This window comes from Tsukamurella hominis, assembly GCF_965137015.1.
GTDB classification, from domain to species: Bacteria; Actinomycetota; Actinomycetes; order Mycobacteriales; family Mycobacteriaceae; genus Tsukamurella; species Tsukamurella hominis.
Window position 1 is genome coordinate 112,738 of sequence record NZ_CBCRZG010000002.1, and the last position, 54,782, is coordinate 167,519.

At 69.9% G+C, this 54,782-nt stretch carries 61 protein-coding genes, 2 tRNA genes and 1 pseudogene (2 of these 64 only partly in view); 38 read left to right on the forward strand and 26 right to left on the reverse strand.

All coding sequences use genetic code 11. The features are described from left to right. Positions 1-15, reverse strand: the start of a protein-coding gene (locus ACM9LD_RS03060) for a phosphoadenylyl-sulfate reductase (protein ID WP_415675320.1). 732 nt of this gene lie to the left of the window's left edge; only the first 15 of its 747 coding nucleotides appear in the window; its start codon is at positions 13-15; its stop codon lies beyond the left edge, outside the window. Next, positions 12-1,736, reverse strand: coding sequence for a nitrite/sulfite reductase (locus ACM9LD_RS03065; RefSeq protein WP_415675321.1), 1,725 nt, complete (start codon positions 1,734-1,736; stop codon positions 12-14). Before ACM9LD_RS03065 ends, ACM9LD_RS03060 begins: the two co-directional genes overlap by 4 nt. 259 nt (positions 1,737-1,995) lie before the next feature. Between ACM9LD_RS03065 and hemW the strand changes: the two genes are divergently transcribed. Beyond that, positions 1,996-3,168: a radical SAM family heme chaperone HemW gene (gene hemW, locus ACM9LD_RS03070; RefSeq protein ID WP_415675322.1), complete on the forward strand. Its 1,173-nt coding sequence runs from the start codon at positions 1,996-1,998 to the stop codon at positions 3,166-3,168. A gap of 15 nt (positions 3,169-3,183) precedes the next feature. Here hemW and ACM9LD_RS03075 read toward each other — a convergent pair whose 3' ends face one another. The 3 genes from ACM9LD_RS03075 to ACM9LD_RS03085 form a co-directional block, all read right to left on the reverse strand. Continuing rightward, on the reverse strand, positions 3,184-3,930 hold the full coding sequence (locus tag ACM9LD_RS03075) for an SIMPL domain-containing protein (protein ID WP_415675323.1): 747 nt from the start codon (positions 3,928-3,930) through the stop codon (positions 3,184-3,186). Between the two features lie 66 nt (positions 3,931-3,996). Next, positions 3,997-4,629: an SIMPL domain-containing protein gene (locus tag ACM9LD_RS03080; protein WP_415675324.1), complete on the reverse strand. Its 633-nt coding sequence runs from the start codon at positions 4,627-4,629 to the stop codon at positions 3,997-3,999. Between the two features lie 12 nt (positions 4,630-4,641). Continuing rightward, the gene (locus ACM9LD_RS03085; protein ID WP_224646486.1) at positions 4,642-4,995 is read right to left on the reverse strand and encodes a type II toxin-antitoxin system VapB family antitoxin; all 354 of its coding nucleotides are present in this window, start codon (positions 4,993-4,995) and stop codon (positions 4,642-4,644) included. Positions 4,996-5,055: 60 nt separating this feature from the next. Here ACM9LD_RS03085 and hrcA point away from each other — a divergent pair, with 60 nt between their 5' ends. The 9 genes from hrcA (at position 5,056) to era (ending at position 13,245) form a co-directional block, all read left to right on the forward strand. Further along, entirely contained in the window at positions 5,056-6,090 is a 1,035-nt protein-coding gene (gene hrcA / locus ACM9LD_RS03090; protein ID WP_415675325.1) for a heat-inducible transcriptional repressor HrcA, read from the forward strand. Between the two features lie 135 nt (positions 6,091-6,225). Beyond that, complete coding sequence (dnaJ, locus tag ACM9LD_RS03095) at positions 6,226-7,392, forward strand: molecular chaperone DnaJ (protein WP_415675326.1); 1,167 nt, start codon at positions 6,226-6,228, stop codon at positions 7,390-7,392. Positions 7,393-7,398: 6 nt separating this feature from the next. Continuing rightward, positions 7,399-8,175 carry a 16S rRNA (uracil(1498)-N(3))-methyltransferase gene (locus ACM9LD_RS03100; protein WP_415675327.1) on the forward strand — a complete coding sequence of 259 codons (777 nt, stop codon included), beginning with the start codon at positions 7,399-7,401 and terminating at the stop codon, positions 8,173-8,175. 57 nt (positions 8,176-8,232) lie between these two features. After that, a complete protein-coding gene (locus tag ACM9LD_RS03105; RefSeq protein WP_415675328.1) occupies positions 8,233-8,952 on the forward strand; it encodes an alpha/beta hydrolase family protein in 720 nt (239 codons plus the stop codon). A gap of 112 nt (positions 8,953-9,064) precedes the next feature. Continuing rightward, the gene (locus ACM9LD_RS03110) at positions 9,065-10,123 is read left to right on the forward strand and encodes a PhoH family protein (RefSeq protein WP_415675329.1); all 1,059 of its coding nucleotides are present in this window, start codon (positions 9,065-9,067) and stop codon (positions 10,121-10,123) included. Next, complete coding sequence (gene ybeY / locus ACM9LD_RS03115) at positions 10,120-10,659, forward strand: rRNA maturation RNase YbeY (protein ID WP_224646494.1); 540 nt, start codon at positions 10,120-10,122, stop codon at positions 10,657-10,659. Before ACM9LD_RS03110 ends, ybeY begins: the two co-directional genes overlap by 4 nt. 2 nt (positions 10,660-10,661) lie before the next feature. Then, entirely contained in the window at positions 10,662-11,984 is a 1,323-nt protein-coding gene (locus ACM9LD_RS03120; protein WP_415675330.1) for a hemolysin family protein, read from the forward strand. Further along, positions 11,981-12,304 carry a cytidine deaminase gene (locus tag ACM9LD_RS03125; RefSeq protein ID WP_415675331.1) on the forward strand — a complete coding sequence of 108 codons (324 nt, stop codon included), beginning with the start codon at positions 11,981-11,983 and terminating at the stop codon, positions 12,302-12,304. Before ACM9LD_RS03120 ends, ACM9LD_RS03125 begins: the two co-directional genes overlap by 4 nt. Beyond that, complete coding sequence (gene era, locus ACM9LD_RS03130) at positions 12,301-13,245, forward strand: GTPase Era (RefSeq protein ID WP_415675332.1); 945 nt, start codon at positions 12,301-12,303, stop codon at positions 13,243-13,245. The genes ACM9LD_RS03125 and era overlap by 4 nt, the downstream gene beginning before the upstream one ends. Positions 13,246-13,256: 11 nt before the next feature. On the opposite strand, the gene ACM9LD_RS03135 is transcribed toward era, so the two are convergent. The 3 genes from ACM9LD_RS03135 to ACM9LD_RS03145 form a co-directional block, all read right to left on the reverse strand. Next, complete coding sequence (locus ACM9LD_RS03135; protein WP_415675333.1) at positions 13,257-13,469, reverse strand: hypothetical protein; 213 nt, start codon at positions 13,467-13,469, stop codon at positions 13,257-13,259. A 363-nt stretch (positions 13,470-13,832) separates the two neighbouring features. Further along, on the reverse strand, positions 13,833-15,389 hold the full coding sequence (locus ACM9LD_RS03140; protein WP_415675334.1) for a hypothetical protein: 1,557 nt from the start codon (positions 15,387-15,389) through the stop codon (positions 13,833-13,835). Then, a complete protein-coding gene (locus ACM9LD_RS03145; RefSeq protein ID WP_415675335.1) occupies positions 15,386-15,928 on the reverse strand; it encodes a hypothetical protein in 543 nt (180 codons plus the stop codon). Before ACM9LD_RS03145 ends, ACM9LD_RS03140 begins: the two co-directional genes overlap by 4 nt. A gap of 116 nt (positions 15,929-16,044) precedes the next feature. Between ACM9LD_RS03145 and recO the strand changes: the two genes are divergently transcribed. Genes recO through ACM9LD_RS03160 form a run of 3 tightly spaced genes read left to right on the forward strand, consistent with a single transcriptional unit; the run spans position 16,045 to position 18,036 of the window. Next, entirely contained in the window at positions 16,045-16,842 is a 798-nt protein-coding gene (recO, locus tag ACM9LD_RS03150) for a DNA repair protein RecO (protein ID WP_415675336.1), read from the forward strand. After that, positions 16,820-17,632: an isoprenyl transferase gene (locus ACM9LD_RS03155; RefSeq protein ID WP_415675337.1), complete on the forward strand. Its 813-nt coding sequence runs from the start codon at positions 16,820-16,822 to the stop codon at positions 17,630-17,632. Before recO ends, ACM9LD_RS03155 begins: the two co-directional genes overlap by 23 nt. Beyond that, entirely contained in the window at positions 17,629-18,036 is a 408-nt protein-coding gene (locus tag ACM9LD_RS03160) for a hypothetical protein (protein WP_415675338.1), read from the forward strand. The genes ACM9LD_RS03155 and ACM9LD_RS03160 overlap by 4 nt, the downstream gene beginning before the upstream one ends. A gap of 34 nt (positions 18,037-18,070) precedes the next feature. On the opposite strand, the gene ACM9LD_RS03165 is transcribed toward ACM9LD_RS03160, so the two are convergent. Genes ACM9LD_RS03165 through ACM9LD_RS03175 form a run of 3 tightly spaced genes read right to left on the reverse strand, consistent with a single transcriptional unit; the run spans position 18,071 to position 19,980 of the window. Then, entirely contained in the window at positions 18,071-19,066 is a 996-nt protein-coding gene (locus ACM9LD_RS03165; protein ID WP_415675339.1) for a zinc-binding dehydrogenase, read from the reverse strand. A 32-nt stretch (positions 19,067-19,098) separates the two neighbouring features. Then, on the reverse strand, positions 19,099-19,521 hold the full coding sequence (locus ACM9LD_RS03170; protein WP_415675340.1) for an organic hydroperoxide resistance protein: 423 nt from the start codon (positions 19,519-19,521) through the stop codon (positions 19,099-19,101). A gap of 33 nt (positions 19,522-19,554) precedes the next feature. Next, a complete protein-coding gene (locus tag ACM9LD_RS03175; protein ID WP_224646511.1) occupies positions 19,555-19,980 on the reverse strand; it encodes a MarR family winged helix-turn-helix transcriptional regulator in 426 nt (141 codons plus the stop codon). Between the two features lie 211 nt (positions 19,981-20,191). Between ACM9LD_RS03175 and ACM9LD_RS03180 the strand changes: the two genes are divergently transcribed. The 5 genes from ACM9LD_RS03180 to ACM9LD_RS03200 are packed head-to-tail and all read left to right on the forward strand — an operon-like array spanning position 20,192 to position 23,623. Next, complete coding sequence (locus ACM9LD_RS03180) at positions 20,192-21,454, forward strand: alkane 1-monooxygenase (RefSeq protein WP_415675341.1); 1,263 nt, start codon at positions 20,192-20,194, stop codon at positions 21,452-21,454. Then, complete coding sequence (locus ACM9LD_RS03185) at positions 21,451-21,612, forward strand: rubredoxin (protein WP_415675342.1); 162 nt, start codon at positions 21,451-21,453, stop codon at positions 21,610-21,612. The genes ACM9LD_RS03180 and ACM9LD_RS03185 overlap by 4 nt, the downstream gene beginning before the upstream one ends. Before the next feature lie 36 nt (positions 21,613-21,648). Further along, positions 21,649-21,837 (forward strand): rubredoxin, encoded by a 189-nt coding sequence (locus ACM9LD_RS03190; protein ID WP_068521261.1) that lies wholly within the window; start codon positions 21,649-21,651, stop codon positions 21,835-21,837. Next, positions 21,834-23,018: an NAD(P)/FAD-dependent oxidoreductase gene (locus ACM9LD_RS03195; RefSeq protein WP_415675343.1), complete on the forward strand. Its 1,185-nt coding sequence runs from the start codon at positions 21,834-21,836 to the stop codon at positions 23,016-23,018. The genes ACM9LD_RS03190 and ACM9LD_RS03195 overlap by 4 nt, the downstream gene beginning before the upstream one ends. Further along, positions 23,015-23,623, forward strand: coding sequence for a TetR/AcrR family transcriptional regulator (locus ACM9LD_RS03200; protein ID WP_415675344.1), 609 nt, complete (start codon positions 23,015-23,017; stop codon positions 23,621-23,623). Before ACM9LD_RS03195 ends, ACM9LD_RS03200 begins: the two co-directional genes overlap by 4 nt. Positions 23,624-23,645: 22 nt before the next feature. Here ACM9LD_RS03200 and ACM9LD_RS03205 read toward each other — a convergent pair whose 3' ends face one another. Beyond that, positions 23,646-24,062 carry a Fur family transcriptional regulator gene (locus tag ACM9LD_RS03205; RefSeq protein ID WP_415675345.1) on the reverse strand — a complete coding sequence of 139 codons (417 nt, stop codon included), beginning with the start codon at positions 24,060-24,062 and terminating at the stop codon, positions 23,646-23,648. Continuing rightward, positions 24,059-24,427, reverse strand: a complete 369-nt coding sequence (locus ACM9LD_RS03210) for an ArsR/SmtB family transcription factor (RefSeq protein WP_415675593.1) — start codon at positions 24,425-24,427, stop codon at positions 24,059-24,061. The genes ACM9LD_RS03205 and ACM9LD_RS03210 overlap by 4 nt, the downstream gene beginning before the upstream one ends. Before the next feature lie 158 nt (positions 24,428-24,585). Here ACM9LD_RS03210 and ACM9LD_RS03215 point away from each other — a divergent pair, with 158 nt between their 5' ends. Then, on the forward strand, positions 24,586-25,989 hold the full coding sequence (locus ACM9LD_RS03215; RefSeq protein WP_415675346.1) for a glycine--tRNA ligase: 1,404 nt from the start codon (positions 24,586-24,588) through the stop codon (positions 25,987-25,989). A 57-nt stretch (positions 25,990-26,046) separates the two neighbouring features. Here the strand turns inward: ACM9LD_RS03215 and ACM9LD_RS03220 are convergent, their stop codons facing one another. After that, positions 26,047-26,457 (reverse strand): lipoprotein LpqH, encoded by a 411-nt coding sequence (locus tag ACM9LD_RS03220; protein WP_068521256.1) that lies wholly within the window; start codon positions 26,455-26,457, stop codon positions 26,047-26,049. 84 nt (positions 26,458-26,541) lie between these two features. On the opposite strand from ACM9LD_RS03220, the gene ACM9LD_RS03225 reads away from it, so the two are divergent. The 4 genes and pseudogenes from ACM9LD_RS03225 to ACM9LD_RS03240 form a co-directional block, all read left to right on the forward strand. Beyond that, on the forward strand, positions 26,542-27,003 hold the full coding sequence (locus ACM9LD_RS03225; protein ID WP_415675347.1) for a cold-shock protein: 462 nt from the start codon (positions 26,542-26,544) through the stop codon (positions 27,001-27,003). Continuing rightward, positions 27,004-28,326 (forward strand): deoxyguanosinetriphosphate triphosphohydrolase, encoded by a 1,323-nt coding sequence (locus ACM9LD_RS03230; RefSeq protein WP_415675348.1) that lies wholly within the window; start codon positions 27,004-27,006, stop codon positions 28,324-28,326. A 20-nt stretch (positions 28,327-28,346) separates the two neighbouring features. Further along, the coding region (gene dnaG / locus ACM9LD_RS03235; protein ID WP_415675349.1) for a DNA primase at positions 28,347-29,749 on the forward strand (1,403 nt) is incomplete at its 3' end. Between the two features lie 28 nt (positions 29,750-29,777). After that, positions 29,778-30,272: pseudogene (locus tag ACM9LD_RS03240) on the forward strand (DNA primase); the annotation flags it as partial. Positions 30,273-30,286: 14 nt separating this feature from the next. On the opposite strand, the gene ACM9LD_RS03245 reads toward ACM9LD_RS03240, so the two are convergent. Then, complete coding sequence (locus tag ACM9LD_RS03245; protein WP_068521248.1) at positions 30,287-30,529, reverse strand: hypothetical protein; 243 nt, start codon at positions 30,527-30,529, stop codon at positions 30,287-30,289. Between the two features lie 63 nt (positions 30,530-30,592). Between ACM9LD_RS03245 and ACM9LD_RS03250 the strand changes: the two genes are divergently transcribed. Genes ACM9LD_RS03250 through ACM9LD_RS03260 form a run of 3 tightly spaced genes read left to right on the forward strand, consistent with a single transcriptional unit; the run spans position 30,593 to position 32,890 of the window. Beyond that, entirely contained in the window at positions 30,593-31,336 is a 744-nt protein-coding gene (locus ACM9LD_RS03250) for a YggS family pyridoxal phosphate-dependent enzyme (protein WP_415675350.1), read from the forward strand. Between the two features lie 10 nt (positions 31,337-31,346). Continuing rightward, complete coding sequence (locus ACM9LD_RS03255; RefSeq protein WP_415675351.1) at positions 31,347-31,889, forward strand: Imm51 family immunity protein; 543 nt, start codon at positions 31,347-31,349, stop codon at positions 31,887-31,889. A gap of 26 nt (positions 31,890-31,915) precedes the next feature. After that, positions 31,916-32,890 carry a DUF5685 family protein gene (locus ACM9LD_RS03260; RefSeq protein WP_415675352.1) on the forward strand — a complete coding sequence of 325 codons (975 nt, stop codon included), beginning with the start codon at positions 31,916-31,918 and terminating at the stop codon, positions 32,888-32,890. Between the two features lie 58 nt (positions 32,891-32,948). Here the strand turns inward: ACM9LD_RS03260 and ACM9LD_RS03265 are convergent, their stop codons facing one another. Both ACM9LD_RS03265 and ACM9LD_RS03270 read right to left on the reverse strand, forming a co-directional pair. Then, the gene (locus ACM9LD_RS03265) at positions 32,949-34,463 is read right to left on the reverse strand and encodes a glyceraldehyde-3-phosphate dehydrogenase (RefSeq protein ID WP_415675353.1); all 1,515 of its coding nucleotides are present in this window, start codon (positions 34,461-34,463) and stop codon (positions 32,949-32,951) included. A 94-nt stretch (positions 34,464-34,557) separates the two neighbouring features. Continuing rightward, positions 34,558-34,634: transfer RNA gene (locus ACM9LD_RS03270), tRNA-Ile, on the reverse strand. A gap of 258 nt (positions 34,635-34,892) precedes the next feature. Between ACM9LD_RS03270 and ACM9LD_RS03275 the strand changes: the two genes are divergently transcribed. The 6 genes from ACM9LD_RS03275 (at position 34,893) to ACM9LD_RS03300 (ending at position 40,692) form a co-directional block, all read left to right on the forward strand. Beyond that, positions 34,893-36,677, forward strand: a complete 1,785-nt coding sequence (locus ACM9LD_RS03275; protein ID WP_415675354.1) for a carbohydrate-binding domain-containing protein — start codon at positions 34,893-34,895, stop codon at positions 36,675-36,677. 101 nt (positions 36,678-36,778) lie between these two features. Beyond that, the gene (locus ACM9LD_RS03280; RefSeq protein ID WP_415675355.1) at positions 36,779-36,964 is read left to right on the forward strand and encodes a hypothetical protein; all 186 of its coding nucleotides are present in this window, start codon (positions 36,779-36,781) and stop codon (positions 36,962-36,964) included. Positions 36,965-36,994: 30 nt separating this feature from the next. After that, on the forward strand, positions 36,995-37,822 hold the full coding sequence (locus ACM9LD_RS03285; protein ID WP_415675356.1) for an adenylate/guanylate cyclase domain-containing protein: 828 nt from the start codon (positions 36,995-36,997) through the stop codon (positions 37,820-37,822). A 146-nt stretch (positions 37,823-37,968) separates the two neighbouring features. Next, a complete protein-coding gene (locus ACM9LD_RS03290; protein ID WP_415675357.1) occupies positions 37,969-39,522 on the forward strand; it encodes a hypothetical protein in 1,554 nt (517 codons plus the stop codon). A 100-nt stretch (positions 39,523-39,622) separates the two neighbouring features. Then, a tRNA-Asn gene (locus tag ACM9LD_RS03295) sits at positions 39,623-39,695 on the forward strand. A gap of 124 nt (positions 39,696-39,819) precedes the next feature. Beyond that, positions 39,820-40,692: a hypothetical protein gene (locus ACM9LD_RS03300; RefSeq protein WP_415675358.1), complete on the forward strand. Its 873-nt coding sequence runs from the start codon at positions 39,820-39,822 to the stop codon at positions 40,690-40,692. A 113-nt stretch (positions 40,693-40,805) separates the two neighbouring features. On the opposite strand, the gene ACM9LD_RS03305 is transcribed toward ACM9LD_RS03300, so the two are convergent. Together ACM9LD_RS03305 and ACM9LD_RS03310 are read right to left on the reverse strand one after the other, a co-directional pair. Beyond that, a complete protein-coding gene (locus tag ACM9LD_RS03305) occupies positions 40,806-41,021 on the reverse strand; it encodes a class I SAM-dependent methyltransferase (RefSeq protein WP_415675359.1) in 216 nt (71 codons plus the stop codon). Positions 41,022-41,046: 25 nt separating this feature from the next. Further along, on the reverse strand, positions 41,047-41,436 hold the full coding sequence (locus tag ACM9LD_RS03310) for a hypothetical protein (protein ID WP_415675360.1): 390 nt from the start codon (positions 41,434-41,436) through the stop codon (positions 41,047-41,049). Positions 41,437-41,484: 48 nt separating this feature from the next. On the opposite strand from ACM9LD_RS03310, the gene ACM9LD_RS03315 reads away from it, so the two are divergent. The 3 genes from ACM9LD_RS03315 (at position 41,485) to ACM9LD_RS03325 (ending at position 43,818) form a co-directional block, all read left to right on the forward strand. Continuing rightward, positions 41,485-42,258 (forward strand): AraC family transcriptional regulator, encoded by a 774-nt coding sequence (locus tag ACM9LD_RS03315; protein ID WP_415675361.1) that lies wholly within the window; start codon positions 41,485-41,487, stop codon positions 42,256-42,258. A gap of 97 nt (positions 42,259-42,355) precedes the next feature. Continuing rightward, complete coding sequence (locus ACM9LD_RS03320; protein ID WP_415675362.1) at positions 42,356-43,174, forward strand: transglutaminase-like domain-containing protein; 819 nt, start codon at positions 42,356-42,358, stop codon at positions 43,172-43,174. A 98-nt stretch (positions 43,175-43,272) separates the two neighbouring features. Then, positions 43,273-43,818, forward strand: a complete 546-nt coding sequence (locus tag ACM9LD_RS03325) for a pyridoxamine 5'-phosphate oxidase family protein (RefSeq protein ID WP_415675363.1) — start codon at positions 43,273-43,275, stop codon at positions 43,816-43,818. Between the two features lie 49 nt (positions 43,819-43,867). Here the strand turns inward: ACM9LD_RS03325 and ACM9LD_RS03330 are convergent, their stop codons facing one another. Next, on the reverse strand, positions 43,868-45,868 hold the full coding sequence (locus ACM9LD_RS03330) for a hypothetical protein (RefSeq protein ID WP_415675364.1): 2,001 nt from the start codon (positions 45,866-45,868) through the stop codon (positions 43,868-43,870). Positions 45,869-46,075: 207 nt separating this feature from the next. Between ACM9LD_RS03330 and ACM9LD_RS03335 the strand changes: the two genes are divergently transcribed. The 3 genes from ACM9LD_RS03335 (at position 46,076) to ACM9LD_RS03345 (ending at position 48,108) form a co-directional block, all read left to right on the forward strand. Continuing rightward, on the forward strand, positions 46,076-46,897 hold the full coding sequence (locus ACM9LD_RS03335) for a serine hydrolase domain-containing protein (protein WP_415675365.1): 822 nt from the start codon (positions 46,076-46,078) through the stop codon (positions 46,895-46,897). A gap of 135 nt (positions 46,898-47,032) precedes the next feature. Continuing rightward, positions 47,033-47,548: a DUF3145 domain-containing protein gene (locus ACM9LD_RS03340; protein ID WP_068521214.1), complete on the forward strand. Its 516-nt coding sequence runs from the start codon at positions 47,033-47,035 to the stop codon at positions 47,546-47,548. Positions 47,549-47,688: 140 nt separating this feature from the next. After that, a complete protein-coding gene (locus tag ACM9LD_RS03345; RefSeq protein ID WP_415675366.1) occupies positions 47,689-48,108 on the forward strand; it encodes a pyridoxamine 5'-phosphate oxidase family protein in 420 nt (139 codons plus the stop codon). A gap of 43 nt (positions 48,109-48,151) precedes the next feature. Here the strand turns inward: ACM9LD_RS03345 and ACM9LD_RS03350 are convergent, their stop codons facing one another. From ACM9LD_RS03350 to aceE, 6 genes are all read right to left on the reverse strand, one after another. Beyond that, entirely contained in the window at positions 48,152-48,514 is a 363-nt protein-coding gene (locus ACM9LD_RS03350) for a hypothetical protein (protein ID WP_415675367.1), read from the reverse strand. 188 nt (positions 48,515-48,702) lie between these two features. After that, complete coding sequence (locus ACM9LD_RS03355) at positions 48,703-50,010, reverse strand: KasA/KasB family beta-ketoacyl-ACP synthase (protein ID WP_415675368.1); 1,308 nt, start codon at positions 50,008-50,010, stop codon at positions 48,703-48,705. Positions 50,011-50,014: 4 nt separating this feature from the next. Further along, positions 50,015-50,320, reverse strand: a complete 306-nt coding sequence (gene acpM / locus ACM9LD_RS03360) for a meromycolate extension acyl carrier protein AcpM (protein ID WP_068521207.1) — start codon at positions 50,318-50,320, stop codon at positions 50,015-50,017. A 121-nt stretch (positions 50,321-50,441) separates the two neighbouring features. After that, the gene (locus ACM9LD_RS03365) at positions 50,442-51,344 is read right to left on the reverse strand and encodes an ACP S-malonyltransferase (protein ID WP_415675369.1); all 903 of its coding nucleotides are present in this window, start codon (positions 51,342-51,344) and stop codon (positions 50,442-50,444) included. A 137-nt stretch (positions 51,345-51,481) separates the two neighbouring features. Then, a complete protein-coding gene (locus ACM9LD_RS03370; protein ID WP_415675370.1) occupies positions 51,482-52,771 on the reverse strand; it encodes a PucR family transcriptional regulator in 1,290 nt (429 codons plus the stop codon). A 6-nt stretch (positions 52,772-52,777) separates the two neighbouring features. Continuing rightward, positions 52,778-54,782, reverse strand: the 3' portion of a protein-coding gene (gene aceE / locus ACM9LD_RS03375) for a pyruvate dehydrogenase (acetyl-transferring), homodimeric type (protein ID WP_415675371.1). Its footprint extends 806 nt past the window's final position; only the last 2,005 of its 2,811 coding nucleotides appear in the window; its start codon lies beyond the right edge, outside the window; the stop codon is at positions 52,778-52,780.

Sequence of the window (54,782 nt, forward strand, 5' to 3'; positions counted from 1 at the left end):
CGCTCGTGCGGTCATCGCAGGTCCTCCTCCGCGGCCCGGAGCGTCCACTGCGCGAAGCGCTCGTCGGCCTCGCGCTGCGACACGAAGTTCCGCACCACTCGCTCGATGTAGTCCCCGAGGTCCGTCGACAGCACCTTGTGCTGGCGCAGCTTGCGGCCGAACCCGCTGTCGAGCCCGAGGCTTCCACCAAGGTGAACCTGGAAGCCCTCGACTTGATTCCCCTCGTGGTCGTCCACGAGCTGGCCCTTGAAGCCGATGTCGGCGATCTGGGAGCGGCCGCACGAGTTGGGACACCCGTTGATGTTCACCGTGATCGGCACGTCCAGCTGCGCGTTGATGTCGGCCAGCCGCTGCTCCAGCTCGGGCACCAGCACCTGTGAGCGCTTGCGGGTCTCCACGAAGGAGAGCTTGCAGAACTCGATGCCGCTGCAGGCGATGAGGTTGCGGCGCCAGATCGACGGCCGGCCCTGCAGGCCCAGCGGCGCCAGCTCGTCGATCAGGGAGTCGACCTGATCGTCGGGCACGTCGAGGACGATGAGCTTCTGGTACGGCGTGAACGAGGCGCGGTCGGAGCCGACCCGCTCCATCGCGTCGGCCACCTTCGTCAGGACGGTGCCCGAGACGCGGCCGGCGATGGGCGAGAAGCCGACCGCGTTGAGGCCGTTGCGCAGCTTCTGCACACCGATGTGGTCGATGGGGCGCTCCGGCTGCTCCGGCGCGGGGCCGTCGATCAGCTTGCGGCCGAGGTACTCGTCCTCGAGGACCTGGCGGAACTTCTCGATGCCCCAGTCCTTGACCAAGAACTTCAGCCGGGCCTTGCTGCGGAGGCGGCGGTAGCCGTAGTCGCGGAAGATCGAGACCACGCCCTCCCAGACGTCGGGCACCTCGTCGAGCGGGATCCACGCGCCCACGCGCTGCGCGAGCATCGGGTTCGTCGAGAGGCCGCCGCCGACCCAGAGGTCGAGGCCGGGGCCGTGCTCGGGGTGCTCGACCCCGATGAAGGCCACGTCGTTGATCTCGTGGACCACGTCCTGCTGGCCCGAGATGGCGGTCTTGAACTTGCGCGGCAGGTTCGAGTACTTCGGGTCGCCGATGTAGCGGCGCACGATCTCGTCGATCGCGGGCGACGGGTCGAGCACTTCGCCGAAGGACTCGCCGGCCAACGGGGAGCCGAGCACCACGCGCGGGCAGTCGCCGCAGGCCTCGGTGGTCTTGAGGCCGACGGCCTCGATGCGCTTCCAGATCTCCGGGACGTTCTCGATCTCGATCCAGTGGAACTGGACGTTCTCGCGGTCCGAGATGTCGGCGGTGTTCCGTCCGAACTCCTCGGAGATCCCGCCGAGGGCGCGCAACTGCGCCGCGTCGAGCTTCCCGCCGTCGCAGCGCACCCGCATCATGAAGTACGGGGCCTCGAGCAGGTCGACGTTCTCGTCGCCGGTGAACGTGCCGTCGTAGCCCTGCTCGCGCTGCGTGTACAGGCCCCACCAGCGCATCCGGCCCCGCAGATCGGCCTTGTCGATGGAATCGAAGCCCTGCTTCGAGTAGATGTTCTCGATCCGGGCGCGCACGTTGAGCGGGTTGTCGTCGCGCTTGGTCTGCTCGTTGGCGTTGAGCGGCGTGCGGTAGCCCAGCTTCCACTGGCCCTCCGACTTGCGCTTGACCGGGCGCGTTCGCGCCGGCCGCGTCGGGGCGGCGTCAGCGGAGGAGGGGACAGGGGCGTCGGCGATCGACGTCATGGAGACTCCTGGGATTCATGGGATGGCGCGCCGGGCTGGTGGCGCTTCCGGGGCTCGACGCGGAGAGAAGGCGTCGGGAATCAGGCCCGACAGCCGCTGCTGCAGACCCGCAGGTAATCGATGTGCCGGCGCGACGCCAGCAGCTCACCCTGTCCATCCATCGAGATCATTGTGCCACCGGCTGGGCGGAAACGAGGAATCGGGTTCGGCTCACCGGTGCACGAAATTCCGTGGTCGGCGGACCTGCCAGACTGGACGTGTGCCCGCGCCCTCGACCCCTGAGCTCAGCCGGCTCGACGGTGCCGCGACGCCGTTCGGGCTGTACCTGCACGTTCCGTTCTGCGCGACGCGCTGCGGCTACTGCGACTTCAACACCTACACCGCCGGCGAGCTCGGCGCCTCGACGTCCCCGCAGGCGTGGGCCGAGGCGATCGACGGGGAGCTGGCGCTGGCCCGCCGCGCGCTCGGCGACGCCGAAGTGTCGACGGTCTTCGTCGGCGGCGGCACCCCGTCGCTCCTGGGCGGCGACGGCCTGGCCGCCCTGCTCGACACCGCACGCCGGCACTTCACCTTCGCGGACGACGCGGAGGTGACCACGGAGTCGAACCCCGAGTCCACCTCGCCGGAGTTCTTCGCGCGGCTGCGGGAGGCGGGCTTCACCCGGGTTTCGCTCGGCATGCAGTCGGCGGCCGCCCACGTGCTGCGCGTGCTGGACCGATCGCACACGCCCGGGCGGGCCGTGGCCGCAGCGAAGGAGGCCCGCGCCGCGGGCTTCGACCACGTGAACCTCGACCTCATCTACGGCACGCCGGGGGAGTCCGACGACGACCTGCGGGCCTCGCTCGACGCGGTGCTCGACGCGGGCGTCGACCACGTCTCCGCGTACGCGCTCATCGTCGAGGACGGCACGGCGCTGGCCCGCCGGATCCGGCGCGGGGAACTGCCCGACACCGACGGCGACGTGCTCGCCCACCGCTACGAGATGCTCGACGGTGCCCTGCGGGACGCGGGTTTCGACTGGTACGAGGTGTCGAACTGGGCGCGCTCGGACACGGGGCGGTGCCGGCACAACGAGCTGTACTGGGAGGGCGCGAACTGGTGGGGCGCCGGGCCCGGCGCGCACGGTCACGTGGCCGGGACGCGGGTCTGGAACGTCAAGCACCCCGCCCGGTACGCCGAGGCCGTCGCCGGCGGGGCACTGCCGATCGCGGGGTACGAGGTGCTCACCGACGAGGACCGGCACATCGAGGACGTGATGCTGCGCGTGCGCATGCGGTCCGGCATCCCGCTGTCGGTGCTGCGGCCCGACGAGGCCGCCCGCGCCGACGCGGAGGTCGTCGTCGGGAACCTGCGCCGGGGCGCTGGCGCGTACGTGCTGACCGACGCCGGGCGGCTGCTCGCCGACGGGGTCGTGCGCCGCATCCTCGACTGAGCGGCGCGGGCCCGATCAGGACAGCGCGAAGACCACCGTCACCGTCACGGTGAGCGACTGCTCGCCGGACTCGATCGGCACGGGCGCGGCGGCGACACCCGGAGCGGAGTCGGGGGCCGAGAACTGCCGGGTCGTCGTGGGCCGGGCGGCCGCGCCCTCGGTGACCGTGCGGACCTCGCCGAGCTTGCCGCCGGAGAGCTTGGCGTACTGCTCCGCGCGGCTCTTGGCCTCGGCGAAGGCCTTGTCGCGGGCCGTCGCCTTGAGGGCGGAGTCGTTCTCGATGTCGAAGCCCACCGAGCTGATCCGGGTCGCGTCGCCGCCGGCGGTCGCGAGGTCGCCGAGCAGCTTCGACGCGGACTCCAGCTTGCGAACCTTCACCGTGAGCGACTGCGTCGCCTCGTACGAGGTGATCTGCCGGTCGGTGCCGTAGCGGGGATTGACCCGCACGTTCGCGGTGGCGACGTCCTTCTTGTCGACGCCGTTGGCGCCGGCCGCGTCGATCACCTTCTGCGCGCTCGCCGAGGCGTCGTTGAGCGCGGTCGTCACGTCGCCCGCCTGGTGCTGGACCGCCAGCTCCACGGTGAGGACGTCCGGCTTGCCCGAGGCGTCGCCCGTGCCGACGGCTGTGATCTCGCGCGGGGAGTCGTTGGAGGTGCTCGACGAGCCGCAGGCCGTCACCGTCCCGCCCAGTGCGACCGTCGCGAGGAGCGCGACGCCGGTGACTCGCAATTTCCGTGCTGTGCTGGATGTCGGGTTCGCCATGGTCCCAGCGTGGCAGCGGGGGCGCGCCGCCGCAGCGGATCGCCCGTTACGACAACGAACGGACGGTTAGACCAACTCCCATTCGACGGTGACCCGCGCGGTGACGTGGCGCTCGCCGGCCTCCATCGCCGGACCCGCCGGCGCCGCGGCGACGGACTTGGCCGCGAAGTGCACCTCCGCCCGCGGGCCCGCCGGCGACGGATCGTCAGCGATCGAGAGCACAGCGCCGAGGGCGTCGCCCGACAGTGCGGCGTACTGCTCGGCCTGCGCCTTCGCGTCGGCGAACGCCGCCTCGCGCGCCGCAGCGGCGGGGGCGGCACCGTCGGACAGGGCGAAGGTGACGGACTGGATCCGGGCCGCGTCACCCGCGGCGGTCGCGGCGGCCTGCAGCACCGCGGCGGCGCCGCCGACGGTGCGGATGGTGACGGTGAGCGACTCGCTGGCGGCGTAGCCCTCCAGCCGGCGGTCCTCCCACGGTCCCGTCTCGACGGCCTGCAGGCCCACGTTCGACGTGGCGACGTCGCCCTCGGCCACCCCGGCCGCGCGGACCGCGGCGACCACGGCGCGCGCCGCCTCGCCCGCCCCGGAGAAGGCGCTCGCGACGTCGGCCGCGCGGAACTCCACGCCGATGTGGGCGACGACGACGTCGGGCGTGGCGGTGGCGATACCGGACCCGGTCAGGCGGATGGTGCGCGACATGGGGGAGTCCTCTCAGTCCTGGCGGGCGTGCTTTCCGTGCCTCCCCGAGGATGCCGGACGCGGCGGAGTGCCGGGCGGGAGCGCGTGCACGCGGCAGTGCAGGACCTCGCGGCCGCGCAGCGCGGACCGCACGGCGCGGTGCAGCCCGTCCTCGAGGTAGAGGTCGCCGTTCCACTCGACCGCGTGCGGGAACAGGTCGCCGTAGAACGTGGAGTCCTCGGAGAGCAGGCGGTCCAGCGCCAGCACCGTCGTGGTGGTGACGATCGCGCTCAGCCGCACCTGCTGCGGCGGGATCTGCGACCAGTCGCGGGCGGTGAGGCCGTGATCGGGGTACGGCTTCCCGTCGAGTACGCCCTTGAAGATCACGGCTCGACTCTAGCCCGCGTAAGCTGGACATTCGAAGTCCACAGGAGAAAGGACGGCGCGATGTCGACGACGGAGGACCGGCGCTTCGAGGTGCTCCGGGCGATCGTGGCCGACTACGTCGAGACGCACGAGCCCGTCGGCTCGAAGGCCCTGGTCGACCGCCACCAGCTGGGTGTCTCCAGCGCGACGGTCCGCAACGACATGGCGGTCCTCGAGGCCGAGGGCTACATCACGCAGCAGCACACCAGCTCGGGGCGCATCCCCACCGAGAAGGGCTACCGGCAGTTCGTCGACCGGATCGCGCAGATCAAGCCGCTGTCCTCGGCCGAGCGGCGCGCCATTCTGCAGTTCTTGGAGACCGGCGTCGACCTCGACGACGTGCTGCAGCGGTCCGTGCGCCTGCTCGCCCAGCTCACCCGGCAGGTCGCGGTGATCCAGTACCCGGTGATCAGCTCCGCGCGGGTGCGTCACCTCGAGGTGGTGGCGCTGGCGCCGACGCGCCTGCTGCTCGTGGTGATCCTGGACTCGGGCCGCGTCGAGCAGCGCCTGGTGGAGCTGGGTGGCCCCGCCTCCGACGAGGACCTGTCCCGGCTGCGCGAGCTTTTCGGCGCGGCGGTGCACGGCAAGCTGATCCCGGACGCTTCGATGGGCGTCGCCGACCTGGCGCCGCTCGCGCCGCGGGACCTGCGCGACGCGGTGATCCGGGTGTCGACGGTGCTGGTCGAGACGCTCGTCGAGCGGGCCGACGACCGGCTGGTGCTGGGCGGCACGGCGAACCTCACCCGCAACGCCGCCGACTTCGACGCCGTCTCCGGCTCGCTGCGCAGCGTGCTCGAGACGCTGGAGGAGCAGGTGGTGGTCCTCAAGCTGCTCACCGCCCGGCAGCAGCCCGGCACGGTGTCGGTCGCGATCGGCTCGGAGACCCAGGACGAGAATCTGCGCGGCGCGTCGGTGATCTCCACCGGCTACGGCGCGCCCGGCGCGGTCTTCGGCGGGCTCGGCGTGCTGGGGCCCACCCGCATGGACTACCCGGGCACGATCGCCTCCGTCGCCGCGGTCGCGCGCTACGTCGGCGAGGTGCTCGGGGAGCGCTGATGCCGGTCCGCGCATGATTCGCGGCGGGGTGACCTGCGCGAATGGTCCGATCGGGCGGTGTGGTGGAATCATGGGTTGAGCGCGGTCCGAGCAGGTCCGCTGATTGTCGTCCATACGTTAGAGGGATTCGCCGCAGTGGCACGTGATTACTACCGCATCCTCGGGGTCGATTCGAAGGCCTCCGACCAGGAGATCAAGCGCGCGTACCGCAAGCTCGCCCGCGAGCTGCACCCCGACGTGAACCCCGACGACGCGGCGCAGGAGAAGTTCCGCGACGTCTCGGACGCCTACGAGGTGCTCAGCGACCCCGAGAAGCGGCGCGTCGTGGACATGGGCGGTGACCCGCTCGACAGCTCGCCCGGTGGCGGCGGCTTCGGCGGCGGCGGCTTCAGCGGCTTCGGCGGGGGCGGCCTCGGCGACGTCTTCGAGGCCTTCTTCGGCGGCGGCATGGGCGGCGGCGGACGCGGCCCTCGCGGCCGGGTCCGCGAGGGCAACGACGCGCTGATCCGCATGGAGCTGGACCTCGACGAGTGCGCGAACGGCGTGAGCCGCGAGCTGACCGTCGACACCGCGATCCTCTGCGACAAGTGCCAGGGCGCCGGCACCGAGGGCGACAGCAAGCCGTCGACGTGCCCCACCTGCCACGGCGCGGGCGAGGTCCAGTCCGTGCAGCGGTCCTTCCTCGGCCAGGTCATGACCTCGCGGCCGTGCCCCACCTGCTCGGGTGCCGGCGAGGTCATCGAGAACCCCTGCAGCAAGTGCAGCGGCGACGGCCGCGTGCGCACCCGCCGCAACCTGACCGTGAAGATCCCCGCCGGCGTCGGCGACGGCATGCGCGTGCGCCTCGCGGGGCAGGGCGAGGTGGGCCCCGGCGGCGGCCCCGCCGGCGACCTCTACGTCGAGGTCACCGAGACCGAGCACGAGTACCTCACCCGCGACGGCAGCACGCTGCACGTCACCGCGCGGGTGCCGATGTTCGACGCGGCGCTGGGCGCCGAGGTCACCGTGCCCACCGTCATCGACGGCGAGCTCACCGTGGACGTGCCCGCGGGCACCCAGACGGGTGACACCACGGTGCTGCGCGGCCACGGCATGCCCCAGGTCAACTCGCAGGTGCGCGGCAACCTCGTCGTCCACTTCGACGTGGCGATCCCGGCGCGGCTGGACAAGAAGCAGACCGAGAAGCTGCGCGAGCTCAAGGCGCTCTTCCCGGGCGAGGGCCCGCACGCCGCCCGTCGCGGCGGCCAGGACCAGGGCGGCGGCATCTTCTCGCGCCTGCGCGACACCTTCGCCGGGCGGTAGCCGCAGGTGGCGGCCACCGTCTTCCTCGCGGAGTCGCTGCCCGGGCCGGGCGAGGAGTACCTCCTCTCCGGCGACGAGGGCCGGCACGCCGCGGCCGTGCGGCGCGTCCGCACGGGCGAGGAGCTCGTCCTCTCCGACGGTGCCGGCGGCTTCGCCCGATGCACCGCGATCGCGGTCGGCAAGGCCGATGTGACGGTGCGCTGCGTCGAGACCTGGACGGTGCCCCCGGCCTCGCCGCGCGTGGTGCTGGTGCAGGCGCTGCCGAAGTCGGACCGCTCCGAGCTGGCGGTCGAGCTCGCCACCGAGGCGGGGATCGACGCGATCATCCCGTGGCAGGCGTCCCGTTGCGTCTCCCGGTGGGACGGTGGAGGGTCCGGCGGCAAGGGTTCCGGCAAGGCCGAGAAGGGCGTCGCCCGCTGGCGCGCCGTGGCCCGCTCGGCCGCGAAACAGGCACGGCGAGCGTATGTTCCGGAGGTCCACGGCCTGGTGACCACGCGGGAACTCGTTCCGTTACTCACCAGTATGGATGCGAATGTAGTTGTCTTGCACGAGGGTTCGGCGGTCCCTTTCGGCGAGGTTGACTTCTCAGTAACCGGAACCATCGTTATCGTGGTGGGGCCGGAGGGCGGAATCAGCCCCGAGGAACTGGATGCCCTGGTCGGGATGGGTGCGCAGCCCGCGCTCCTCGGCCCGACGGTGCTGCGGACCTCCACCGCCGCCGCCGTCGCCCTGGGTGCTCTGGGAGTGATGACCGACAGATGGTCCGGCACGCCGCCGGACTGATCGACCGGACCGGCGGGGTGCCGGCCGGCGGCTGGGACGAAGGAGTGCTCGGACACGATGGCGCGTCGCATCTTCTACGGCAGCGAGGAATCGCAGCACGGGCACTTCTACCCGGGCGACGCCGACAAGCCCCTGATCACCCTGGTGCACGGCGGCTACTGGCGGAACCTGTATTCGATGACGATGGAGTCGAAGGTCGCCAAGGACCTCAACGACCGCGGCTACCCGGTGTGGAACGTCGAGTACCGCCGCGTCGGCGAGCCGGGCGTCGTCTGGCCGATCCTCGGCGACGACGTGCTCGCGGCGATCGACTACGGCACCGACAAGCTGGCCAAGGGCGCCGGGCACATCGTGGCCGCCCACAGCGCCGGCGCCACCCTGGCCGTGTGGGCCGCCGCGCAGCGCCCCGACCTGCTGGGCGTGATCTCCCGCGGCGGCGTCCTCGACCTCATCGAGCGCGGCGACGGCGACCAGTCGATGCGCCTGCTGTTCGACCTCGCCCCGAACGCCAACCAGCGCCTGATCAAGCGGACCTTCGCGCAGGCCAGCCCCGTCGCGGCGATGCCCTTCACCACTCGCGTGCGCGCCCTGCACGGCCGGCTCGACGAGCAGGTGCCCTACCAGCTGTCCGAGTGGTTCCTCTCGCAGGCGCAGGAGAACGGCATGGACGCGACGCTCACGATGATCGAGGGCGAGGGCCACGACGACTTCCTCGAGCCCGGCTCGAAGGGCCACAAGGCGACGCTCGCGGCGATCGAGGAGCTCTCCGCGCGGTGACGCCGTGCCGGGGCGGATCCGCCCCGGGCGAAACCCACGGGCCTTCCGGGGGTGAGCGGTACTAAACTGGGCGTATCCGCACCGTCAGGCGCGGTGACCGCCGAGACAAGGATTGACGCACCGCGTGCCAGACCCCACCAGTTCCGACAGCCCCGCCCAGGCAGTGACGCCGGCGCGGTCCACCGTCGAGATCCCCATCGAGCTGACGTTCGGACTGCTCGGCCCCGCGGACGCGAACCTCCGGGCGCTCGAGAGCGCGCTCGACGCGGACGTCCACGCCCGCGGCAACGTGATCACCCTGTCCGGCCGTCCCGCCGACGTGGCGCTGGCCGAACGTGTCCTCGCCGAGCTGCTCGCCGCCGTGCGCAGCGGCGTCGCCGTCAGTCCCGAGGAGGTGCGCCGCTCCGTCGGGATGATGACCGACGGTTCCGGCGAGTCACCGGCCGAGGTGCTCACCCTCGACATCATCTCCCGGCGCGGGAAGACGGTGCGCCCCAAGACCGTCAACCAGAAGAAGTACGTCGACGCGATCGACGAGCACACCATCGTCTTCGGCGTGGGCCCCGCGGGCACCGGCAAGACCTATCTCGCGATGGCCAAGGCCGTGCAGGCGCTGCAGTCCAAGCAGGTCAGCCGCATCATCCTCACCCGCCCCGCGGTCGAGGCGGGCGAGCGGCTCGGCTTCCTGCCGGGCACCCTGAACGAGAAGATCGACCCGTACCTGCGCCCGCTCTACGACGCGCTGCACGACATGATGGATCCCGAGGCGATCCCGAAGCTCATGGCCGCCGGCGTGATCGAGGTCGCGCCGCTGGCGTACATGCGCGGCCGGACGTTGAACGACGCGTTCATCATCCTCGACGAGGCGCAGAACACCACCGCCGAGCAGATGAAGATGTTCCTCACCCGCCTCGGCTTCGGCTCGAAGATCGTGGTCACCGGCGACGCGACGCAGGTCGACCTGCCGGGCGGCGCCACCAGCGGCCTCCGCGCCGCGGTGGGCATCCTGCGCGGCATCGACGACATCCACATCGCCGAGCTGTCCAGCGCCGACGTGGTGCGCCACCGCCTGGTCGCCGAGATCGTGGACGCCTACGCCCAGTTCGAGGAGCAGCTCGAAGCCACCAAGCGCCCGCAGTTGGGCGCGCGACGCATCCCGGGACGCCGATGAGCATCGAATTCGCCAACGAGTCGGGCTTCGACGTCGACGAGGCGGAGGTCGTGGCGGTGGCGGCGTTCGCCATCGCCGCGATGGACGTGCACCCGGGCGCCGAGCTGAACATGCTCGCCGTCGACCTCGACACCATGGCCGATCTCCACGTGAAGTGGATGGACCTGCCCGGCCCCACCGACGTCATGAGCTTCCCGATGGACGAGCTGACCCCGGGCGGCCGCCCGGACATGGTCGAGGCCGGCCCCGCGACGCTCGGCGACATCGTGCTGTGCCCGCAGTTCGCGGCGGAGCAGGCGACCGCCGCCGGGCACTCCACGGGCCACGAGCTGAACGTGCTCACGGTGCACGGCGTGCTCCACCTGCTGGGCTTCGACCACGCCGAGCCCGACGAGGAGCGTGAGATGTTCGCGCTCCAGGACAGCATCCTCGCCGAGTACTACGCGCAGCAGCGCGACCAGGAGCGTCGCGCCCGCCAATCCGCGCGCGACGAGAAGCTGCTCGGCCGCACCGGCTTCCTGGGGCGGCGGGACTGAGCGTGTCCTCGTCGATCCTGCTGATCGTCGGCGTCGTGGCCCTGGTCTTCCTGGGCGGTCTGTTCGCGGCGATCGATTCCGCCTTGATCACGGTGTCCCCGGCGCGCGTCGAGGACCTGGTGGAGGAGGGCCGTCCGGGTGCGAAGCGCCTCCAGCGCGTCCTCGTCAACCGGCCCCTCTACGTCAACCTCGTGGTGCTCCTGCGCACCGCGTGCGAGGTCCTGGCCACCGTCCTCGTCTTCCTCGTGCTCGACCGCTACCTGTCCACGGTGTCGACGGCGGTCGTCACCGCGGCCGTGATGACGGTGGTCAGCTACGTCCTGATCGGCGTCGGGCCGCGCACCCTCGGCCGGCAGCACGCGTACACGCTGGGCTGCTCGGCCGCGGTGGTGCTGCAGGCGATCGCGATCCTCATGGGCCCGATCACCCGCCTGCTGATCCTGCTCGGTAACGCCATCACGCCCGGCCGCGGCTACCGCAACGGCCCGTTCGCCACGGAGGTCGAGCTCCGCGAGCTCGTCGATCTCGCGCAGCAGCGCGGCGTGGTGGACGAGGACGAGGGCAAGATGATCCAGTCCGTCTTCGAGCTCGGCGACACCGCCGCGCGCGAGGTCATGGTGCCGCGCCCCGAGATGGTGTGGATCGAGGCCGACAAGTCCGTCTCGCAGGCCACCCGGCTCGCGGTCCGCTCCGGGCACTCCCGCATCCCCGTCATCGGGGAGAACGTCGACGACGTGCGGGGCGTCGTCTACCTCAAGGATCTCGTCGCCCTGCCCGACGGTGCCGACCGCCACGCCATCGCGGTGGGCCGCATGGCCCGACCGGCGGTCTTCGTGCCCGACTCGAAGCCCGTCGACGCGCTGCTGCGCGAGATGCAGCACACCAACAACCACATGGCCGTCCTGGTCAACGAGTACGGCTCCATCGCCGGCCTGGTGACCATCGAGGACGTGCTGGAGGAGATCGTCGGCGAGATCACCGACGAGTACGACTCCGGCGAGGTCGCGCCGGTGGAGGAGCTCGGCGACGGGGTGTTCCGGGTGTCCGCCCGGCTCGACCTGGAGACGCTCGGCGAGCTCTTCGACAAGGAGATCGAGGAGGACGAGGTCGACACCGTCGGCGGCCTCCTCGGCCTGGCGCTGGGCCGCGTGCCCCTGCCGGGCTCGGAGGTCGAGGCGCACGGCCTGCTGCTGGAGGCCGAGGGCGCCACCGACCGGCGCGGCCGCGTGCGGATCTCCACGGTCCTGGTGCGCAGCGCCGACGGCGAGGAGGCGGCACCGTCGGACGACGACGCGACCGCGAACGACGAGAAGGAGCCGGCGTGACCGAGACATCCGACGAGGACCGCAAGCTGGTGACCCTCGCGCGCGGCGCGATGGCCCGGGCGGGCGCCGCGCACGGCGCCGCGGTCCGGGACCTCGACGGGCGCACCTACGCCGGTGCCCCCGTCGCCCTGACCTCCCTGACGCTGACGGGGCTGCAGGTGGCCGTCGCGACGGCGCTGAGCTCCGGGGCCGAGGGCTTCGAGGCCGCCGTCCTGGTGGGCTCCGCCGACGGTGCCGACGCCGGCGTGGCCGCCCTGCACGAGGTGTCCACCGCGGCACCGGTCCTGTTGTTCGACGCACGGGGAGAGGCCCTGACGTGACCGAAGAGATCCAGACCCCCGAGGACTTCCGGTCCGGCTTCGTGTGTTTCGTGGGGCGGCCCAACACGGGCAAGTCCACGCTGACCAATGCGCTGGTCGGGACGAAGGTGGCGATCACCAGCTCGCGCCCGCAGACCACCCGCTCGACGATCCGCGGCATCGTCAACCGGCCGGACTGTCAGCTGGTGCTGGTGGACACTCCGGGCCTGCACCGCCCGCGCACCCTTCTCGGGCAGCGCCTCAACGACCTCGTGCGGGACACCTACTCCGAGGTCGACATGATCTGCCTGACGATCCCGGCGGACGAGAAGATCGGCCCCGGAGACAAGTACATCCTCGAACAGATGCGGCACATGGCGCCCCGCACGCCCCTGATGGGCGTGGTCACCAAGATCGACAAGGTGGGCCGCGACAAGGTCGCCGAGCAGCTCCTGGCCGTGTCGAAGTTCCTCGGCGAGAACAGCGACGTGATCCCGGTGTCGGCGACGTCGGGGGAGCAGGTCGAGGACCTGGTGCAGCTGCTGGCGTCGAAGATGAAGCCCGGCCCCGCGTTCTACCCGGACGACGAGATCACCGACACCGACGACGACACGATGATGGCCGAGCTCATCCGCGAGGCCGCGCTCGAGGGCGTCCGCGACGAGCTGCCGCACTCGCTGGCCGTGGTGATCGAGGAGGTCGTGGAGCGGGAGAAGACGCCCGCGCAGGAGAAGACCGGCAAGCCCGGCCTGCTCGAGGTGCATGCCCTGCTCTACGTCGAGCGGAGCTCGCAGAAGGCGATCATCATCGGCAAGGGCGGCGCCCGGCTCAAGTCCGTGGGCACCGCCGCGCGCGGCGAGATCGAGAAGCTGCTCGGGCGGAAGGTCTTCCTGTCCCTGCACGTGAAGATCGCCAAGGACTGGCAGCGCGACCCGAAGCAACTGGGCCGCCTGGGCTTCTAGAGCCCGGGCGGTCAGCGACCGAGCATCCGCTGCCACCAGGTGGGGCGCGCGTTCCGATACTTCTCGGTGTCCGGGAGCGGCCCGGGGTCGTCCGTTCTGCCTTCGACGAAGTCGATCATCTGCTGGGGCACCGGATCCTTGAACGCGCGAAGTCCACTCACGACCACGCGGATCATGTCCCGGCGTTCGTCGATGGACACCGGATCCCTCGTCGCGTCACTCATGTCGGCCTCCCGTACTCCGCCTACGGTCCTCAGTATCCTCGCGATACCTGATCGTCGCCATGTGCATCGAGATTCCTCGCTCAGTTCTGGTGCCGAGCGACGACCTCAACAGATCATCGATGATCGCCCATCCGTCCCTCCGGCTCGGCTCGTCGGTGGAGTAGGTGGCGTCCAGCGCCCATTGGCACCGCGTCCACCACTCCTTGCGGTTGTCCGCGAGCCGTTTCTGACCGATCGTCACGATCGCGATGACCGCGGCGGCCGTGCCCACGATGATCGTGGCCCATCCCGGTGTCATGACCTCTCCCCCCCGCCGAAGAAATCCGATGCTGCTGACATCGTGCACCGGACCGCCGACAGGTTTCAGGAATGTTCATCGAGGAGTGCGGCGAGCGGGATCTCCTCGAGCTCCGAGTAGCCCGTGTCGCGCCACCAGTACAGGCCGGACCCGGTTGCGATAAGGAGCTCGTCGCCGTGGCGCGCGACCGACACCTGCGTGGTGTGGATCGGCGCGACGGCGACCGGTTCGAGGGTGTCTCCGTCGACGCGGACGAGCAGCCAGAACTGCTCCTCGCTCCGGTACTCGCAGGGTCCGTCGAGCGGCCACCGGCCGGCGGCGCCGGTGCCGTCGGGCCGATGACAGACGACGAACAGGTCGTTTCCGACGGTCCGCACGCTTCCGAAGCGTGGGGCGGTACGGGCGCTGCGGGTGATGGTGAGGTCTGGGCGCACGTCGAGGGCGATCGGGTCGCCGATCATGCCCCCGGTGAAGACCCGCGGCGGCGCACCGCCGAAGCCGTCGGGGTTGGGGCCGACGTCGTCGAGCACGGGCCCGACGGTGACCTCGCCCGCCTCGCCCACGCGCACCAGACGGTGGGTCCGGTCCTCGGGAGCCATCTCGCCGTTGCAGGTCAGCAGGAGGAACCCGGGGTCGGTCGCGATACCCCAGCGCGGCGCATCGCCGGTGTGCACGGGCTCGCGGAGCGTGACGTCCCCGGGCTCGATCAGATGCAACCGCACGGTGTTTCCCTCCTCGCGGAGGGCGACCAGTGCAGTCCCGTCGCCGGGCACGACCGAGTCCACCGGCGAGGTCGTCACCAGTGTGACCGCCCCATCGGCGATGCGGAAGACGCCATCCGAGCGGAACGCCCAACACGCGCCAGCGGCGGCCCACACGGTGGGGATCTCGTAGTCCTGCTTCGGCGTCACCGCGCCGGGCAGCAGATGCTCCTGCGGTGTCCGGTCGCCGGAGAGGTCGAGTTCCGCGACGATCGGCAGCGTGCTGTCGACGACCCAGGCCCGATCACCGTCGACGGCTACGGAATCCGGGCGGATGCGCGGCTGTGGTGCCGTGAGCGGCGCGTCCGCGAGGTCCAGGTCGACGACGGCCGCGAACTCGTACCGATGCTCGTGGTCGTCACCTGCGGATGAATCGAGCCATTGCGGGCAGGCGGTGACATCGCGGTATTCGTACGTGCCGGGGACATGGACGAAGGGCTCGGAGTCGGTGGTCCGTCGAGCCAGCACGGATGCGACCCGAACGCGGAGGATCCGGCCCCGCACTCGGATCGGATTCGGGTGGTAGACGTAGTCGGCGTAGACGGTGCCCCGCACGCGGACTGGCCCGATCATCGGGCGAGGAGCGCCCCATGACACCTCCCACCCCATGCCCCGCAGCGTGGTCGGCCACCGCATGCGCCGGTCATCGTCACGGCCGGTGACAGACGGTGCACCGCGGGGAATCGCCTCGGCGGAGAGCTCTGTGACCCCCGCGTCGCTAGGGTCCGGAACGACCTCCTCGCGGAAGCCGATCACGTACTCGCCGATCTCGCCGACCACCGGAGGTGGCGGTGATCCGTCGCCCAGCATCCAGCTCGCAATGCTGACGCGTAGCGGCACAGAGGCAGCGGGCTCCGTCACGACGCCGATCCGGATTCGCCGGGGTCGGTGAGATCGAGGTCGACGATGACCGCCCAATCGGAGCGTCGGCCACGAGGAGTGGGTGTTACGTCGTCGTACCTCCGCGGCGCCGTGGCGACATCGCGGTGGAGGATCGTCCCCGGAATCGGGCACCAGACCTGTCTACCGTCGGGTTGATCCGGCCAGCGGATGAGGCGCATCTCGACCGATTCGATGCGCACCGCTATGACCCTGCCCCGCACGCCGGGGGCACCGATGTGGTCAGCATGGAACGTTCCGTGCAATCGAACTGTGCCGTTCTGTGGAGCGGTCTCGTGCATCTCGTACTTCCATCCGGCACCGGAATAGACCGTAGGCCAGCGGCGCAATCCGTCGTCGGCGACGTAGGAGCTGCCGGTGACGGCCACTTTCGCGACGATGTCGACGACCGCGGTGTCGTCCGGGGATCTCGTCGCTTCGAAGGTGAGTGGGTACTCGCCGATGTCGCCGACGGCGGGAGGGACGATCGCGCCGACTTCGATGTCCCACGTGTCGATCACTACCGGCAGGGCGCGCTCCGGAATTCGATTTACCACATGGCAAGTACATCATGGTGGCGAAGGGTGAGGTGCGTCGATGGCGCTGGTTGTCGGCGCGGGGTGGGATGATGGAGGGTATGAGGTCGTACCGGGACAGCGCTGTGGTGCTGCGGCAGCACAAGCTGGGGGAGGCCGACTACATCCTCACGCTGCTGACTCGGGACAACGGCCTGGTCCGCGCGGTCGCGAAGGGGGTGCGCCGGCCGCGCTCGCGGTTCGGCGCCCGGCTGGAGCTGTTCGCGCACGTCGACCTGCAGCTGCACCCCGGCCGCAACCTGGACATGGTGACGCAGGTGCACTCGATCGCCGCCTACTCGGGCGACCTCGCCGGCGACTACGGCCGCTACACCACGGCCTGCGCGGTGATCGAGACGGCGGAGCGGCTCGCGGGCGAGGAGCGGGCCCCGGCGCTGGAACTGCACCGGCTCACCGTCGGCGCGTTGCGGGCGATCGCGGCCGGCGTGCGCGACCGTGACCTCGTGCTGATCTCGTTCCTGCTGCGCGCGATGGAGTCGGCGGGCTGGGCGCCCGCGCTCACGATCTGCGCCCGCTGCGGCGACGAGGGGCCGCACCGCGCCTTCCACGTGGCCGCGGGCGGCGCCGTCTGCGTGCACTGCCGGCCGTCGGGCTCCGCGGTGCCGGGGCAGGGCGTGCTGGATCTGATGGCCGCGCTCGCCCGCGCCGATTTCGACTTCGCCGAGACCACGGGCGAGCGGCTGCGCAGGCAGGCCAACGGGCTCGCCGCCGCGCACCTACAGTGGCACGTGGGGCGGCAGTTGCGGTCGCTGCCCATGATCGAGCGGCACGCGCCGCACAGCCCGGCCCTCGCGGCCGGTGAGAGGGAGGTCGACGGTGCCGGGACTGCGGCGGGGTAGGTCCAAGACGACGGTGCCGACGGCGCCGGTCACCGTCCGGCCCCCGGACCCGCACCCCTCCGGGGCGACGCCGCCGGAGATCCCCGCGGAGCTGGTGCCGAACCACGTGGCCCTCGTCATGGACGGCAACGGCCGCTGGGCCAAGGAGCGCGGCATGGCGCGCACCGAGGGGCACAAGCGCGGTGAGGCCGTGCTCATGGACACGGTCTGCGGGTGCATCGAGATCGGCGTGAAGCAGCTCTCGGCGTACGCCTTCTCGACGGAGAACTGGTCGCGCAGCCCGGAGGAGGTGCGCTTCCTCATGGGCTTCAACCGCGACGTCATCCGGCGCCGGCGCGACGAGATGCACGAGATGGGCGTCCGGGTGAAGTGGGCCGGGCGACGGCCGCGCCTGTGGGCCAGCGTGATCAAGGAGCTCGAGGTCGCGGAGGAGCTCACCAAGGACAACGCCGTCATGACGCTCACGATGTGCGTCAACTACGGCGGCCGGGCGGAGATCGTCGACGCCGCACGGGAACTCGCGCGCCGTGCGGCGGCGGGAGAGATCAATCCGGACCGCATCACCGAGCAGTCCTTCCAGCAGTACCTGTACCAGCCGGACATGCCCGACGTTGACCTGTTCCTCCGGCCGTCGGGCGAGAAGCGCAGCTCGAACTTCCTGCTGTGGGAGAGCGCCTACGCCGAATACGTCTACCAGGACACGCTGTTCCCGGACTTCGACCGCCGGAACCTCTGGGACGCCTGCCTGGAGTACGCCAAGCGCGACCGCCGGTTCGGCGGCGCCCAGTGACGGCGCAGGACCCCCGGCTCGACGCCCTGCGCTCCCGGCTCGAGTCCGCGCTGGCCGATGGGGTGGTGCTGCGCCGCGACGAGAATCAGGCCGTGCTGGTCGATTTCGGTGAGACCCCGGCATCGGTGCAGGTCTTCGAGCTCGCGCGCGACGTGGACGTCTACTCGCTGACCCAGGTGGTGGCGTGGGACCTGGCTCTGACCGACGAGCTCCGCGACGACGTACGGGCGGTGGCGGAGGGTGTGCAGTTCGGATCGCTGCGGCTCATGGAGCGGGAGGTCTCGGCGGATCTGGTGCTGCACTACAGTTTCCCGGCGGGCACTCTCGCGGGCGACGCGCTGCGGGAGTTCGTGCTGTTCGTGCTGGCCCAGGGCGTCGACGCGCGCCGCCGCCTCGTCGGCTGACGGCGCGCGCCACAGACGCGGCGCAGCGGATCGCTCAGGGGCGCAGCAGCACCTTGCCGACGCGGCCGGGCCGGCCGCTCGCCGCCGCGGCGGAGGAGATCTCGTCGAGCGGGTACACCCCGTCGACGGGCAGTGCGAGGGTGCCGGAGGCGACGCCGCGGACGACCTCGCCCATGAGCTCGGCTCGCTTGGCGGGCGCCATCTCCTGGCTCACGGTGCGTCCCCAGAAGCCCTTGACCACGATCTCCTTGAAGATCGCGACGTTGACGGGGATCTCCAGCATCGCGCCCTCGCCCGGGTTGGTGGCGCTCATCGCGCCGAACGAGACGAGCGTGCCGCGCTGGCCGAGCAGAAGGGCGAGCTGGGTGCTCGCCGCGCCACCGATCGAGTCGACGGCGGCCGCGTAGCCGGCGTCGCCGGCGAGTTCCTTGGCGCGGTCGCGCCAGCCCTCGCTGTCGGTGGCGATCACGTTGGTCACGCCGAAGGTCGCGAGCTCGTCGACGGCGGCGGACCGTCGGACCAGGCCCGTGACGTTGATGCCCCGGGCGGTGGCGAGCTGCGCCAGCAGGCGCCCGACCATGCCGTTGGCGGTGTTCTGGACGATCCACTGCCCGGGCTGGACGTTCAGGTAGTCGAGGAGGCTGATCGCGCTGAAGGGCATCGAGAAGAGCTGTGCGGCGGCCTCATCGGAGATCTCCCCGGGGACCGGAAGCAGACCGGCGGCGCCGGCGACGAAGTACTCCGCCCAGGTGCCGAAGGCCGAGCCGGTGGCGACGCGCTGGCCGACGGTGAAGCCCTCGACGCCCTCGCCGAGAGCGTCGATCACGCCGACGGCCTCGGAGCCGGAAGCGGCGGGGAGGGCGGGCTTGTAGCCGTAGTCGCCCTTCACGGTCCACAGGTCGTGGTTGTGGATCGGGGCGAGCAGAGTGCGGATCCGCACCTGGCCCGGCCGGGGCTCGGGCAGCGGGACCTCGCGGACCGACAGGACGCTCGCGGGGTCGCCGAACTCGTCCTGGATGAGTGCACGCATGGATGTCTCCTTGTGAGAAGTGGTGGGGGAGTTCAGTCGTTCGCGACGGTCACGGTGACGTCGACGTTGCCGCGCACGGCGTTCGAGTACGGGCACACCTGGTGCGCCGCGTCGGCGAGGGCCTGGGCGGCGTCCTGCTCGACGTCGGGGATGACGACCTCGAGCGCGACGGTGAGGCCGAAGCCGCCGGATCCGTTGGGGCCGATACCCACGCGGGCGCCGACGCTGGAGTCGCCGAGCGCGACCTTCTGCGTGCGGGCGACCATCTGGAGCGCGGAGTGGAAGCAGGCGGCGTAGCCGGCGGCGAAGAGTTGCTCGGGGTTGGCGCCGTCGCCGGATCCGCCCATCTCCTTCGGGATGGCCAGCTGCAGGTCGACGCGGCCGTCGTCGGTGCGGGTGCGGCCGTCGCGGCCGGCGCCGGTGGCGATGGCCTCGGCGGTGTACACGGTGCTCATGTCGGGGGTTCCTCCTGGAACGTCGGGGAATGGTCAGGTGTGCGCGGCGCAGAAGCGGTTCGCCAGGTCGCGGAGCGCGACCGCGTCCTCGACGGGCAGGTTGAAGCCCTCGTAGACCCGGCTGCGGGCGGCGTCGACCCGGGGGCGCAGCGCGTGCCCCGCGTCGGTGACGTGGACCGTGACCAGTCGTTCGTCGGCCTGGTCGCGGCGGCGCTCGACGAGGCCGGCGCCCTCGAGCCGCCGGATCAGCGGCGACAGGGTGCCGCTGTCGAGGCGCAGGCGTTCGCCCAGCGCCGAGACGGTGACGCCGTCGCGCTCCCACAGGGCGAGGAGCGTGACGTACTGGGTGTAGGTGAGGCCCAGCGTCGACAGCTCCTCGCGGTAGGCGTTCGACGCCACCCGCGCGGCGGAGTACAGCGCGAAGCACAGCTGCTCGTCCAGGGTCCGGTTCGCTTCCACCCCATGATGATGGCACACAATTCAATTGCGCACAACTGAAAATCTCGCGACTGGACGAACTGGGCCGACCTGTCTACCTGCAGGTTTACAGAACGTGTTGATCTGTCCACGAATTACTTGACAAATATGCGGAAGCTGTCAAATACTGAGTCTAGAGCGTATGACCTCAGTCACAGCCCCCGTCGGGGGCGAACAGATTTAGGAGGGCACCGTGAAGGGCCTGGCTTACATCGACGCGGACGGCAAGGAAGCCGTCTGGACCGACCACAAGAAGCGACTCTGGCTGTGGGGCCTGTTCGTCCCCACCGCCCTGTTCTTCGCCATGGGACTCATCGCGCTGCTCGGCATCGGCAGCACGCCCCTGATGTACCTCGCCCCGGTGCTGTGGTGGATCGGCCCGATCCTGCTGTACGTGATCCTCCCGATCGTCGACATCAAGGCCGGCGACGACGGCGAGAACCCGCCGGAGGAGGTGATGGAGGCGCTGGAGAACTCCACGTACTACAAGTGGCTCACGTTCATCTTCCTGCCGTTCCAGCTCGCCTCCCTCGTGATGATGTGCTACCTGCTCACCGCGGACAACCTGACCTGGTTGGGCGGCGTGTACGCCAATGGCGGCGGGCTCGGCCTGATCAGCCAGATCGGCCTCACCCTCAGCCTGGGCGTCGTCGCCGGCATCGCCATCAACACCGGTCACGAGCTGGGCCACAAGAAGCCCGAGAACGAGCGTTGGATCGCCAAGCTCACCCTGGCGCCCGCCATGTACGGCCACTTCTTCATCGAGCACAACCGCGGCCACCACGTGCGCGTCGCGACCCCGGAGGATCCCGCGTCCGGCCGCTTCGGCGAGACCTTCTGGGAGTTCCTGCCGCGCAGCGTGTGGGGCAGCCTGAAGTCCTCGTGGGAGCTGGAGAAGACCCGCCTGCAGCGTCTCGGCAAGAGCCCCTGGACCCTGAAGAACGACGTGCTCAACGCCTGGCTCATGACGGTCGTGCTGTTCGGTGGTCTGACCGCGGTCTTCGGCTGGTACGTCCTGCCCTTCCTGATCATCCAGGGCGTGTACGGGTTCAGCCTGCTGGAGTCCGTGAACTACCTCGAGCACTACGGCCTGCTGCGCCAGAAGCTGGCCTCCGGCCGCTACGAGCGGTGCGCCCCGAAGCACTCCTGGAACTCGGATCGCATCATCACCAACGTCTTCCTGTACCACCTGCAGCGCCACAGCGATCACCACGCGAACCCCACGCGCCGCTACCAGACGCTGCGGTCCTTCGAGGAGGCGCCGTCGCTGCCCCAGGGCTACGCCACGCTGATCGGCCTGACCTACTTCCCGCCGCTGTGGCGCCGCCTGATGGACCACCGCGTCCTCGACCACTACGACGGCGACATCACCAAGGTCAACATCCACCCCCGCGTCCGCGACAAGGTTCTGGCCAAGTACGGCGCCACGACGACCGGAGAGCAGGCCGCCGCATGAGCTCCTTCCAGTGCCCCGTCTGCGACTACGTGTACGACGAAGCGGCAGGCGCGCCCCGCGAGGGCTGGCCGGCCGGCACCCTCTGGGACTCCATCCCCGACGACTGGAACTGCCCCGACTGCGGGGTCCGCGACAAGATCGACTTCGAGCCGGTCTGACCTACCGAATCCCCCCTGACGAGAAAGGAACCGACCATGAGCGACGCACCCTTCAAGCTGTTCCGCTGCCTCCAGTGCGGCTTCGAGTACGACGAGGCCGAGGGCTGGCCCGAGGACGGCATCGAGCCCGGCACCCGCTGGGACGACATCCCCGACGACTGGTCCTGCCCCGATTGCGGCGCCGCCAAGGCCGACTTCGAGATGGTCGAGGTGTCCCGGGCATGAGCACGGACAGTGTGGTGATCGTCGGCACGGGCGTCGCGGGCGCCACCGCGGCCCTGGCACTGCGGACCGGCGGATACGACGGGGCCGTGACGCTCCTCGGGCGCGACCCGCACCTTCCGTACCGGCGGCCCACGCTGTCGAAGGACGTGCTGCTGGCGGGGATGCCCGTCGAGAAGGCGCTCCTCAAGCCGGCCGCGCACTGGGAGGGCATCGGCGTCGCGGTCCGCACCGGGGTCACCGCGACGGGCGGCGACACCGCCGCCCGCACCCTGGAGCTGTCCGACGGTGCCGAGCTCGCCTACGGCTCGCTGGTCCTCGCGACCGGCGGTGCGGCCCGGGAGCTGCCGGGCCTGCCGCCCGCGCCCCGGGTGAAGTACCTGCGGGACTTCGCCGACGCGACCGCGCTGCGCGACGAGCTGGGCCGCGCGGGCAGCGTCATCGTGCTCGGCGCCGGACTCATCGGCTCCGAGGTCGCCTCCGCCGCCGCGAAGCTGGGCGCCGCCGTCACCGTCGTCGAACCGGCCGCCCTGCCGCTCGCCCGCGTCGTGCCCCCGTCGATCGGGGAGCGCCTCGCCGGCCTGCAGCGCGACGCCGGCGTCGACCTGCTGCTCGGCGTCCGGCCCGGGGAGATCACCGTCGACCCCGACCAGGTCTCCGTCGCGCTGCCCGGCGGCGGCGCCCTCGTCGCCGACCTGCTGGTGGTGGCCGTGGGCTCGAGCCCCGACACCGGCCTCGCCGAGCGTCTGGCCCTGCGCGTGGACGACGGTATCCTGGTGAACGAGCAGTACCGCACGTCCGCCGAGGGCGTCTACGCCATCGGCGACTGCGCGCGGGTGCCCCATCCGCTGGAAGACGGCAGCTACCGGGCCGAGAACTGGTCGGCGGCGCAGGACCAGGGCACCGCGGTCGCGCAGGTGCTCCTCGGCGGCGCGCCCGCCCCCACGGTCCCGTGGGGCTGGTCGAACCAGTTCGGGGCGGTACTGCAGTTCGCGGGATGGCCCGCGGCGGACGACGAGCTGGAGGTGGACGGTCCCATGGACACGGCGAGCGGTGATCCCTTCTTCGCGCGGTGCCACCGCGGCGGCAGCCTCGCAGGCGCAGTGGCGATGGGCCGGCCGAAGGAGCTGCGGGCCGTCCGCGGCGAGCTGTCCGAGCAGATCGCGGCGGCGGTCGCACGATGACCGTCCTCGTCGGGCGCGATGCCGCTGATGCCGCGCCGAAGCAAACGGTGCGGGATCAGGCGCTCGACGCGGTCAGCGGCGTCCTGAGCGGGCGGGAGTGGTCGGCGGTCACCATGGCCGCCGTCGCCCGCCAGGCGGGCGTCAGCCGGCAGACCCTGTACAACGAGTTCGGCTCCCGCAAGGGCATGGCCGTCGCCTACGTCACCCGGTTCGTCGACGGCCTCCTCGCCTATGTGCAGGAGCGGATCGATGCGCACCCGGGCGAGATCGACGCCGCCGTCGACGACGCCATGCGCGGCGTCTTCGAGATCGGGATGGGCGACCCCGTCGTCATCAACATCGTGGGACCGAACCCCCACCGCGACCTCATGGGGATCGTCACCATCGACGGCACGCCGATCATGCAGCGCGCTGCCGAGGGCCTCGCGGAGATCCTGGCCATGAGCTGGGCACAGGTCCGCCGGGCCGACGCGCAGATCGCGGCCGGCGTGCTCGTGCGGCTCGCGTTCAGCCACCTCACCATGCCGATCGAGGGCCCCGAGGAGGCGGCGCGCGAGGTCGCCGCCGTGCTCTCGCCGTTCCTGGCCCAGGCCGTTCGCAGCTGACCCGCGCGCGGGCTCGATCGGGTCAGGGGCGCGAGCAGTCGGCGCAGCGGCCGAAGATCTCGAGTGTGTGGGTCGCGTCGGTGAAACCGTGCGCCGCAGCGGTCCGCGCGGACCACGCCTCGACGGTCCGGTCGGTGACCTCGACGGTGCGCCCGCACTCGCGGCACACCAGGTGGTGATGGTGCTCGTCCGAGCACAGCCGGAACAGGGCCTCGCCGCTGTCCGTCCGCAGGGTGTCGACGGCGCCCGCGTCCGCCATCGCCTGCAGGTTGCGGTAGACGGTGGTCAGGCCGATCGACTCGCCGTCCGCGCGGAGCTGCTCGTGCAGCTCCTGCGCCGACTTGAACTCCGACACCGACCGCAGTGCCTGCGTGATGGCGCCGCGCTGCTTGGTCGCGCGGACGCCCGTGCCCTTGGTGGCGTGGACGGTCACCGTCACACCCCCGGCCGTTCGGTCGCGTGGGCGACGGCGTCGACGACGATGTGCGCGAGGTGGTCGTCGACCAACCGGTAGACGATCTCGCGGCCGTTGCGCTCGCCGCGCACGACGCCGGCGGACTTGAGCACGCGCAGGTGCTGGCTGACGAGGGGCTGGGTCACGCCGAGGGCGTCGACCAGCTGGTGCACGCACAGCTCGGAGTGCATGAGCTCGAGCACGATGGAGATCCGGACCGGGGCGGCGAGGGCGCGCAGGAGGTCGCCCGTGGCGGTGAGCACCTCGGGATCGGGCTGGTTGCGCGGCGGGTCCTCGGGGTCGACGGGGCAGTCGGCGACGACGGCGGTCGGGACGATGTCGGTGGGAATGGGGGCCTCCTCTTATCAACAATCATTTTCATATGCGAGATCGGCCACGTCAAGCGGCGGGCGGGAGGCGTCCCATCGCGCCGCGGTCGCAGGTGCGAACGGTAGAGTCGGTGCGTACGTTTTTCTGGTCTCACAACCCGTCGGAGATGAAGCGCGCCGTGGCCAAAGCAACCAAAGTCGATACCGTCGCCAACCTGTGCAAGCGCAGGGGACTGGTCTTCCAGTCGGGTGAGATCTACGGCGGCACGAAGTCGGCCTGGGACTACGGGCCGCTCGGCGTGGAGCTCAAGGAGAACATCAAGAAGCAGTGGTGGCGCAACATGATCACCTCGCGCGACGACGTCGTGGGCCTGGACAGCGCGATCATCCTGCCCCGTCAGGTGTGGGTGGCCTCGGGCCACGTCTCCGTGTTCAACGATCCGCTGGTGGAGTGCCTGAACTGCCACAAGCGGCACCGTCAGGACCACCTGCAGGAGGCGTACGCCGAGAAGCGCGCCGCCAAGGGCGAGGAGATCGACCCGGACGCCGTGCCGATGACGGAGATCGTCTGCCCCGACTGCGGCACCAAGGGGCAGTGGACCGAGCCCCGCGACTTCAACATGATGCTCAAGACCTACCTCGGCCCGATCGAGTCGGAGGAGGGCCTGCACTACCTGCGGCCCGAGACCGCGCAGGGCATCTTCGTGAACTTCAAGAACGTGATGACCACGGCGCGCAAGAAGCCGCCGTTCGGCATCGGCCAGATCGGCAAGAGCTTCCGCAACGAGATCACGCCCGGCAACTTCATCTTCCGGACCCGCGAGTTCGAGCAGATGGAGATGGAGTTCTTCGTCAAGCCGGGCGACGACGACGAGTGGCACCAGTACTGGATCGACTACCGCCTCAAGTGGTACACGGATCTCGGCATCGACCCGGAGAACCTGCGCCTGTTCACCCATCCGCAGGAGAAGCTGAGCCACTACTCCAAGGGCACCGTCGACATCGAGTACCGCTTCGAATTCGCCGGCAGCGAGTGGGGCGAGCTCGAGGGCATCGCCAACCGCACCGACTTCGACCTCGGCACCCACACGGAGCACTCGGGCGAGTCGCTGGAGTACTTCGACCAGCAGTCGGGCGAGCGGTACACACCGTACGTCATCGAGCCCGCGGCCGGCCTGACCCGCTCGCTCATGGCCTTCCTCGTGGACGCCTACACCGAGGAGGAGGTGCCGAAGGCCAACGGCGGCACCGATACCCGCGTGGTGCTCAAGCTCGACCGCCGGCTGGCGCCGGTCAAGGTGGCCGTGCTTCCCCTCTCGCGCGACGAGAAGCTCTCGCCCAAGGCCCGCGAGCTGTCGGCGCAGCTGCGCCAGTACTGGAACGTCGACTTCGACGACGCGCAGGGCATCGGCAAGCGCTACCGCCGCCAGGACGAGATCGGCACCCCGTTCTGCGTCACCGTCGACTTTGACACGCTGGAAGACGAGTCCGTGACCGTCCGCGAGCGCGACACGATGGAGCAGGAGCGCGTGCCGCTCGCGGAGATCCAGCAGTACCTGGCCGCGCGCCTCGCCGGCTGCTGACCTCCGACATCGACGGCTCCGCCCGTCCGGTCGCGAGACCGGACGGGCGGACGCATATCAGCCGCAGGTGATCTCGACGCGGAACTTCTTGGTGCTCAGGTCCGCGGCACGGGCCTCGCCCGTGATCGTGTAGCGATTGCCCGCCTTCGAGGCCTTGGCCGAGCCGACCTTCCCCACGGGCGTGTTCAGCACCGTCATCACGTTGCCCCCGGTGGCGATGAACAGGCTGTTCACCGTGGGCGGATTGCCCTCGGTGAGCATGGCGCCGATGCCGCGGGCGGTCTGGACGCTGCCCGAGCCCACCGTGATGGAGTCGCCGGTGCGCGAGCACCCGGCGTTGACGTACTCGGCGTCGCTCTCGGCCTTGCCGTCGATCTCGACCACGGTGCTGGAGTCGATGTTGGGGGAGGTGCACGCCGCGAGCGCCACCAGGGTGACGCCCGCGAGGGCGACTGCCGCTTTCTTCATGCGATCACCGTACCGGGGGATCGCGGCAGGTCCGACGCGCCGCACCAACCGGGTCGCGCCGTCTCGCTATGGGATACTCGACGCATGACGAACGGCAAGGTGGTCCATTTCGACACGCAGCGCGGCTTCGGCTTCCTCGCGCCGGACGCGGGGGGCGAGGACGTCTTCCTCCACGTGAACGACATCGACTTCGACGAGTCGGCGTTGCGCCCGGGGACCGCGGTCACTTTCGAAGTGGAGAAGGGCGACAAGGGGCTCAAGGCCGTGAACGTCGCCGTCGTCGGTGGTGCACCCGCCGCTGCGCCCCGTCGCGACAACCGCGATCAGCGCGACCATCGTGGCGACCGCGGTGACCGGCGCGACCACGCGCCCCGCCGGGACGCCGCGCCGCGCGCGGCGGCCGGCGCGCTGGACATGCAGTCCTTCGTCGACGAGCTCACCGAGCTGCTGCTCGATTCCTCGGACGATCTGACCGCCGGCCAGATCATCGCGATCCGCCAGCGGATCGCGGACTTCGCCTTCGCGCGCGGCTGGGTCACCGAGTAGGTGCCGCTGCTGCCCGGGCCGGCCGCCTACCAGCCGGCCGACGTCGAACGCCTCGTCGCCGAGCAGCCCAAAACGGCGGGGCTCGAAGCGGATACGGAGCCCACACTGTTCTCGGGTCCGCAGTGGGAGGCCCTGCGGTGGGAGGGGCACAGCTCCGCCTTCGCGAGGGATCGCGCACGTGTGCTGCACAGCGCCGCGCTGCGCCGCCTCGCCGATAAGACCCAGGTCGTGGGCCCGCGCGAGGGAGACACGCCGCGCACCCGGCTCACCCATTCGCTGGAGGTCAGCCAGATCGGCCGGGGCATCGCCCTCGGTATCGGCTGCGATCCCGACCTCGTCGACCTCGCGGGCCTCGCCCACGACATCGGGCACCCGCCCTACGGCCATAACGGTGAGCGCGCCCTCGACGAGGTCGCGTCGAGCATCGGCGGCTTCGAGGGCAACGCGCAGAACCTGCGCATCCTCACCCGCCTCGAGCCCAAGGTGCTGAACGCCGCGGGGGAGTCGGCCGGCCTCAACCTCACCCGCGCCGCGCTCGACGCCGCCACCAAGTACCCGTGGCTGCGCCGCGAGCCGGGCGGCAAGTTCGGCGTCTACGACGACGACGCGTACGTCCTCGACTGGATGCGCGGCGGCGAGGACGGCCCGCACGGCACCCGGCAGTGCCTCGAGTCGCAGGTCATGGACTGGTCCGACGACGTCGCCTACTCAGTGCACGACGTGGAGGACGGGGTCCTGTCGGGCCGCCTCGACCTGCGCGCCCTCTCCTCGCCCGCGGAGGTGCGCAGCCTCTCCGGCTTCGGCGCCAGCAGCTTCCGCGGCGCGGAGGCCGCCGAGCTGGAGGAGGCCGGCGCCCGGCTGGCCTCCTTCGAGGTGGTCGCCGCGGCCGCGAAGTACGACGGTGGCCTCGCCTCCTCGGTGGCGCTCAAGCGCATGACGAGCGAGTTGGTGGGCCGCTTCGCCTCCGCCGCGATCGACGCGACCCGGGCCGCCACGGGCAACGAGCCGGTGTGCCGGTACGACGCCGACGTCGAGGTGCCGCCGTCCGTGCGCGCCGAGGTGATCCTGCTGAAAACGATGGCGCTGCAGTACATCTACTCGAACCAGATGCACCTGGCGATCCAGCAGGGGCAGCGGGACCGGATCCTGCGCGTGGCCGACTACCTGATGGGCGCGTCACCGTCGAACATCGATCCGCTGTACTCCCCGGCCTACCTCGCCGCGGACTCCGACGCCGTCCGCCTGCGCGTGGTGGTCGACCAGATCGCGTCGATGACCGAGACGCGGCTCGAGCGGCTGGACCAGAAGGCCCTCGAGGGCTGAGCGGCAGTACACTCGAACTCGTGGTCGGCAGAATCCCGGAGCGTGACATCGCGGCGATCCGCGACCGTGCGCGCATCGAGGACGTGGTCGGCGAGTACGTGGCACTCCGCCCCGCCGGCGTGGGGTCGATGAAGGGCCTGTGCCCGTTCCACGACGAGAAGACCCCCAGCTTCCACGTGCGCCCCACGCAGGGCTTCTTCCACTGCTTCGGCTGCGGCGAGGGCGGCGACGTCATCTCCTTCCTGCAGAAGATCGAGCACGTGCCCTTCGTGGAGGCCGTCGAGCAGCTCGCCGACAAGGTGGGCATCCAGATCTCCTACGAGGGCGGAGCCCCCGGCCCCAAGCAGGACCGCGGCACCCGCATGCGGCTCGTCGCCGCCAACGCAGCCGCACAGAAGTTCTACGCCGAGCAGCTGCGCACCCCGGAGGCGGAGACCGCGCGCAAGTACCTCACCGATCGCGAGTTCACCGAGGAGGACGCCCGGTTCTACGGCTGCGGCTACGCCCCGTCGGGCTGGGACACGATGACCAAGGCGCTGCTGCGGCAGGGCTTCGAGGTCAAGGAGCTCGAGGCCGCCGGCCTTACCAAGCCCGGGCAGCGCGGCCCGATCGACCGCTTCCACCGGCGCCTGCTGTGGCCCATCAAGAACCTCGGCGGCGATGTGATCGGCTTCGGCGCCCGCAAATTGTACGACGACGACAACCTCCCCAAGTACATGAACACCAACGAGACGATGCTCTACAAGAAGTCTCAGGTGTTGTTCGGTCTCGACCACGCGAAGAAGCACATCGCCAAGGGGCACCAGGTGGTGGTCGTCGAGGGCTACACCGACGTCATGGCCATGCACGCCGCGGGCGTGGAGACCGCCGTCGCGTCGTGCGGCACCGCCTTCGGTGAGGAGCACGTCTCCCTCGTGCGGCGGCTCATGATGGACGACAGCTACTTCCGCGGCGAGGTGATCTACACCTTCGACGGCGACGAGGCCGGCCGCGCCGCCGCGATGAAGGCCTTCGACGGCGACCAGAAGATCGCGGGCCAGACCTTCGTGGCCGTCGCGCCCGACGGGATGGACCCCTGCGAGCTGCGGCAGAAACACGGCGACGAGGCCGTGCGCGACCTCATCGCGCAGCGCGTTCCCATGTTCGAGTTCGCGGTGAAGACACTGATCACGGAGTTCGACCTCGACACCGCGGAGGGGCGGGTGCACGCCCTGCGCCGCTCGGTGCCCGTGGTCGCGCGGATCAAGGACATGGCGCTGCGGGACGAGTACGCGCGCCAGCTCGCCGGCTGGGTCGGCTGGGAGGACGTGACGCAGGTGCTGCGCCGCGTGCGCGAGGAGTCCGCCCGGATCCGCCGCGGGGAGGGCCGCCCCGGTCCGGGCGCGCCGGCACCGTCGAACAACCGGGTTCGCGAGATGGTTCCNGAGGCCCCGGCNCCCCGCCCGACGGGNCCGCAGCGCCCCAACCCCGCGGACCCGGTGCTGTGGGTGCAGCGCGAGGTGCTCAAGGCCGCGCTGCAGGTGCCCGCGCTCGCGGGCATGGTCTTCGACGCGCTCTCCGACGACATGTTCACCGACCCCGCCTACCGCCAGGTGCGGCTCGCGATCGAGGCGGCGGGCGGCATCGCGGCGGGCCTCGGCGGCCCGGAATGGGTGGACACCGTGGTGCGCCACGTCGACGGCCCCGTGCTGGAGCCACTGGTCACCGAGCTCGCGGTGGAGCCCCTGCAGGTGGCGGGCGACCCGTCGCCGCGGTACGTCGAATCCGTGATGGCGCGACTGCAGGAGGTCTGGGTCGGGGCGCAGGTGGCCGACCTCAAGTCGAAGCTGCGCCGCATGTCGCCCAATTCCGACGGTGACTACAACCGCCTCTTCGGCGATCTGGTGGCGCTCGAGAGCTACCGGCAGAGCCTGCTCAAGATGGCCGTCGGTGACTCGGCGTTCTGATCCGGGTCGGCCTTCTAGTCCAGGTCGGTCTTGGGGGAGTAGATCACCGTCTGCGCGTCGATCTCGCGCATCGTGCGCATCTTCGGATCGGGGTTGAGCTGCTCGGCGAGCTTGCGCCGCCCGATCTCCACGGCCTTCTTCGTCGCCGGGCTGGTGGCGATGGCCTTCGCGGTGCGGTTGATCTGCTCGTACCGGCGGCGTCCGGCCTTGGTGCCCAGCACGTAGCCGGCACCTGCGGCGATAACCAGTCGCATCATGCCGCCACTGTACCGGCCGCGGCCCCGCTCCGGCGGGCGGTCCCCGGCCGATAGGCTCGATCCATGAGCTCGTACCCGCCCGCCCAGACCGTCGCCGAGTTCGAGGCGAACATCGCCGAGGTGATGCGCCGCATCGATGCCGCGGCGGCCCGGGCGGGGCGGTCACCGTCGGACGTGCGGCTGTTGCCCGTCAGCAAGACGGTGCCGCAAGAGCGGCTGCGACTCGCCGTCGCCGCGGGCTGCCGGGAGCTGGGGGAGAACAAGCCGCAGGAGGCCAAGCGCAAGAGCGCGGAGATGGCCGACCTGGACGTCTCGTGGGCCGTGATCGGGCACCTGCAGACCAACAAGGCGAAGGACGTCGCCGCCGTCGCCGCCGAGTTCCAGGCGCTCGACAGCGTGCGTGTCGCGGAGGCGCTCGACCGCCGGTTGCAGGCCCTGGGCCGCGGTCTCGACGTCTACGTGCAGGTCAACACGTCGGACGAGGAGCAGAAGTACGGCATGCCGCCCGCCGAGGTTCCGGCCTTCCTCGCCCAGCTGCCCGTCTTCGCCTCGCTGCGGGTGCGCGGATTCATGACCCTCGCCGAGTTCTCCTCCGACGAGGAGCGGGTGCGCGCCTGCTTCCGCCGGCTCCGGGACGTCCGGGACCGGGCCGTGCAGGAGTGGCCCGAGGCGGTGGAGCTGTCGATGGGGATGTCGGGCGACTACGAGATCGCCGTGGAGGAGGGCTCGACGTGCGTGCGGGTGGGCCAGGCGATCTTCGGCTCGCGGGCGCTGCCCGACAGTCATTACTGGCCCGAGGGGCAGTAATCTTCCCCTCGTGCTGACCGATGACGAGGACCGCCAGTTCACCGTCGCCGACATCGCCGAGCTCCTGGCGGTCGTCGTGGCGCTCGGCGTGCTCTTCTGGCTGCTCGAACCGCTCAACCCGTGGCTGAAGTACCCGGCGATCCTCTTCGGGTCCGTCGCCGTGCTCGCTGTGTGGCGCGGCCTGCGGAGGGTGATCGCGAAGCGCAGCGACGGCCGCGCCGGCGGGATCGCGCCCCTGCAGCTGGTCGAGATGGTTCCGGGCGAGTACTCACTGATCCTCGTGGTCGGCGGCACCCCGTCCGACGATGCCGTCGTCGCGCTCGGGCACGAGCCGAACGGCTACTTCTGGCAGGGCGTCGCCGAGCGGATCCTGCCGGAGCAGATGCTCGCGGGAATCCGGTTCGACAGCGAGGCGGGGATGTTCAGCGCGCGGAGCGACAAGGAGACCCTGGTGATCCTGGGTTCGGAGATGGCCCGGATCGCGACCGATCCCGCGCGTGTGCGCGAGGTGGTCGCCGCTGCGGAGGCCGACGGCTTCGTCTTCGACGACTGACCTCGGGAGGGTTCGTGCTCGGTCTCGTGCGTTTGTGTTCCGGTCACCTCGATCCCGCGGTGCGGTGGCTCTGGCGCGCGCACCTGTGCGGGGTGTGCCTGACGCTGCGGGACACGGCGGGGCAGCCCGCGCGGGCGTTCACCAACACCGACGCCGCGCTGCTCTCCGCGCTCGTCGAGGCGCAACAGTCGCAGCCCGCCGCCACCCGCACGGCCGGCCCGTGCGCGCTGCGTGGGATGCGGCGCGCCGCGGTGATCGCACCGGCGGAGCTCGGGGTGCGGCTGGGCGCCACCGCCGCACTCACGCTGGCGTCGGCGAAGATCGGTGATCGGGCCGCCGAGCGGGAGACGGGCCTGTGCGGCTCCGGAGTCGCGGGGCGCGGCGCCGTCGGGCTGCTGCGGGTGACCGAGCGACGGGTCGGGCGCCGCGCCGCTGCCGATGCGACGGTCGCCGCCGCGGCACGCGTTCCCGACGTCCTCGCCGGGCTCGCCGAGCAGGCGCGGATCGAGTCCCGCGCGACCGAGCTCGCCGAGGTGACCGCGCCGACGGCGGCGGCGGTGGGGGCGATGTTCGCGGCGTCGGGCGGGCTCGCGGGATGCCCGGAGAACGAGGAGGCGCTCGGCGAGCTGGGGCGCGCCTACGGCGAATTCGCGCACCTCGCGGACGCGTTGGAGGACCTGCCGCGGGACCGTGAACGGGGCGAGTACAACCCGCTCGATGCGACCGGCACGTCCGTGGACTCGGCCGTCGCGCGGCTGCAAGCGTTGCGCGACATCGTGATCGACCGGCTCGGCCGGATCGAGCTGCGCGACGACCGGCTCGTGCGGCCGCTGTTGCTCACCGCGATGGCCACGGTTCTCGCTGCCCAGGGCCCGCCGATGACCGAGAAATCGAAGAAGAAGCTGGGCCGTCGATCAGTCGATGTGGGCGAGAACGCGGGCGACTGCTGCTGCGACGGCGACTGCTGTTGCGGCGACGGGTGCTGCTGCGACTGTTCGTGAAACGACGCCGCCCCGGCGGAAGCAACGGCTTCCACCGGGGCGGTGACGGATTCGGTTCCTAGGCCTCGACGCGGACGTCGGCGCGGGCCGGGATGACCACGGGGTGCACGCCGGACATGCGCTCGAGCACGCGGACCACCTGGCAGGAGTAGCCGTACTCGTTGTCGTACCAGACGTAGAGCACGAGGTCCTTGCCGTCGGCGATGGTCGCGAGACCGTCGACGATGCCGGCGCGGTGCGAGCCGACGAAGTCCGTGGACACGACCTCGGGCGACTCGATGTAGTCGATCTGCTGGCGCAGCTTGGAGTGCAGCGAGACGCGGCGGAGGTAGTCGTTGACCTCGTCCTTGCTGGTCGGCTTCTCGAGGGTGATGTTGAGGATCGCGAGCGAGACGTCCGGGGTGGGGACGCGGATGGACGAGCCGGTGAGCTTGCCCTCGAGCTGCGGCAGCGCCTTCGAGACGGCCTTCGCGGCGCCTGTCTCGGTGATGACCATGTTCAGCACCGCCGAGCGGCCGCGGCGGTCGCCCTTGTGGAGGTTGTCGATCAGGTTCTGATCGTTGGTGAACGAGTGCACGGTCTCGACGTGGCCGCGCTGGATGCCGTAGGCCTCGTCCAGGGCCGCCAGTACCGGCGTGATCGCGTTCGTGGTGCACGACGCGGCGGAGAGGATGTTGTCGGCGTCCTCGATCGTGCTGTCGTTGATACCGTGCACGATGTTCTTCAGCGGCGCCTTGCCGGGCGCGGTGAGCAGCACGCGCGCGGCGCCCTTGCTCTTGAGGTGCAGGCCGAGGCCCTCCTCGTCGCGCCACTTGCCGGTGTTGTCGACGATGAGCGCGTCCTTGATGCCGTACGCGGTGTAGTCGATGGTCGACGGGTCGTCCGAGTAGATGACCTGGATGCGGGTGCCGTTGGCGATGATCACGTCGTTCTCGGCGTCGATCGAGACCGAGCCGGCGAAGGGGCCGTGCACCGAGTCGCGGGCCAGCAGGCTGGCGCGCTTCTCGAGGTCGTTCTTGACGCTGCGGCGCACCACGATCGCGCGGAGGCGTAGGCCGTGGCCGTTGCCGGCGTGGCTGATCAGGATGCGGGCCAGCAGGCGGCCGATGCGGCCGAAGCCGTAGAGCACGACGTCGGCGCCGTCACCGTCGGAGACCGGGACGTTGCGCTTGGCGATCTCGGCGCGGAGGAGCTCCTGGACGGCCTCGTCGGACTCGAGGTCCGCGGCGAGGATCGCGAGGCGTGCGATGTCGATCGACGCGGGCTCGGGGGCGATCTCCAGCAGGCCGCGCAGCACCTTCTCCGTCTGCGACAGGGTGAGGGCCTGGTGGCCCAGTTCCTCGGCGCGCTCGTGCGCCGAGATCACCGCGGAGGTGGAGAGGTTGATCAGGCGGTGCCCGTGGATCGACGACACCACACCGTGCTGGCGGTAGAGCCGGCCGATGATGGGGATGAGGCGCTCGGCCTGCTCCTCACGGGCGACCCAGGCGTCGCGGTGGCTGTCGTACGCGCCGCGATGCCCATCGGCAGTCGCGGAGGTCGACGGGGACTCGGGCTCCAGCTGTTGCGTCACGCCCATCATTATGCAATGCGCTGAGCATGCAGCGAGCCACCGGGGCGATGGTGAGAGCGCGGCTGGCGGGCGACTTCGGGATGCCCGCTCACGGTGGTGGGGCAGGTGGGGCTCGAACCCACGACCAGCGGATTATGAGTCCGCGGCTCTAACCGACTGAGCTACTGCCCCCTCGCCGGCCGTCCGTTGTTCGCGCGACGGGTCTCTCGTTGAGAACAAGCCCTGACCAGCGCGAATACATTAGCACCCGGCGTATCCGATCGTTGCACCGGCCCGCGATGGGTGGTTGCAGGCGCAGTGGATCGACAATCCCGAGTGTTACGATTGATGCAATTGTGGTTCAATGCTCTTCGATGGGCGGATGTGGCTGGAGTGATCCAGTGGCCTCCGATGATGCTTCAAGACAGCGAGCGCCCTGAGGAGTCCGCCATGACCAGAAGAAGCTGGTCCTTCCGTATCACGATCGCCGCGCTCGTCGCGGCCCTGACCACGACCTGCCTCGCCTCGATTGCGAGCGCGGACACGACCGTCGGCCCCTCGGGCATGACCGTGACCCCGTCCGGCGCCGGCGGCCAGGTCTCCGACTGGCGTGCCGGCACCGTCATGAAGATCTGGAGCAACGGCGGCGTCTCGATCCCCGTCGTCACCGCGAACCCCGGCGGGAAATTGGAGGTCCGCGCGCGCGGCGAGATCTGTCGTGGTGCGCCCGTGATGGCGGTCAAGCGCGCCGGCGTCACCCTCGCCACGCTCACCCTCGCGTCCGGATGGAACACCTACTCCGTCGGGCTCGGTGCCCAGACGGGCTCGAGTCCCGTGACCCTGGAGTTCACCAACGACTACAGGTGGTGGTTCTGCGATCGGAACCTGTACATCGCGAGTGTGGCCGTTCGGGACGGCGCGGTGACCCCTACGCCGACACCCACGCCGACGCCGACTCCCACGACGACGGTTCCGGCGACGGGGTGCCCCGCGAATCAGTTCCAGGCGAGGTACTTCAACAACACGACCGCCACGGGGACGCCGGCCGTGTTGCAGTGCGAGAACGCCCCGGGCGGACTGTTCACCGGCGCGCCGCTGGCAGGGGTCAACGCCGACAATTTCTCCGTCGACTACAACGGTGTCCTCACCTTCCCGCAGACCACGACATACGTCGTGTCGGCGACCGTCGGCAACATCGGTGCTCGGATCTGGATCGACGACGCGCTGGTGTTCGACAAGCCGACCCCCCAGTGGGGCACCTTCAACACGCTGCGAACCGTGACGGCGGGGCAGCATCGCGTGCGAGTGCAATACGCCCATACGTCGGGGATCGCACAATTCGGAGTCTCCTTCCCTCGCGCGACACCGAGCGCACCATCGAACAACGGCAACTACTTCGCCGCGGATTCCTTCTGGAACCAGCCGGTCCCGGCGAACGCCGCGGTCGATTCTCGGAGCGCCGGATGGGTCGCGAGGTTGGATGCGGGCAACTCCCGTGTGTCGATCAACAGTCGGGAGTGGACGACCACGATCTACAACGCGCCGCCCGGCACGCCCACAGCTGAGATCTTGATGGTCAACAGCAAGCGCAAGCTCACCATCCCGTATCTGTCGTCGTACCGCCCGACACAGGACGCGGATTCGCACGTGGCGGTGATCGACGACGCAACCGGTTGTTTGTACGAGTTCCAGAGCTTCAATCCGGTGATGCTCTCAGCGAACGCGTCAGCGAGCTATCGCGTGTACACCGGATCGGGCGGGCACGTCGCGGGAGCCGGTCATGCGGGAGGAGAGTTCTCCTACCTCGCGGGCCTGATCACGCCCCAGGACGTCCAGTCCGGCGTGATCGACCATGCGCTCCGGTACGCACTGCCGCTCGGCGCGCAGAAGTTCGTCTACCCGGGCACGCGGACCGACGGCACGGTGTCGGACGGGATACCGCAGGGCACCCGACTGCAATTGGATCCGACCCTCGACCTGAGCAGGTTCGGCCTCACACCGTTCCAGCTCATGGTGGCCAGGGCTCTGCAGGTGTACGGAGGCTTCAACGCCGACCATTCGACGGTCTTCACGCTGTACGCGCGCAGCACCTACGACGGCACGACGTACGCCCAGCCGATCCAGTCGCTCCCCGATGCGCTGATCCAGCACATGCGGTTCCTCGCCCCCACGGTCTCGTCGACGGATATCTACCTCGACCGCGCCGATGATCCGGGCTGCAACCAGCAGCGTTGACCGGCCGCCGTTCGGCGCGTCGTGCGCCAATTCCTCTCGCGGCACGAGAACGAGGCCTAACGTGTGGCCCAGGTCACTCGAATCGGACGAGGGGAGTCGGAGTGCTCGATCACTACGACGTGCGTGGCGGCGAATTCAGGCTGGGAATCCGCCCGCCGGCGGGTCGGCGAGCGGGCCTGGGGGTGTGGCGCGTGGTGAAGGCGGTGCTCAACTCCGCCGCCGAACTCGACGTCTACGTCTGCGCGGCGCGACACGGCGCCCACGGCGAGCGCTGGGCACCGTCGTAGCACCACGGCCGCACGGCTAGTCTCGGTCGCATGGCCGACGACGCACGCCAGCTGCCCGACGACGACGGTGCCGCGGCCGACCCGGGTAAGGGGCGGAAACTGCTGGCCCGGGGTGCGGAGGCCGCGCACCGTGCGAACCGCAGCGCGGCGATGACGGGCCTCGTGCGGGCCGCGCGGGAGAACCTGCCCGGCGGGCCCAAGAAGGACCTGTTCCAACCCGATGCCGAGTCGACGGAGCGACTCGCCAGCCTGCTCGACCGCATCGTCGGCGACGAGCCGACAGTGACGCGCGAACTGGGCAACCTGGCCACCGCGACCTGGCAGGCGATGATCAGCCGCCGCGACCGCGACTACCTGCCACCGAAGCCCATCACCATCCTGTTCACCGACCTCGTGGCCTTCTCGACGTGGGCCCTCGATCGCACGGACGACGAGATCGTGCGGCTGCTGCACGCCGTCAACCGGACGACCGCGGAGATCGTCGGGCGGCACGGCGGTGTCGTTGTCAAGACCATGGGCGACGGTGCCCTGGTCGCCTTCGACGGCGAGACCGCGATCGAGGCGGCGTACGAGGTGATCGAGGCCGTCGGGGCGATCGACGTGGCCGAGGGGTACCGGCCGACGCTCCGAGCGGGCCTGCACACAGGCACCCCGAGGCGCGTCAAGGGCGACCTCATCGGCGTCGACGTGAACATCGCGGCGCGGGTCGCGGAAGCGGCGAACGGGGGCGAGGTGCTGGCGTCCGAGACCGTCTTCACCATCGCCGATAAGGGCCGCTACCAGGTGCGACCCCGTCGTTTCAAGGCCAAGGGTGCGCCCCAGAAGCTACAGGTGTTCTCTGTGCGCCCGCTGTACTGAACCTCCGGGTTTCCCCTGAACTTCCCGAAATACCTGACTCGGGCTGTAACGAACCGTGGCACGGTCCCTATAGAGCGTGTGACTTGAGTCCTAGAGTCCAGCGGCGGCCTTCGTGCCCCGTCTCCATTTCCAAGGATGGGAACCAGATGAATACGAAGAAGATCGGAGCCGCGTCGTTCGCCGTCGTGGCCGCCGCCGGCCTCCTCGCCGGGTGTGGCAAGTCGACCGAGGGCGACAGCCCCGTCGCCTTCTCGCCCGTGACGGGCGACCAGTTCACCGCGAACCCGGGCGCCTTCCAGACCGACGGCATCGCCGTGCCGCCGAAGGACGTGACGATGGTGGGTAACACCGTCGCCGCACAGGCCGTGGCCAACTCCGGCCTGCCGCAGGGCACGATCACCTCGACCACGAACAACACCACCGTGTACTACCCGCCGGCCCCGGCGATCCCGGGCCTGCGCGTCGCCCCCCAGCCGGCGCCGCCCGCGCCGATGGTGCGCCCGGCGAACTACAAGCCGTGGAACTACACCCCGCAGGAGATCGCGGTCTACCAGCAGATCTGCGAGACCGGCACCTGGAACAACTACCGCGCCGGCATCGAGGTCCAGACCCAGACCTGCTACACCCTGTACGGCCGCCAGCTCGGCGTGAAGCCGTGGCATCCGGGCCAGCCGAAGCCGTGGCAGCGCCCCGACTACCCGAAGCCGTGGTTCTCGGCCGACTTCAAGGTCGACGTGCCGGTCTTCTGGGTCTACCCCAAGAACTGGACCCAGCCGCGCCCGCAGCCGATCATCTCGGTGTCGATCAGCCTGAACCTGGGCAACAACCCGTACCGTCGCGTGAACCCGGCCTGGGATCAGCCGTACTACCCGGTGTGGGCCGTCACGCCCGGCCGTGTGATCGACGTCCGTGACCAGGCCCGCGTCGTGGCGCCGATCTACACGACCACGACCACCACCACGACGACCACGACGACCACCACCACGACGGCGCCCGTCTTCCCGGGCACGGTTCTCGCCCCGCTGCCGACGTCGGCGACGGTGACCCCCGTGACCGCGGTGCCCGGTGCCAAGGTGACCGGCAACGTGAACCTCGATGCGAACGTGACCGTTCCGACCGCCGCCGCGCTCAAGGGCGCGACGATCCAGGCCGGCACCACCGCGTCGCTGAACGAGGCCGTCGGTACGTCGGTCGAGGCGACCGTCGCGAAGCCCAGCGCCGACAACGGCAACCGGGTCTCGGTCGGCGGCAACGTCGGCGCGACCGTCTCCGGCGGCGCCGGTGCGGGCGCGACCGTGACCGGCGGCGCCGGAGCGGGCAACGGCACCGTCACCGGTGGTGCGGGTGCCGGCGCGGGCGCAACGGTGCCCGGCGGCGGTGCGACGGTGTCCGGCGGCGCGGGTGCGACCGTGACCGGCGGTGCCGGTGCGGCCACCACGACCACCACCAAGCCGGCTGAGCGCCTGGCGACTCCGACGCAGACGCAGACGCAGCAGCCGACGCAGACGCAGACCCAGGAGCCGACGCAGACGCAGACGCAGCAGCCGACGCAGGCTCAGCCGACGACTACCACCCCGGCCGCGACCCCGCAGGCCGCGACCCGGACGCAGACCCAGGCGCCGACGGCCACCAAGCCGGCGACGACCCCCACCTGCACCCCGGCTCAGGTCGAGGCGGGTACCTGCACCACCGGTAACTGATCGCCGACGCCCTCGGGGAGACCTCCGGCAGGCCCTCTGACCTGCCGATTGGTCTCCCCGAGCGCGTATGCGCTAGAGTCTCTTCTCGGTCAAAGTTCAATCCCCCATAGCTCAATTGGCAGAGCATTCGACTGTTAATCGAAGGGTTACTGGTTCGAGTCCAGTTGGGGGAGCAAAGAAGCCCGCAGGTCACTGCGGGCTTCTTGCTATCCAAGGTGTGCCGAGTGCCAACACACGTGCCAGAAGAGATGCCCCGCCCCTCGTCGATCTGTCAGTCGGGCGCGGGATCATCAGTTCATGAAGCGCAACTACATCGGCGCCGCGCCCGAGCAAGCTATCCAGTGTCTGCTCTGCCGGAGCGCCACCAGGTTGAGTAAGGCGCACATACCCCCACAGTGCGCGGGCAACCGCCAGGCGGCCGTTAAACGAATGCGCCCATACATTCAGGACGAGGTCATGCGGCAAAGCAGTCCCAAGGACGGGGGGATGTGGTTGCGGACGATATGCCAGGACTGCAACAACCTCGCGAGTAAATACGACCCGGCATACGGAGACCTCGCACGCCGGATAGACGTCGCGAATCGGCTCACCGGTCGAGTGGTCCTGCCCCACGGTGGCGATGGAACAGTTCCCGCGATCAGCGTGGCACCCGGTCGGGTTGCCCGGTCAGTTCTGCACGGAATGGTCGCCCTCGCTCCGTCCATGAGCTTGATGCACGACGACTTCCTGGCATCGCTCATCCTTGACGACGACTCACTCAGGCTCCCCGAAGGGCTCCGGTTGAGCGTGGCGCGGGTCAATACCTGCGCGTGCAGGATTTCAAGTGCCTACTCGATGATGAGGGTGGTTGGAGCTCGACAGATGTACGACGTGCTGGCCGAGGTGTGCTTCTACCCGTTTCTGTGGATCTTGCATTCGACGCGATCGTCGCACGTCAGTCTGGGACCGCACCTTGCCGATGCGGAGGGCTGGGGTGATGCGACGGAGTGGATTCGCTACAGCCGTTCCGCTAACCGTGCTGACATGCGTGACGTCCTGAGCAGACTTCCGATGACCACTCACCCGACTGAACGTGACCGCGACGAATGGGTCGAAATGCTCAATCAGGAGCACTCCTACCTTCTGGAGGGGGCTATCGACCCATCCACGTTGCGATTCACGAACCGATAACCGGATCGCGTCGAACGGGCTGAGGTGTGCAGTGGGGATGCCGAAGCGGCGGCGTACGTGCCGCAACGCGGTCGCGCAATACTCGCTCTGTCGGCGGAACCAACCCTAGTCCGTCAGGTCCGCCGTCCGTAGGGCGATGTCGGTGGGCAGGTCGCCGCGTGTCCTCGGCGGCGGAACTCCAATTCGACGATGCCCGTGCCGGTGGCGAGGTCCAGCACCGTGTCTCCCTGTGGGAGGAGCGGGCTGATCGCCTCCGCAGCGGCGGAGGCACGGGGAGCGCCGCCGCGGGTGGCGTCGTAGTCGGCGGCGTGCCAGTCGTAGGTGGACACAGCGCGACGATAGCCGCGCGACCGCTCAGGCGGAGGGGCGCGCGCCCAGCGCCTCGCAGGCGGCCGCGGTACCCAGGGCGGCCAGCAGTGCCACGTCGACCTGCTGTACCCGCCTCAGCTGCGCGCTGGGGGCCTCGGCGGCGCCCGCCAGGGCCAGGAACGAGCCGACGGACGCGGTCCCGGCGGCGATCGCGGGCCACCGGAAGCGTTCGTCCGCGGCGCCGGCGAGGAGGGCGGCGCCCAGGATCCCGAAGAAGGTCGCGCGGTGCCTCAGCAGGAGCTCGGTGTCGTGGTCCGGCACCGTTACGCCGTAGGCGCGTTCGACGCGATCGCGGGAGAGGACGGCGGTGGCGGGCAGCAGGTGCGCGACGCCCACGGCGGCGAGGAGCGCGCCGGCCATGCGGTGCGTGGTCACGGGTGGAACCTCCGGTGGTCGGGGAGTGATGCTCCTAGCTTCGGTGAGGTGACCACCACCGCGCTTCCGGAAACGTGCGCAGTCCCGGGCGTGCTGTGGGTCTCGCCGGCGACCGCGCTGTACTTGGGGCCGTCGCTGGGGCTCGCGGCCCACTCGACGTCCGTGCACTGCCTCGTGGTCGGGGTCGACGGTCCGCTCGACGTGCAGGTGGGTTCCCGCACGGTGTCGGCCCGCAGCATCCTGGTGCCGCCGCGGACCGTGCACCGCGTGGTCGCCGAGCCCGGAGCCCGGATCCTGTTCTGCTACAACGACGCCACCGCGGTGCGCGCGCGGGACCTGACGACTCGGATGACAGAGCCAGGGGAGTTCGCGACGGGCCACCGCGCCGAGGCCGAGTTGCTGCGCTTGTGCGAGGAGCGCGATCCCTCGGGCGCGGCGCTGGTCGCGGCGGCGTTCGGTGCGGGGGCATCGCCGGAGCCCAGGGTGCGGCGTTCCATCGAGCGGGTGCGGGCGGACCCGGCCGGCTGCTCCGCGACGGCGCTGGCGCAGGCGGAGCACCTGTCGACGCCGTACTTCCTCCGGGTGTTCGGCAGGGAGACCGGCACGAGTTTCCGGCGGTACCGGTTGTGGGTGCGGATGCTGCGCGCCGCCGAGTCGATCTCCGCGGGCGCCGATCTCACGAGGGCCGCGGCCGACGCGGGGTTCGCCTCACCGTCGCATTTCAGCGACGCCTTCCTCGCGATGTTCGGGCTCAGCGCCACGGCCCTGCTCGGCACCGGATCGCGCCTGGTCGTCGGTGCTGCACCCGGCGACTGGTCGTAGGAAGCGACCGGTAGGAGCGCGATAACCGGTGGTGTCGGCTGACGGGCGAATCGGCCGCGAACGCCACCCGGGTGCCCATGTGTCTACGCTGACAGGGGTGACGATCGACTATCGCCTGCCAGGGGCCCTGACCGACCTGGTTGCGGTACCTTCCGGGCTGCTCGAGGGTCTGGGTACCGAGCCGGTGGACATCTGCGCGCCCGTTCACGCGTTGGTCATTCAGCCCGGTGACGCGGAGGCTCGCGATTTCCCCGAAGATCGATTGGGGGAGAATCAGATCCGACCCGCTGCCGATTTGGTCGTCCTTCTCCAGGGCCTGGAATCGAGGTCGCTTGCCGAGTCTCGAGAGCCGCTGCACCGCGTGGTCGGTACGTGCCGCCACTTCGCTGTACTCGCCTGTGCCCTGCTTCGGTATCGAGGTATTGCAGCCCGGGTCCGCTGTGGCTTCGCGACATACTTCGAGCGCGATAGGGCGGTGGATCACTGGATCGTTGAGTATCGCGCTATCGATACTCATCGTTGGGTACGCCTGGATCCGGAGATTCTCGGGCAGAAGGTCGTTGGGAATCCGGACGACCTTGTGGCCGGTCAGTTCTTGTCAGGGGGTGAGGCGTGGATGGCCTACCGTCGAGGTGCGATCGACGCGTCGCGGTTCGGTGTACATGGGACCGCGAACTGGGGACCTGCGGAGATCCGCGGCAATGTGGTCAAGGATCTCGCCGCTCTGAACAAGGTCGAGATGTTGCCGTGGGACGAGTGGGGTCGGATGACCGAGGCGTACGACGGCGCGACGGGGCCCGACTACGATGCCCTCCTCGACGAGATCGCCGAAGTCTGTGCCACGGACGACACAATCGCTGTCGCATCGCTCTACGAACACGCTGACCTTCGTGTTCCGGACGAGCTCGTGCGCTGAGACCAGTCTGCCGACGCCGGTTTGTCTCGGCACGCTCCCGGCGACTGGTGGTAGAAATCGATTGGGGTGGCGGGGCCGCCGGCGCGATACTGGGGTGCATGGCGACGCAGTACGACCGGATCAGCGATCGGCTCCAACAGTTCATCGAGGGGCAGCAGATGTTCTTCGTGGGCACCGCGGCGCCCGACGGGCGGGTCAACGTGTCTCCGAAGGGACTCGATTCCCTCCGCGTGCTCGGCCCGAACCGTGTGGCGTGGCTCAACGGCACCGGCAGCGGCAACGAGACCGCGGCGCACCTGCTGCGGAACCCGCGGATCACCGTGATGTTCTGCGCCTTCGAGGGCAAGCCGCTCATCCTGCGGCTGTACGGCACGGCGCGGGCCGTCCACGACGGTGACGCGGACTGGGGTGAGCTGATCGCGCTGTTCCCGCCGATGCGCGGCGCCCGCAACGTCTTCGACGTCACCGTCGATCTGGTGCAGACGTCGTGCGGCTTCGGCGTGCCGCTCTACGAGTACGACGGGCAGCGCACGCTCATGGACTCGTGGGCCGAGAACAAGGGCGACGAGGGCATCGAGCGGTACCACCGCGAGCGCAACACCCACAGCATCGACGGCTTCCCGACCGGAATCCCCGTGCGGTAGCACGGTCACCGGTCCGGAGGGGCGCCGGGCCGGTGACCGTGTCCGCGGGTTACGCGGCCTTGTCCGCGCCGGCGTTCCCGGCGTCGGTGGTTCCGTCGTCCGTGGTCGTCGTGGTGTCGGTGGTCGACGGTGCGGTCGCTGTATCCGTCTCTGCGGCGGCCGGTTCGGGAGCCGTCACGGGATCCGCTGCAGGAGGCTCGGTTGCGGGATCTTCTCCCGCCGGCGTCGGGTCGGGCGCCGGCGTCTGGGTGGTCGGCGTGGGCTTGCCGTCGTCACCCTTGCCCTTGTCCTTGTCGCCCTGGAGCCGTGCCAGCAGGTCGGGCAACGGCTCGCCGCCCTTGTCGAGGCTGTGGTCGCCGCCGGTGTCGGGCACGGCGACCTCGGGCGTGTTGGCGGAGACCGCCTCCTGCCCGGTCGCGGCGAAGGTCGTCGACCGCGCGCTTGCATTCGAGTCCGCGGCGGACTGCGCCGGGGCGCCGGGCAGGTTCGCGGACTGCTCGGACAGGGTCTTCGAGAAGTCCAGGAGCGACGACGCCGAACCGTTGATGAACGGCCCGTACTGGCTGGTGGCGAAGTCCGACAGTGGCTTCAGGGTGACCGCCGAGATCGCCTGGTAGACGGGGCCGAATGCCGTCATCACGGGCGTGATGAAGGTGTCGATGCCGAGGAGCTGGGTCAGCGAGCTGACGCCGAGCGGCGAGGTGACGCCGGTGATGATCTGGCTCAGCGGGTCGGTCGGCAGGAGGCCGTCGGGAATCAGGCCCGCGCTGGAGTTGGGGCCGGTCTGGCTGCCGACTTGGAGCAGGTTGTCGGAGAACAGCTTGACTCCGAAGAGCGACGGCGACGTGAGTCCGGCGCCCTCGACACCGACGTTGAATCCGCCCAGGCCGTAGAGGATCGGCAGCGGGACGCCCAGCGGGTTCTGCAGCAACAGCAGGTTCTGGCCGTTGTTGACGTTGATGCCGTTGGTGCCGACGTAGTTCCCGGTGGTCACGTTGATGTTGGTGAAACCGACCGGCAGGATCGTGTTGACGTTCGTCATCGTGAGGCCGATGGGGGAGTAGACGCCGTTCTGCGTGGGCAGCAGCACGTTCGCGCCGAGCACGCCGGCCTTCGCGAGGCCGAGTGGCAGCTCCACGCCGGCCGCACCGATCGGCACCGAGACCACGGTCTCCGAACCGCCGAGCCATCCCGGGATCTTCAGCGCCGCGGTGGGAGCAGCACCCCAGAAGCCCGCCTTCGCGCCCAGCGGGAAGGTGTACGTGCCGTCGGCCTGTGGAATCCACACCGTGCCGGACGGAAGGCTGCCAGCGGGAAGGAGGTTGAACGGGAGTCCACCACCGGGGACAACGACGGGCAGGCCTCCGATATTCACTGTCTTCGGCAGGATGATGGTCAAGCCATCCGGGGTCTTGACGAAGGTGTTCAGGAAGTTCGTCTGGCCTGCCATTCCCAACAACGGCCACGTGTACTTGCTGGTGTACTTGCTTTGAGTCGCCTCGAGTCCAAGGATGATCGAACTCAACGGGGGGAGACCCGCCACGGCGTCACCGACGATCGGTGTTCCCAGGACAGTGTCGATCAGCCCCGCGGCTCCGTTGAACAGACCACTTCCCGGCATAGACGTAGGGAGGATCTTCGACAGATCGAGCTGCGTGCCGCCGGGCAATACCACATTCGGCACGACGCCTGGGACACCTGTCGGGAGGTTCAGGCTTGCAAGATTCCGCAGCACCGTTGGCAGGTTCGAGATCTTGGTGACATCGACCTTGTTGTACGACGAGCTGAACACCGGCAGGATGCCGCCGGTCTGGCCCGCGATCGGGTTCCACACGGAGCCGGCGCTGTTGGTGACGTTGTTCGAGGCGTTGAGGAAGTTGTCCAGCGCGTGCGAGTAGTCGCTGATCGCCTTGCTGTAGTCCGGCGGCGTGGTGGCCGCCTGCGCCGGGGCGCTCATCAGGCCGACGGCCGCGGTGGCGCCGACGGCGGTCGCGGCGACGGCGGTGCGCTTGGCGGCCAGCTTCGAGGCCTTGCGATGCTTCGCACTCATGGTGGGAGGTTCCTCTCGGACGAAATGCAGATGCCGCAATCGCGCATCCGCGCTGAGGATAAGACTGTTGAAGTCTTGAAGATCACCCTTTGTGTCACAGCAAAATTGGGGAGCAATGCGTCAGGAGTTGTCGTCCGCACCGGCGGCGGAACCCGCCTTCCTTTTCGGTGCCGCGATAGGGTGACGGCAACGACCGAAAGGATTCCGATGAGTCTCGCGGAGCTGTCCGAGTGGCCCGTCGACAGCGCCGCCGGCGCACTTCTGCGGACCGACGCCCCGGGCGCGGTCGAGATGCACGGCGATGTCGACCACGCATTTGAATTGGCATCCGTCACCAAGCTTCTCGTCGCCTACGGTGTCCTGGTGGCGATCGAGGAGGAGGCGATCACGCTGCGCCAGCCGGCGGGGCCGGAGGGGAGCACCGTCGAGCATCTGCTGGCGCACGCCTCGGGCGTTTCCTTCGATTCGCCCGCTGTGCAGGCACAACCGGCCACCCAACGTATATACAGCTCATACGGTTACGAACTCCTTGCGCGGACCGTGGAGACCGAGACCGGCATCTCCTTTTCCGACTATCTTCGCGAGGCCGTCTTCGAGCCGCTGGGGATGGGGAACTCGGAACTGGCGGGGCCGGCCGGGCACGGCGCCAGGTCCACGGTGTCCGATCTGGCGCGGTTCGCTGCGGAGGTCGCCGCTCCCACGCTTCTCGACCCGGGCACCGTCGACGGTGCGCGCGCCGTTCACTTCCCGGGCCTGCCGGGCTTCGTGCCCGGCTACGGGAAGTTCGCCAACAACACCTGGGGGCTCGGCTTCGAGGTGAAGGGTGACAAGCGGGCGCACTGGACAGGCACGCGGAACTCGCCGCGCACCGTCGGGCACTTCGGACAGGCGGGGACGTTCCTGTGGTTCGACCCCGATCTGCGGCTCGCGGCAGTCGTCCTCACTGACCGGCCCTTCGGGGCCTGGGCCAAGCCGTTGTGGTCCGAGTTCAACGATCGGCTGATTTCTCAGGAACTTCAAGGCGAGTAACTGGCGCAACACGCGCATCATGGTGCACAATGGCTTCATAACTACATCGATGTGATAAAGCGCAGCTGGTAGCCGGCACGTTTCGACAGGTGGCTTGGGGAAGACGTCCTCGTCGAAACGAAGAAGGTGGCAACCATGCAGCAGCTGAGTCAGTTTGCAGAGGTGACGACGGGAGTCGTCTGGATTCACGCCGCACCTGCTGCACTGTGCCCGCACGTGGAGTGGGCACTGTCGAGGACCCTCGACGCCCGGGCCACCCTCAAGTGGTCCGCGCAGGAGGCCGTCCCCGGCATGCAGCGTGCCGTCGTCGACTGGGTGGGCCCGGTCGGCAGCGGTGCGCGGATGGCGAACACCCTGAGGGAGTGGAACTCCCTCAGGTTCGAGGTCACCGAGGACCCCTCCGAGGGGGTCGACGGTGAGCGGTTCTGCTACGCCCCGGGGCTGGGGCTGTGGCGCGGCACCATGAGCGCGTCCGGCGACACCCTGCTGGGCGAGGCGCAGCTGCGCTCGATGATGCTCGACCAGGGCCCCGAGGGCCTGCAGACGTCCCTCGACTCGCTCCTGGGCACCGCCTGGGACGAGGCGCTCGAGCCCTTCCGCATGGGTGGCCAGGGCGCCGAGGTCACCTGGCTCTCCCAGGCCGTCGGCTGAGACCTGCCTGAAACCCGGCCCTGGCGGGCGAGCGCGGCGCTGCGGCGACGGCGCCCCGCCGGGACCGGGACACGGGTGGGGAATGCACTGCGATTCCTCGAGCGCGGAAAGTTGTCGGCCCGATCTGCCACCATCGGGACATGGCACTCTCCACGTCCGAGAAGCAGGAATTCCTCGCGCAACCGCACGTCGCGGCGTTCTCCGTCGCCGAGCCGGGCCGCGGCCCGCTGACCGTGCCCGTCTGGTACGCCTACGAGCCGGGCGGCAAGCCCTGGATCACCATCGGTCCAGGGTCCCGCAAGGCGACGGCGCTCGCGGCCGCCGGCCGGTTCTCGCTGATGGTCGACACCGTCGAACCGCGCACGATGTACGTGAGCGTCGAGGGCGCCGTCGCCGAATCGCGGCCGTCGACCGATGAGGAGGTCCGCGCGATGGCGGCCCGCTACCTCTCCGGCGCCGCGCTCGACGGCTATCTCGAGTTCGCCTTCGGCCAGCTGGGGGAGCATCTCACCGTGGTCCTCGAGCCCGAGCACTGGCTCGGCGCCGACCTCACGATGTGATCGCCCGACGGTGCCGGGGCCGCCCGGCACCGTCGGGCGACGGTCAGTACTTCACCCAGCGCGCCGTCGTGGGCGCGTTGCTGCAGGTGACCCGCACCCAGTACCACTTCCCGGTGGGCTGGGCGCCGGGCACGATCACCTCGCGAACCGCCTTGCCCGGCAAGGGGAACGGAATGGTGACGGTGTCGAAGTTCCAGCCGGACGGACGCGAGCGGTAGGTGCACCAGCCCGCGTCGCCATAGGTCTGGTTCCGGACGGTCACCCGGGCGCCGGCCCAGGCGGCGACGGGATTGCTGAAGGTCACGGTCGTCCAGGCGTTGGCGGCGCCAGTACCGACGACGCCGGCGGCGGAGACGAGGGCGAGGGAGGCCGCGGTGGCGGCCACGCGCTTGGCGGTGGTGTTCATGGGACGGTCCTTCTGATTCGGGGAACTGCTTGCCGGATCAGAATGGCGGCGCGCCTTGGGCGTTGACACGCGTAGCGGACTACTCGAACTGCGAGCGACGCGCCGTACGGACTACTCGGCCGGCACCGTCGGGAAACGCGAAACCGGCCGCCGAGGAGATCCTCGACGACCGGCTTCTGGAGAAAAGCTCAGTACTTGCCGAACGCCAGCGCCACGTTGTGGCCGCCGAACCCGAAGGAGTTGTTCAGCGCGTAGGAGATGTCGCCCGTGCGGGCGGCACCGTGGACGACGTCCAGTTCGATCTCCGGATCCTGGTTCTCCAGGTTCAGGGTCGGCGGGATGATCCCGTCGCGGATCGAGAGCACCGTCAGCGCGGCTTCGAGCGCGCCCACGGCACCGATGGAGTGGCCCAGCGCGCCCTTGGGCGCGTAGATCGCGGCGTCCGTGCCGACGACCGCGTTGATGGCCTTGGCCTCGGCGGTGTCGCCGATCGGCGTGGCCGTGGCGTGCGCGTTGATGAAGTCGATGTCGGAGCGGGACAGGCCGGCCGTCTCCATCGCGCGCTTCATCGCGCGAGCGGCTCCGCCGCCCTCCACGTCCGGCGAGACCATGTGATAGCCGTCGGACGTGATGCCGGCGCCGAGCAGCCGGGCGATCGGCTTCGCGCCGCGCGCCAGGGCGTGCTCCTCGGTCTCGATGATCATGAGGGCCTGCGCCTCGCCGAAGACGAAGCCGTCGCGGTCCTTGTCGAACGGGCGCGAGGCCGCCTGCGGATCGTCGTTGCGGGTGGACAGCGCGCGCATCATCGCGAACGAGGCGATGGGCGGCGAGTCGATCCGGCCCTCCACGCCGCCGCAGACCGCGATGTCGGCATCGCCGAGCACGATCTGGCGCCAGGCGTGCGCAATGGCCTCGTTGCCCGTCGAGCAGGCCGAGACCGGCGCGATGGCGCCGGCCCGGGCACCGATCTCGAGCGCCGACACGGCGCACGCGCCGTTCGGCATGGACATCTGCACGGCGAACGGCGAGACCTTGCGGACGCCGTGATCGCGTAGCGCGTCCACGGCTTCCACCATCGTCTCGCCGCCGCCGAGGCCCGTGCCCACGACGGCCGCGAGGCGCGTCGGGTCGACATCGGGCCGACCGGCCTTGTCCCACAGCCGCTTGGTCATCACGTGGGAGACCTGCTCGACGTAGGACATGCGCCGTTTCGACACATGCTGCTTGCTGATGTCCCCGGCGTACTGGCGGTCGGGCCGCTCCGGTACGTCGTCCGACGGGTCCGACAGCAGCTGGCCGCCGAACCGCACCGGCAGATCGGGGATCTGCACGCCGATGAAATCTCCCTCGAGCGGACGGATGCCGCTCTTACCCTCGAGCAGACCCGCCCAGGTGGCGTCGGTATCGACGCCGATCGACGTGGTCAGCTCGATAGCGGTGACGACCACACTCGGGAAGTCGCCACCGCGCGTCGAGAAACTCCTCAGCGAAGACAAGGGCTTACTTGCCCTTCTCGGCCTCGTACTTGCCCTTGAGCTCAGCGGCGAGCTCGGTGTTCTCGGCCTCGAGCTTCTGGATGTACGCGACGGCGTCGCCGACGGTCTTCAGGCCCGCGAGGTCCTCGTCCGGCACCTTGACGCCGTACTTGTCCTCGAGCTGCACGGCGATCTCGACCATCGACAGCGAGTCGATGTCCAGGTCGTCGATGAACGCCTTGTCCAGGGTGACCTCGGAGGGCTCGATGCCGGTGACCTCTTCGATGATCTCGGCGATGGCGGCGACGATTTCGTCCTGGCTGGTGGCCACAGTGGGTCCCTTTCCTTGTGTGACCCGACCCGCGATTTCGCGGAGACGGGAGTCTATCCGTGCGACGGCGGGCGTCGCGGGGGTCCGACGGTGCCGGGCGGCCCGTCGGGTGGTCTCGAGGCTACTGCGCGGGGGCGAGCAGCTCGGTGAGGTCGGCCGGGGTCTTGACGGCCACCTGCGGCACACCCTTGAGCTCGCGCTTGGCGATGCCCACCAGGGCGCCGGCCGGGGGCAGCTCCACGACCATGGAGACCTCGGCCTCGCGCATGGTGGCGGTGCACAGGTCCCAGCGGACCGGGCGGGTGACCTGCGCGACGATCTGCGCCAGGGCGGCCTCGCCGGAGACGACGGGCTTGCCGTCGCGGTTCGACAGCAGCGTCAGCTGCGGGTCGCGCGGGGTGATGGCCTGCGCGGCGGCCGCGACGGCCTCCTGCGCGGGGGCCATGAACTCGGTGTGGAAGGCACCGGCCACGGCGAGCGGGCGCAGGCGCGCCTTCTCGGGGGCGTTGTCGGCCAGCTTCTGCAGGTTCTCGACGGTGCCCGCGGCCACGATCTGCCCGGAGGCGTTCATGTTGGCGGGAACCAGGTCGAAGGACTCGAGGGTCGCGAGCACGTTCGCCTCGTCACCGCCGAGGACGGCGGTCATCGAGGTGGGGACCAGCGCGCAGGCCGCGGCCATGGCACGGCCGCGGATGGCGGCCAGGCGCACGGCGTCGTCGGCGGTGATGACACCGGCGACGGCGGCGGCGGCCAGCTCACCGACGGAGTGGCCGGCGACGACCGTGTCCGACGGCTGCACGCCCATCTGCTCGAAGGCGAGCAGTGCGGCGGCCACCACGAGGGGCTGAGTCACGGCGGTGTCCGTGATCTCGTCGGCCTCGGCGATGGTGCCGAGGCGGACCAGGTCGAGTTCGGCGATCTCGGACCAAGCGCGGAGACGTTCCACGGCAGAAGGCTGATCGAGCCATGCGGTCAGCATGCCGGGCTTCTGGGAACCCTGTCCGGGTGCGAGCAGTGCAATCACGTGTACCAGGAAACACCCCGGGAACCTGAAAAGAAGGTGTTGGAGCCTGAGAACCTGACTCATCGAATTTGTGGGGTTTCCACAAAAGTGCTGCTCAGCGAGTCCTGGCTGTTACCAGAGTGTTATGTGTGACTGGATTAGTTCAACGAGATGTCTGTGATTCGCGTCATAGCGGCGGGGGTGAAGCGGTCCGGATTGGCCGCCGCGAGACGCCCGATCGTCGCTGCCACACGCAGCACGAAGGCATCGCGCGGGTCCTGCGGATCACGCCCGGTGATCTCGGCGATCTTCTTCAGGCGGTACCGCACCGTATTGGGGTGGACGAACAACTCGCGGGCACACGATTCGACCGCGCCGCCCGAGTCCAGGTACGCGTCCAGGGTGTCCGACAGGGCCGAGCCCGCCTCTTCGAGGGGCTTCACCAGGAGCTCGTACAGAGTGCGGCCGGCGTGCGTGTCGCCGATCAGCGCGCGCTCGGGCAGGAGCTCCCAACTGTGCACCGGGCGCGGCGCGCCGGGCCAGCCCGCGACGGCGTTGACGCCCGCGATGGCCTCGACAGCCGAGGCGTGGGCGTCCTCCAGCGTGGGCGTGGTGTGCCCGATCACGACGGGACCGTCGGCGAAGTGGAGCATGAGCGCGTCCGCGAAGGGGTCCCCGGTCGTGACGGCGCCGCTGACGATGACCACCAATTTGGTGCCTTGCACAACGGCCAGCGCCGACCGGCCGTGCGATCGGGCCGTGTCGTGGACCGATCCGGCGACGGAGACGTTCTGATCCGGCGGGGGATTGCCCACGATGACAGTGGCGGACGCGACCGGATCCCAGTTCAACGCCGCGGCGCGGGAGAGCAGGTTGGCGCCGGTGTCGCCGCGGACCACCGCGTCGACCACCAGCGCCTCCATCCGCGAGTCCCACGCGCCCCGGGCCTCCGCCGCGGACGCGTAGATCGACGCGGCGCCGAAGCCGATCTCCCGGCCGTACCGCAGCACCGCCTCGGTGAGCGCGATGAGCTGGTCCTCGTTGCGGGCCAGCAGCGGCAGCCAGCGCTCGAAGAACTCCATCGCCACGCGGACCATCTCCACGGTCTGCAGGAGCGAGACCTTGCGGGCCAGGTCCTGCGGCACCGTCTGGAACGACGCGACCGTGTACTCGACGTTGCTCGGGTTGTCGATCCACTCGGCGAAGTTGACCACCGCCGTCTGCACGACGAGCTGGATCGACGCCCGCTGGCTGGCCTCCAGGTCCGCGAAGTACGGGAGCTGCTCCTCCATGGAGCGCACCGCCTCCGTCGCGACGCGGCCCGAGTACTGGCGGATCCTGGCGAGGATCGCCTCGGGCAGCACGTCGCGAGGCTCGGGACGCTTCCGGTTGAAGCTCCCCTTTCCCGGCTTCCCGGGGAGGGGGAACGAGCCCGTATCAGCGGTCATGGAGTCCTAGGCTACGCCGGGGTCCGACGTCTGCTTCGGGGCGGCGAGCACGTCGTCGATCCGGTACCGCTTCGCGGCCTCCGCGGCGACCGAGAAATCGAGCGAACCGTCGCGTGCGAGCCCGAGGAGAACGCCCACGACGATCGACTCCGCGTCCACGTTGAAGTACCGCCGGGCCGCCGGGCGCGTGTCCGAGAAGCCGAAGCCGTCGGTGCCCAGGGTGACGTACGTGCCGGGTACCCACTGCCGGATGAGGTCCTGCGTGCCACGCATGAAGTCGGACGCCGCGATCGTCGGGCCCTCGGTATCCCCGAGGATCTTGGTGACGTGCGGGGTGCGGAACTCGGCGCCCGGGTCGCGCAGCGCCGCCTTCTCCGACTCGATGCCGTCGCGCGACAGCTCGACCCAGCTGGTCACCGAGAAGACCGAGGCGGACACGCCCCACTCCTCGGCCAGCATCTGCTGGGCCTTGAGCGCGTCGGGCATCGTAACGCCGGAGGCGAGGATGTTCGCCTTCTTCTCGTGCGCGGTCTCGGCGGGCTTGAACAGGTACAGGCCCTTGAGCAGACCGTCGACGTCCAGGTTCTCCGGCTCCGCCGGCTGGTGGATCGGCTCGTTGTAGACGGTGATGTAGTAGTAGATGTTCTCCGGGTTCTCCCCGTACATCCGCCGCAGGCCGTCGATCACGATGTGCGCCAGCTCGTAGGCGAACGCGGGGTCGTAGGCGACGACCGCCGGGTTGGTCGACGCGAGCACGTGGCTGTGGCCGTCGGCGTGCTGCAGGCCCTCGCCGGTCAGCGTGGTGCGGCCGGCGGTGGCGCCGAGCACGAAGCCGCGGGCCATCTGGTCGGCGGCCGCCCACAGGCCGTCGCCCGTGCGCTGGAAGCCGAACATCGAGTAGAAGATGTACAGCGGGATCATCGGCACGTCGTGCGTAGCGTACGAGGTGCCCACCGCGGTGAACGACGCGGTCGAGCCGGCCTCGTTGATGCCCTCGTGCAGGATGACGCCCTGCGGGTTCTCCTTGTACGCGAGCATCAGCTGCGCGTCGACGGCCGTGTAGGTCTGGCCGAGTCGGTTGTAGATCTTCAGCGTCGGGAACCAGCTGTCCATGCCGAAGGTCCGCGCCTCGTCGGGGATGATCGGCACGATGCGGGGCCCGACCTCCGGATCGCGCAGGAGCTCCTTGAAGATGCGCACCACGGCCTGCGTGGTCGCGACCTCCTGCTTCCCCGAGCCCTTGAGCATCACCTTCACCGCGTCGATCCCGGGCGTCTTGAGCACCTGGGCCTGCGTGCGGCGCGTCGGGACGAAGCCGCCGAGCTGCTTGCGGCGATCCAGCATGTACTGGATCTCCTTCGACTCCGGTCCCGGGTTGTAGTACGGCGGGAGGTAGGGGTCCTTCTCGAGCTCCGCGTCGGAGATCGGGATCCGCAGGTGATCGCGGAAGCCCTTGAGATCGTCCAGGGTGAGCTTCTTCATCTGGTGCGTGGCGTTGCGGCCCTCGAAGTTGTGACCCAGGCCGAAGCCCTTCACGGTGTGCGCGAGGATCACCGTCGGCTGGCCCTTGTGCTCCATCGCCGACTTGTAGGCCGCGTACAGCTTGCGGTAGTCGTGGCCGCCGCGCCGCAGGCCCCAGATCTGCTCGTCGGTCATGTCCTGGACCAGCTCCTTGGTCCGCGGGTCGCGGCCGAAGAAGTGCTCACGGACGAAGGCGCCGTCGTTCGCCTTGAAGGTCTGGTAGTCGCCGTCGGGCGTGTTGTTCATGATGTTGACGAGCGCGCCGTCGCGGTCCTTGTGCAGAAGCTCGTCCCACTCGCGGCCCCAGATCACCTTGATCACGTTCCAGCCGGCGCCGCGGAAGAAGGACTCGAGCTCCTGGATGATCTTGCCGTTGCCGCGCACGGGCCCGTCGAGGCGCTGCAGGTTGCAGTTCACGACGAAGGTGAGGTTGTCGAGGCCCTCGGTGGCGGCGATCTGGATCTGGCCGCGCGATTCGGGCTCGTCCATC

Coding starts and splice junctions, on each gene's coding strand:
- ACM9LD_RS03185 (WP_415675342.1), top strand. CDS start 21,451: ATGAGCTCCTTCCAGTGCCCCGTCTGCGACTACGTGTACGACGAAGCG.
- ACM9LD_RS03350 (WP_415675367.1), bottom strand. CDS start 48,514: ATGAACACCACCGCCAAGCGCGTGGCCGCCACCGCGGCCTCCCTCGCC.
- ACM9LD_RS03135 (WP_415675333.1), bottom strand. CDS start 13,469: ATGAGTGACGCGACGAGGGATCCGGTGTCCATCGACGAACGCCGGGAC.
- ACM9LD_RS03170 (WP_415675340.1), bottom strand. CDS start 19,521: ATGAGCACCGTGTACACCGCCGAGGCCATCGCCACCGGCGCCGGCCGC.
- ACM9LD_RS03075 (WP_415675323.1), bottom strand. CDS start 3,930: ATGGCGAACCCGACATCCAGCACAGCACGGAAATTGCGAGTCACCGGC.
- ACM9LD_RS03345 (WP_415675366.1), top strand. CDS start 47,689: ATGGCACTCTCCACGTCCGAGAAGCAGGAATTCCTCGCGCAACCGCAC.
- ACM9LD_RS03200 (WP_415675344.1), top strand. CDS start 23,015: ATGACCGTCCTCGTCGGGCGCGATGCCGCTGATGCCGCGCCGAAGCAA.
- ACM9LD_RS03065 (WP_415675321.1), bottom strand. CDS start 1,736: ATGACGTCGATCGCCGACGCCCCTGTCCCCTCCTCCGCTGACGCCGCC.
- ACM9LD_RS03285 (WP_415675356.1), top strand. CDS start 36,995: ATGGCCGACGACGCACGCCAGCTGCCCGACGACGACGGTGCCGCGGCC.
- ACM9LD_RS03290 (WP_415675357.1), top strand. CDS start 37,969: ATGAATACGAAGAAGATCGGAGCCGCGTCGTTCGCCGTCGTGGCCGCC.
- ACM9LD_RS03165 (WP_415675339.1), bottom strand. CDS start 19,066: ATGCGTGCACTCATCCAGGACGAGTTCGGCGACCCCGCGAGCGTCCTG.
- recO (WP_415675336.1), top strand. CDS start 16,045: ATGAGGTCGTACCGGGACAGCGCTGTGGTGCTGCGGCAGCACAAGCTG.
- ACM9LD_RS03335 (WP_415675365.1), top strand. CDS start 46,076: ATGAGTCTCGCGGAGCTGTCCGAGTGGCCCGTCGACAGCGCCGCCGGC.
- ACM9LD_RS03275 (WP_415675354.1), top strand. CDS start 34,893: ATGACCAGAAGAAGCTGGTCCTTCCGTATCACGATCGCCGCGCTCGTC.
- ACM9LD_RS03245 (WP_068521248.1), bottom strand. CDS start 30,529: ATGATGCGACTGGTTATCGCCGCAGGTGCCGGCTACGTGCTGGGCACC.
- ACM9LD_RS03080 (WP_415675324.1), bottom strand. CDS start 4,629: ATGTCGCGCACCATCCGCCTGACCGGGTCCGGTATCGCCACCGCCACG.
- ACM9LD_RS03325 (WP_415675363.1), top strand. CDS start 43,273: ATGGCGACGCAGTACGACCGGATCAGCGATCGGCTCCAACAGTTCATC.
- ACM9LD_RS03330 (WP_415675364.1), bottom strand. CDS start 45,868: ATGAGTGCGAAGCATCGCAAGGCCTCGAAGCTGGCCGCCAAGCGCACC.
- hrcA (WP_415675325.1), top strand. CDS start 5,056: ATGTCGACGACGGAGGACCGGCGCTTCGAGGTGCTCCGGGCGATCGTG.
- ACM9LD_RS03190 (WP_068521261.1), top strand. CDS start 21,649: ATGAGCGACGCACCCTTCAAGCTGTTCCGCTGCCTCCAGTGCGGCTTC.
- ACM9LD_RS03300 (WP_415675358.1), top strand. CDS start 39,820: ATGAAGCGCAACTACATCGGCGCCGCGCCCGAGCAAGCTATCCAGTGT.
- ACM9LD_RS03195 (WP_415675343.1), top strand. CDS start 21,834: ATGAGCACGGACAGTGTGGTGATCGTCGGCACGGGCGTCGCGGGCGCC.
- ACM9LD_RS03340 (WP_068521214.1), top strand. CDS start 47,033: ATGCAGCAGCTGAGTCAGTTTGCAGAGGTGACGACGGGAGTCGTCTGG.
- ACM9LD_RS03220 (WP_068521256.1), bottom strand. CDS start 26,457: ATGAAGAAAGCGGCAGTCGCCCTCGCGGGCGTCACCCTGGTGGCGCTC.
- ACM9LD_RS03105 (WP_415675328.1), top strand. CDS start 8,233: ATGGCGCGTCGCATCTTCTACGGCAGCGAGGAATCGCAGCACGGGCAC.
- ACM9LD_RS03225 (WP_415675347.1), top strand. CDS start 26,542: ATGACGAACGGCAAGGTGGTCCATTTCGACACGCAGCGCGGCTTCGGC.
- ACM9LD_RS03250 (WP_415675350.1), top strand. CDS start 30,593: ATGAGCTCGTACCCGCCCGCCCAGACCGTCGCCGAGTTCGAGGCGAAC.
- ybeY (WP_224646494.1), top strand. CDS start 10,120: ATGAGCATCGAATTCGCCAACGAGTCGGGCTTCGACGTCGACGAGGCG.
- ACM9LD_RS03370 (WP_415675370.1), bottom strand. CDS start 52,771: ATGACCGCTGATACGGGCTCGTTCCCCCTCCCCGGGAAGCCGGGAAAG.